Origin of the sequence: Vibrio sp. 10N.237.312.B06, from assembly GCF_041464685.1 — a bacterium.
In the GTDB taxonomy this organism is placed as follows: Bacteria; Pseudomonadota; Gammaproteobacteria; order Enterobacterales; family Vibrionaceae; genus Vibrio; species Vibrio tasmaniensis_A.
In genome coordinates this window covers 1-57,671 of record NZ_JBFSPI010000006.1, presented here as the reverse complement: position 1 = coordinate 57,671, position 57,671 = coordinate 1, and the positions used below count along the sequence as shown (strand labels likewise).

Sequence of the window (57,671 nt, the reverse complement as noted above, 5' to 3'; positions counted from 1 at the left end):
TGGCGAAAATGGCGCGAGCCTTTCTGGCGGTCAAAGACAGCGTATCGCGATTGCACGTGCTCTATTGAGAGATGCACCTGTTCTGATCCTTGATGAGGCGACATCTGCATTGGATACCGAGTCAGAAAGAGCGATTCAATCTGCGTTAGAAGAGCTGCAGAAAGACAAAACAGTACTTGTTATCGCACACCGACTTTCTACTATCGAGCAAGCTGATGAGATTCTTGTGGTCGATGATGGGCATATTGTAGAAAGAGGTGCACATGCCGAGCTCATCGCCCTTGATGGCGCTTATGCACAACTACACCGAATTCAGTTCAGCGGATAAGATTAGGTCTTGTTGTGATCGAAAAGATTTGGTTTAACAATCATCCGTTAAAATACCTTCTTTGGCCGCTACTGTGGCCATTGAGTCTGCTTTTCAAAATGATCAGCGGTCAAAGACGTGACGCCTATCTATCCGGTAAAAAAGAGACTTACCGTCCGCCCTTACCAGTAATTGTTGTTGGTAATATTACCGCTGGCGGCAACGGCAAAACACCAGTTGTGATTTGGTTGGTAGAGATGCTTCAGGCTCACGGCTTTAAGCCCGGCGTTGTTTCTCGAGGTTATGGGGCGAAAGCACCAAACTATCCGTTAGTGTTGGATGAAAGCACGCCAGCAGAGCATTCTGGTGATGAACCACGGTTGATTCGAAAGCGAACGGGGGCGCCTGTAGCGGTTGACCCTGTACGTGCAAACGCAGTAAAGGCTTTGCTGAGCGAAGGGGTTAATGTCATCATCACTGACGACGGCCTTCAGCATTATGCACTTGAACGCGATATTGAATTTGCTGTTATCGACGGTGCGAGACGCTTTGGTAGTGAGTGCCTAATTCCTTTGGGCCCATTAAGAGAGCCTATATCTCGTTTAGATGACGTAGACTTTTTGGTTAATAATGGCGGTAAAGCGCGCGGGCGAGAGTTCTCGATGTCTTTGCTTCCAAGCCAAGCGGTTAACCTGAAGACGGGTCAGAAAAGGTCTGTGGCAGAATTACAGAAGCTGGTGGCTTTTGCTGGTATCGGTCACCCACCACGCTTTTTCAAAACATTGGAAGATCTTGATGGTGATGTGGTTTTCACACAGGGCTTCGCCGACCATCAAGATTTTGATAAAGATGAACTTCATGCCTTAGCTAAGAAAGGTATGAATCTGATTATGACAGAAAAAGACGCTGTAAAATGCGAAGAATATGCTCAAGATAACTGGTGGTATCTTCCAGTTTCTGCGCAGTTTGATGAAGATTCGCAACAGCAAATTTTAAAAAGAATAAAAGAGGTTATGGAATACTATGGATCACCGTCTACTTGAGATTGTTGCTTGCCCTGTATGTAAAGGTAAACTAACTTTTGACAAGGATAAGCAAGAACTTGTTTGTAAAATTGATCGCCTTGCTTACCCAATTAAAGAGGGTATTCCTGTTCTTTTAGAACCTGAAGCTCGCACCGTTTCAATGGATGAGGGTAAGTAATGTCTTATACGGTTGTTATACCTGCAAGATACCAATCGAGCCGTTTACCAGGGAAGCCACTTGCTGACATTGGTGGAAAGCCGATGATTCAATGGGTATACGAACAGTCAATGAAGGCGGGTGCCGATAACGTTATTATCGCTACCGACGACGCTCGAGTTGAAAAAGCGGCCAAAGCATTTGGCGCGACCGTTTGTATGACATCACCGAATCATGAATCAGGCACTGAGCGTTTAGCTGAAGTGATTGAAGTTATGAAGATTCCAGATGATCATATTATCGTGAATGTTCAAGGTGATGAGCCACTTATCCCACCTGCGATCATTAATCAGGTCGCGAACAACCTTGCGAACAGTACAGCTCCGATGGCAACACTCGGTGTGGAAATTACTCATGCTGACGAAGTGTTTAATCCTAACGCCGTAAAAGTTGTGACCGACAAAGATGGGTATGCCCTGTACTTTAGCCGAGCTACTATTCCTTGGGATCGCGATGCTTACGCGAACAATGGTACAGCTGCTGAATCTCCACTGCTTCGTCACATTGGCATTTACGCTTACCGTGCGGGTTTTATTAATACCTATATCAATTGGGAACCAAGTACCCTTGAGCGCATTGAGTGCCTAGAGCAGCTACGTGTACTTTGGTACGGTGAAAAAATCCATGTAGACGTTGCGGCAGAAGCACCTGCAGCTGGTGTTGATACGCCAGAAGACCTAGAAGCGGTTCGAGCTATTATTGGCTAAGCGTCTTTTAGCGACTACTTCTTTGCTCTACAAAAATGCAAAATCATGAGCCTTGCTTATCGCGAGGCTTTTTTATGCCTAAAGAGAAGCGGATGACAGCCTTATTTATCTAAGTTAACGGAGATTGAGTTGGTTGCATGGGTTTCTGTAGCATCACCCCGGAATTATCTGAGATTTACCTCGCTCGACTTGCAAATTTTCTCTATAATATGCCGCCTATAAAGTAGTGGCGAATCGCTAGTACAGAATAAAACTTACGACAAAACGTGGAGTAAAAGATGCCTTCTCAAAGCCCAGTGATTACGGTTGATGGACCAAGTGGTGCAGGTAAAGGTACCCTGTGTATGTTACTAGCAGATAAGCTAGGCTTTCATCTTCTAGACTCAGGCGCGATCTATCGCGTATTGGCTTTAGCGGCAATTCACCATGGCGTGGATACTGAATCAGAAGATGCTTTAGTACCGCTTGCAACTCACTTAGATGTTCAGTTTATCGCTGAAGGTGAGCTAGTGAAGGTTATCTTAGAAGGCGAAGATGTGTCTGGTGAACTTCGTAAAGAAGAGACGGGCATGGCGGCTTCAAAAGTCGCTGCTTTACCTCGCGTTCGTGAAGCACTGTTACGTCGTCAACGTGCTTTTAGCGCAGCTCCTGGTTTAGTTGCAGACGGTCGTGACATGGGAACCGTTGTATTTGTTGAAGCTGAAGCGAAAATATTTTTAGATGCAAGTGCTGAAGAGCGCGCGAGTCGTCGCCTTAAACAGTTGCAACAGAAGGGGTTAGATGTTAAATTTGACGACCTTTTGAGCGAGATCCAAGAGCGAGACGATCGAGATCGTAATCGCCCAGTGGCGCCACTTCGCCCTGCAGAGGATGCTCTAGTGCTTGATTCCACCTCAATGAATATTGAGCAGGTAGTCGAAAAAGCACTACACTATATTGAATCGAAACTGGCTGGGTAATTTCGCCGAGCTAGTACGAACGTTGGTCGCAAGGATGATGACCGGCGAATTTATCAACCCCATGCGGTAGGATACCCATGGACGTTTAATTATTGAAGATTAAATAATGACTGAATCTTTTGCTCAACTCTTTGAAGAGTTTCTATCTGAAACTGAATTCCAACAAGGCAGCATCGTTAAAGGTACTGTAGTAGCTATCGAGAACGGTTACGTTCTTGTAGACGCTGGTCTTAAGTCTGAATCTGCTATCCCTGCTGAACAATTCAAGAACGCTGCTGGCGAACTTGAAGTTGAAGTTGGTGCTGAAGTAGACGTAGCTCTAGACGCTGTTGAAGATGGTTTCGGTGAAACTCAACTTTCTCGTGAGAAAGCTAAGCGTCACGAAGCTTGGATCGTACTTGAGAAAGCTTGTGAAGAAGCTGAAACTGTTGTTGGTATCATCAACGGTAAAGTTAAAGGCGGTTTCACTGTTGAACTTAACGGTATCCGTGCTTTCCTTCCAGGTTCTCTAGTAGACGTACGTCCTATCCGTGACACTGCTCACCTAGAAAACAAAGAGCTAGAGTTCAAAGTAATCAAGCTAGACCAGAAGCGTAACAACGTTGTTGTTTCTCGTCGTGCTGTTATCGAATCTGAAAACAGTGTTGAGCGTGACGAACTTCTTGAAACTCTACAAGAAGGTACTGAAGTTAAAGGTATCGTTAAGAACCTTACTGACTACGGTGCATTCGTTGATCTTGGCGGTGTTGACGGTCTTCTACATATCACAGATATGGCTTGGAAGCGCGTTAAGCACCCATCAGAGATCGTTAACGTTGGTGACGAAATCCTAGTTAAAGTTCTTAAGTTCGATCGTGAGCGCACTCGTGTTTCACTAGGTCTTAAGCAACTAGGCGAAGATCCATGGGTAGCAATCGCTAAGCGTTACCCAGAAGGTCACAAGCTTTCTGGTCGTGTTACAAACCTAACTGACTACGGCTGCTTCGTTGAAATCGAAGAAGGCGTTGAAGGTCTAGTACACGTTTCTGAAATGGATTGGACTAACAAGAACATCCACCCTTCTAAAGTTGTTAATGTTGGCGACGAAGTTGAGGTTATGGTTCTTGATATCGACGAAGAACGTCGTCGTATCTCTCTAGGTCTGAAACAGTGTAAAGCTAACCCATGGCAGTCATTTGCAGAAATGCAAGCTAAGGGCGACAAAGTTACTGGTAAGATCAAGTCTATCACTGACTTTGGTATCTTCATCGGTCTAGAAGGCGGTATCGACGGTCTTGTACACCTATCTGACATTTCTTGGAACGCTGCCGGCGAAGAAGCTGTACGTGAATACAAGAAAGGCGACGAAATCTCTGCTGTTGTTCTAGCAGTAGATGCAGAGCGTGAGCGTATTTCTCTTGGCGTTAAGCAAATGGAAAACGACCCGTTCAACGCATACGTTGCTGACAACAAGAAAGGTGTTCTTGTAAACGGTACTGTAACTGCAGTTGACGCTAAAGGCGCTACTATCGAGCTAATCGAAGGCGTTGAAGGCTACCTACGTGCTTCTGAAGTTTCTCGTGACCGTATCGAAGATGCATCTCTAATCCTAAGCGTTGGCGACAGCGTTGAAGCGAAGTTCACTGGTGTAGACCGTAAGAACCGCGTAATCAACCTATCTATCAAAGCTAAAGATGAAGCTGATGAGCAAGAAGCAATGGCTTCACTGAACAAGTCTGATGAAGGCGCGTTCGGTAACGCAATGGCAGACGCATTCAAAGCTGCTAAAGGCGAATAATAGCTTCTCATTAAGAGAATTATAGCTATCTAGCCAAGAAAGGAGCCGTAAGGCTCCTTTTTTTTTGCTTATTTTTCCTATAGGTCTATAATTTCTAAAAAGAAAACCAACGAGGGTAACTATGACTAAGTCTGAATTGATTGAAAGACTGTGCGCTGAGCAAACGCATCTTTCTGCAAAAGAAATTGAAGACGCTGTAAAAGACATTTTAGAGCACATGGCTTCAACACTAGAAAGTGGTGATCGAATCGAAATTCGCGGCTTTGGCAGCTTTTCTCTGCATTACCGTGAACCTCGTGTTGGACGTAATCCTAAAACTGGTGACAAGGTTGAGTTGGAAGGTAAATACGTTCCTCACTTCAAACCAGGTAAAGAGCTACGCGAACGAGTAAACTCAGGGTTGTAGGCTACTTATCGGAATTAAGAAAAGCGGCATACTATAATGTATGCCGCTTTTTTATGACCATAATATGGTGGTCTGATTAGTAATTTTCCTGCATAATCGTACAGCTAACTAATCAATGAGTGATGAACTATGAAAATTATAAAAATAGTCGCTGTTATCGCACTTTTCCTAATGGCACTGGCTTTAGGCTCTCAAAACCAAACAATTGTGAATTTCAATTATTTGCTAGCGCAAGGTGACTTCCACCTGTCAAGCTTGCTAGGTGTTGTATTCGTTTCAGGTTTTGCTCTTGCTTGGCTAGTCTTTGGAAATATGCACATGCGATCTCAACTAAAAATTCATCGCTTGAAGAAGCAACTCAATAAGCAATCAAAGCAGGTCGCTGCTGAAACTAAAGCTTAAAGGCCATATTTGATGTTAGAGTTACTGTTCTTACTTTTGCCCATCGCAGCCGCTTATGGTTGGTATATGGGTAATCGTAATGCTCAGCAAGAAAAACAAAAGCAATCACACCAGATCTCCCGCCAATACGTGACGGGTTTGAACCTATTACTGTCAGACCAATCTGACAAAGCGGTTGATCACTTCATTGAGTTACTTCAAGTAGACAATGAAACCATCGATACTCACTTGGCTTTGGGCAACTTGTTCCGCTCAAGAGGCGAAGTCGACCGCGCTATTCGTATTCACCAAAATCTTATCTCTCGGTCTGGGCTTACTCTCGATCAAAAAAACCTCGCATTGCAACAATTAGCTAAAGACTATACGGTCTCAGGCTTTCTTGATCGCGCAGAGAAAATTTTTGAACAGCTTGTAGAAGAGCCTGATCATAAAGAAGGCGCTTTACAGCAGTTGGTTGCCATTTATCAGCAAACGCGTGAGTGGAATAAAGCGATTCATTACGGGAATATCTTAGTTAAGCTGAGCAAGAAGAAAATGAAGACGCGTGCGATGGTTGCACACTTCTGGTGTGAGCTTGCGATGCAAGAACAAGCCGACGGCAACCGCCCTAAAGCGCTTCAGCACTTCAAGAAGGCCCTTTCAGAAGACCCTAAATGTGTTCGAGCCAGTATTGCTTTAGGAAAATTCTATTTAGCCAATGAAGATTATCACAAGACAATTACTTATTTAGAGTCAGTTCTCGAGCAAGATATCGACTTCATTAGTGAAGTCCTGACAACGCTTGCTGAGTGTTACCACAAACTTGGACAAGAAGCGCAGTTGGTCGAGTTCCTTAAAGCGTGTATTCAGAAGAAAGCCGGTGTTTCCGCTGAGTTGATGCTGGCTCAACTCGTTGCCGACCATGAAGATGTTGGCTCTGCTCAAGAGCTACTGACAAAGCAGCTTGTTAAAAACCCAACCATGAAAGGTTTTTATCGATTAATTGATTATCACCTAGAGGAAGCGGAAGAAGGTAGAGCCAAAGACAGCTTAACAACGCTTCAATCTATGGTTGGTGAACAACTCAAGGTTAAGCCTCATTACCGATGCCGTCAGTGTGGTTTCTCAACTCACTCAATGTATTGGCACTGCCCTTCATGTAAGGGGTGGGGAACGATCAAGCCTATTCGTGGGCTTGATGGTGAATAGATTTGTGGTCATTTTAAGACCAAATTATTAATTGCAGCTTTCGGGCTGCATTTTTATGACTGTTATTTATGGCCTGATTGGTATAAATATTTTGTAGAAAGTTAACTGCGTTAGGAGATGAAATGAACGACCAAAAAATCATTGTAGCATTGGATTATGATAACCAAGCGGATGCGTTAGCCTTTGTCGATCGTATTGACCCAGCATCTTGCCGCCTAAAAGTGGGCAAAGAGATGTTTACTCTGTTTGGCCCTGAATTTGTTCGTGAATTACATAAACGTGGTTTCTCTGTGTTTTTGGACCTTAAGTTCCACGATATCCCGAACACATGTTCAAAGGCGGTACGTGCTGCCGCTGAGATGGGCGTGTGGATGGTGAACGTGCACGCGAGTGGTGGCGAGCGTATGATGACGGCTTCTCGTGAAATTTTGGAACCATATGGTAAAGATCGTCCATTGTTAATCGGTGTGACGGTACTAACCAGTATGGAGCAATCTGACTTAGCGGGTATCGGTCTGGATCTAGAGCCACAGCAACAAGTGATGCGCTTAGCGTCTTTGACTAAAAACTCAGGCCTAGACGGTGTTGTATGTTCTGCACAAGAGGCTTCTTTGCTCAAAGGTGCACTTGGTCAGGAGTTCAAACTAGTAACTCCAGGTATTCGTCCTGTAGGAGCTGATGTCGGTGATCAGAAGCGTATCATGACGCCTTCTAAGGCGATTGAGTCAGGTTCTGACTATCTTGTTATCGGTCGTCCAATTACTCAAGCAGCAGACCCTGCATCAGTACTTGCTGAAATCAACGGCACGCTAGCTTAAGCTTATCATTAAGTCGTAATTCCAATAAAGAAGGCCAGCAATTTGCTGGCCTTCTTATAGGTGTACTAAATACAGAATTGGTCTGGAGTAGACTTGTTCTAAACGGCTTAAACCGGAGCGCCACTATGAAACTTAAAGTCGCTGTCTTCTGAAGTGATAAGTTCTGCTTCAACTTGCGCAAAATGAGCAATACGCTCAGAGATATCTTTACCGGCGATTTGTTCTGCGAGTTCAAGATAGTCTTGATAGTGACGAGCTTCTGAACGAAGTAGAGATACGTAAAACTTTTCCATGTCTTCTTCTAAGAAAGGAGCCAGTTTAGCAAAGCGTTCACAAGAGCGAGCTTCAATAAATGCACCAATAATAAGCTTATCAACCAGAGCATCAGGTTCGTAAGTTTTAACTTGCTTGATTAAACCTTTAGCGTAGCGGCCCGCCTCGATCGGTTGATAAGTCACGCCTTTTTTTACCATCAATTCCATCACTTGGTAGAAGTGATGCAGCTCTTCTTTGATCAGCAATACCATTTTATCGATCAAGTCAGCACCGTAATTACAGCCTTCTTTCGCTGTAATTTGCTTTGATACATTACTTTTACCACGTAGAGATTCCAAGTCTCCAATACGACGGTAAGCAAATTGCTCGTAGGGCAAAATCCACTCATTCAGTTGCTTCGCGCTTTCTTTATCTACCGCATATTTACGGATAAGGAACAAAGCACTTTGAGCTGCTTTAAGTTCACAAAGCATGTGATCGCGTAGAATGATATGAAGGTTTTCAGGCTTCTTGGCTTCATCTATCCATGAATCTGGCGTTTCAGCTTTAAGAAAAGAGTGTATAGGGGCTAATAATTCTTGATACATGGTAAGGGCAAGTTTGTTGATAATGCGGGATTTTATCACAGCTTAAGAGATCCCCCTATACGGAGAAAGGAAATTCCACAGGTACAAAAAAGGCCGCTAATTTAATTTAAATAGAGCGGCCTTTAAATGTTGAGTTAGAGCGTTACCATTTTTTCTTCTGACCGAATAGAGCATCCATGTCATCTTCACGCTCTTTCGATTCCATCTGCTGTAAATCTTCTGCGTTTTTATTTAGGCGCTTCTGATCAAGATCGTCAAGCATCTGTTGTAGCTTGTCTTTCGCTTGATTGGAGTATGCGTCATTTTTAGTGGCTAATGCATCGATGCCTTTGCGCAACAGTTGAATCGCTGTGCCAGGCTGTCCACGAGATATCGAGTCATTTGCACGTTTGATAACATTCTCGATGTTGATGCGAATTTGGATTGTTTCTAAGCGAGCGTTTTCAACCACAAAAGCTTGAGTATTAAAACGTCCTTTATTGTGCTCGTTACGAACCGTGTCACGCAAGCGTTTAACTAGCTTAAGCATCATGATTGCTTGTTTGTCACTACTAGGCATGCGAAAAGCGGTGCTTTCGCCCCCTTGGTGATTCTCTTTAAGCTGAGTTATTTGTTGCTTTACGCTTTCGATGCGTTGGGCAAGCTGCTTATTTTTAGGATCGAGTTCATACATATTAACTAATGCATCAAGAATTCGATTGTTTAAGCATATAAGAAGATCTTGGCTAAACGGCATGTGGTGAGCATTGCCAATTAACTCTTCTGTTCCGTCTATAATGGTTAGATAACGAGAAGCTTCCTGTTTCTTCGTTGTTTCTACCTTAACTTTGTATTGAAGCATGATGTTGTAGCCTAAAACCAACACCAAAAGCACGGCTACCAAGGCGATTATTAAACCAATATTCATATATTTGTGTCTGCTTATTGTTTTCTATAGCTAACTAGAGAGGATACACGATTCCATTGTGTATAGGCACTTGTAAATTACAATTTTTGATTATCTCTTGTTGAGCGCAATCGGCAATCAAAATTTACTAACTAATGTGTGAGAATGAGGAGTGGCTTACAAAGCGTCAGTGATATTTTTATTTGTTACGCTTTAAAAGCTCGATATTTCTGTCATTTTAGTTCTCGAAGCGTTATAACTATTAATTATATTACACGAGACTATAACGCTCTATTTGCAAATAAGTTAGCGCAGAAATGAGTAAAGGATTACGAGGTTAGATATGAAGTTACAGCAACTGAAGTACATTGTTGAGGTTCTAAACCATAACCTAAATGTTTCAGCGACAGCAGAGAGTTTGTACACATCTCAGCCCGGCATAAGTAAACAGGTTAGATTACTTGAAGACGAGCTAGGCATTCAAATATTTGAGCGTAGCGGTAAGCATTTAACTCAGGTTACACAAGCCGGTGAGGATATTATTCGTATCTCTCAAGAGATTTTGGCTCGTGTTGAGAGTATTAAAGCGGTTGCGGGTGAGCACACTCATCCTGAGATGGGCACATTGAATATTTCAACCACTCATACTCAAGCTCGTTATGCACTCCCTGATGTGATTAAAGGTTTCACTGCGCGTTATCCAAAAGTGTCGCTTCACATGCATCAAGGCACGCCAAGCCAGATGTCAGAAGCGGTAGCTAAGGGTACAGCGAACTTTGCGATTGCAACGGAAGCGCTACACCTTTATCAAGATGCAATTATGCTGCCTTGTTATCATTGGAACCGTTCGATCGTGGTAACGAAAGATCACCCTCTTGCACAGAAACGAAATATCTCGATTGAAGATCTTGCCGCTTATTCTCTCGTGACTTATGTATTTGGTTTTACTGGCCGTTCCGAGCTTGATACAGCATTTAACAAAGTAGGCTTAACACCGCGTGTTGTGTTTACCGCGACGGATGCTGATGTAATTAAAACTTATGTTCGGATGGGGATCGGGGTGGGTGTGATCGCAAGCATGGCGATTGACCACGAGCAAGATACAGACTTGGTTGCTATTGACGCGAGCTATCTATTTGGTGCTAGCACCACAAGCATTGGCTTTAGAAAAGGCACTTTCCTGCGTTCTTACATGTTTGACTTTATGGAGCGTTTTGCACCGCACTTAACTCGCCCAGTAGTTGAGCAAGCTATTTCTTTGAAATCGAATGAAGAGATCGAAGAGATGTTTAAAGACATCGACTTACCCGTTCGCTAAGGGTCATAGTCTTACCTAGATTCTCAATTCGGCCTGTTTACAGGCCGTTTTCATTTAAGCTCATTTGTGGTTTTATTGCTGGTAGGTTGTCTTTATACAACCTCAATTTGTAACCTTCCTTTCCATTTAGGCCTCTTACCCCTACAATCATCGCACCATAGGGGGAAGCATGCATTCACGATTCAAAATACTCGATTCATTTTTGCTAGAGCACCAGATTTACTGGCGTTCAGAGCCTTTTCACCTATGCCAAACTCACGATCAGCCATGGACAGACGTGAACCTTCCACTTGTCGATTGGTTAGATGGTTTGAGTATTGAACGCATTCAAACGCTAAAAGAACAGCCTCAAGTTCTGATTTCGGAACTTATGCGTTTTCTCCCAGAGTTAGGGAATGCCAATCAACACATCCAGTTTGATAATTCGGCTTTAGTTGGGCTTGATCTTCCGCGCGGTACTGCCGATGGTATCCCCGGCAGAAAGCTGCAACAAATCGTCGCGATGGGAGAGGCTTCATTAAAAGAGCATCATGGTAAAGAGTGGCTTGAATGGTGTTCTGGCAAAGGCTTTCTCGGTCGAATCTTATCTCAGCAATCAGATCAAAAGGTCACTAGCTTTGAGTGGCAACAGTCACTGTGTGAAAGCGGGCAAAAGATTGCAGATGACCAGAAACTAGAGATGGACTTTGTTCAAGGTGACGCGTTTTCAAAAGATGCAGATCGGGTGTTTAACTCAAACCAACATGCTGTTGCTCTTCATGCTTGTGGTGACCTTCATGTCGAATTAGTGAAAAAATCTGTTTCACATGGGCTTCCTGCAGTCACCATTTCTCCATGTTGCTACCACCTTATTCGCGATGAAAGCTACCAAGCGATGTCATCCGTTGCGAAAAGCTCAGCATTAACGTTGAGCAAGAGCGACTTAAGAATCCCGCTTCAAGAAACCGTCACTGGTGGTGAAAGAGTAAAAAGACACCGTCAGTCAGAAATGAGTTACCGATTAGGCTTTAGCCAACTACTTAAGGGTGAGCTTGGTGTCGACGAGTACATTCCTGTACCAAGCATCAAGAAATCGGAGCTATCCGCAGGCTTTGAATCATTTTGTTGCTGGGCATCTGAAGTGAAAGATATATCGCTGGGTTCAGATATTGATTTTGACTCTTATTTAATTCAAGGCGAAGCGCTTTTCTGGGAAATGGAAAAGCTGAGTTTAGTTCAACAAGTCTTTAGAAGACCTTTAGAGGTATGGTTGGCCTTGGATCGTGCCATTTATCTGCAAGAACAAGGTTATCAAGCTTCGATTGAAGAGTTCTGCGAACGTAGTATAACGCCAAGAAACCTATTGATTCATGGGGTTAAGATCGAGCGCTAACGGTAAACAGCACTGGTACGTGTTGTTACGATCTAACATCATGAATGCAAAATAAAGTTATAAATACAAAAAAATGATAAATACAAAAAAGCCAGCGCGACATAATGTCGTACTGGCTTTTTGTTTAATGTGTCTGAATTAACTGAACGCTTCAACGAGAAGGTTATTGCGTTCAGTTAGCCATTACATCATTAGTTAAACATCGCGATTGCTTCTGCAGGCGCTACGTATTCTAGGTCAAAGCTTTCTGCAACTTCTTTACAAGTCACTTTACCGTGGATTACGTTTAGACCTTCTAGGAAACCTTCATCAGATAGAAGTGCTTCGCGGTAACCTTTGTTCGCTAGCTTAACAATGTAAGGAAGTGTTGCATTGTTTAGTGCGTAAGTAGAAGTACGAGCAACGGCACCTGGCATGTTAGCAACACAGTAGTGAACTACGTCATCAACGATGTAAGTTGGATCGGCATGAGTTGTCGCGTGTGAAGTTTCGAAACAACCACCTTGGTCGATTGCAACGTCAACAACTGCTGAACCTGGCTTCATCTTAGCGATGTGATCTTTTGTAACAAGTTTAGGAGCGGCTGCGCCTGGGATTAGTACTGCACCAATCACTAGGTCTGCTTCTAGAACATGCTTCTCAATAGCGTCTTCAGTAGAATAAACCACTTTTGCGCGACCTTGGAATTCTTCATCAAGACGACGAAGCGTATCTACGTTGCGATCAAGAATGGTTACGTCTGCACGAAGGCCAACAGCCATACGTGCTGCGTTAGCACCAACAACACCGCCGCCAACAACAACAACTTTTGCTGGCTCAACACCTGGAACGCCGCCAAGAAGAAGACCACAACCACCGTTAGATTTCTCTAGTGTTTGTGCACCTGCTTGAATAGACATGCGACCAGCGACTTCAGACATTGGTGCTAATAGTGGCAAGCGACCCATATTATCTGTTACAGTCTCATAGGCTACGCAGACAGCTTTGCTCTTGATTAGCTCTTCCGTTTGTGGAAAATCTGGTGCAAGGTGTAAATAGGTAAATAATATTTGCCCTTCGCGAAGCATAGCTCGCTCGACAGCTTGAGGTTCTTTAACCTTTACAATCATTTCTGCTTTCGCGAAAACGTCAGCAGCAGTAGGAAGAATGGATGCGCCTACAGCGATGTAATCATCGTCTGAAAAACCGATACCATTACCGGCATTGGTTTCTACAAAAACTTGGTGGCCGTGTGAGATTAGTTCTCTCACGCTAGCTGGGGTCATACCAACGCGGTATTCGTGGTTCTTGATTTCCTTAGGTACGCCAATGATCATCCTGACTCCTCATTTTATTTTGGTTGTTTTATCTATGTGTAGGGTAATTCTGTCGAATTAATATCTAGTATAGATATGTTTAAGTAAAATTTGATACTGAATATTAAAAAGTTGTAGTATATTTTTTTGCAAGGAAGTAATAAGGTGGAATAAAAAATGGCAGACAATTATAAGAAGCCGTCCAAGGAACTAGATCGTATTGACCGCAACATTCTTAATGAGTTGCAAAAAGACGGTCGTATCTCAAACGTTGAACTCTCAAAACGAGTAGGACTTTCTCCAACTCCATGTCTTGAGCGTGTTCGTCGTTTAGAGCGTCAAGGTTACATTACTGGGTACACAGCATTGCTGAACCCACAGTACCTTGATGCTTCACTTTTAGTGTTTGTTGAAATTACGTTGAACCGTGGTGCGCCAGATGTGTTCGAACAATTCAACACCGCTGTGCAGAAACTGGATGACATCCAAGAGTGTCATTTAGTGTCGGGTGATTTTGACTATCTTCTAAAAACACGTGTATCTGATATGGGTGCTTACCGTAAGCTACTGGGTGATACGTTACTTCGTCTACCAGGCGTAAACGACACTCGAACTTACGTTGTAATGGAAGAAGTGAAACAAACCAATCAACTTGTGATTAAAACTCGTTAATCACAATTGGTGAAATGAAAGAAAGCGGACATTTGTTCCGCTTTCTTGCTTTCTGGAATTGGGTTTTTCTGTTTGATATGGTTAAATCAACAGTAGTTTCATTGAAACGAGCGGCTATTGCCGCTCGAGATGTTTTTATCCCGTTTAATTATTAAGTTGGTTTATGTTCAAGCAGAGCAGTAATAAAGTAGAAACAATCATTAAAACGAGTGAAGAGCCTCAGTCTCCTCGTTTAAGTGGTTCTCAACGTCTAAAAGAGTGCAGCCTAATTCTAGGTGTTCTCTTCTCTATTCTACTTGCCGTTGCGTTATTAACTTTTAGCCCTGCTGACCCATCATGGTCGCAAACGGCTTGGGGTGGTGATATTCAAAATGCAGGAGGCTACGTAGGTGCATGGTTGGCGGATACGCTTTTCTTTGTGTTTGGTTCTTTAGCTTATCCTTTACCTATCTTGGTGACGGTTGCTGCGTGGGTATTATTCCGTAAACGTAATGAAGATGAGCAGATCGATTTCATGCTGTGGGGTACTCGTTTACTTGGACTGACTGTCCTTATTCTTACTAGTTGTGGTTTAGCGGATATCAACTTCGATGATATTTGGTACTTTTCATCTGGTGGTGTAGTCGGTGATGTATTAACAAGTCTTGCACTTCCAACGCTGAACGTTCTGGGCAGTACGTTGGTTCTTCTTTTCTTATGGGGAGCTGGCTTTACCCTATTAACGGGCATTTCTTGGTTAAGTATTGTTGAATGGTTAGGCGAGTGTGCAATCAAATTCTTTACGTCAGCCGTTAATAAGGCGCGCGGCCAAGATCAAGAGCTGCTTGAACCTCAGTTAACAGAATCGGCAGACCGCGATTTAATCGAAGAACGTCATCAAGAGCCGAGTTACCGTGATGTTCCTGCTTTAGAAGATAACAAAGAATCAAAAGAGCATGATCTACTAGATCCTGCGATGAGCTTCTCAGCGACCAATGAGTCTTCAGATAAGACTGAAGAGTCGTTGGACAATACAGCAACACCGAAGCGCCATTATAATATTCATATGCCAATAGAAGCGGCCGTTAAGCAAGATGCTTCTGTTCATGAACAACCTCAGGTTCAGCCTCAAGCTATAATTGAGCCAGAACAGTCGATCTCGGCAGTTCCTACTTACCAACAGCCAGAAGAGCCTTTGGAAGAGGGTGTTGAGCGCTCGAAGCAGTTGAATGCAACGATAGAGCAGCTAGAAAATGCAGCAATGTATGAAGATGATCTAGCGGCTCAAGAGCAAGTTGACGCACATGAATCTCAGGTTGCGTATCAACAATACATGCAAAACGAACAAGCAGAAGTTAGTCCAACTCATAGTGACTTTGATAGTGCTGAAACAGCAACGGATAGTTCCTCTGAAGTCGAGGGTGAACTCGGTGCAGAAGACGTTCAGCCTGAATCTTTATATGCTTCGCCAGTGGATGAAACAGAAGAAACAATCGAAGACGATTCTTCTGTGCAAGCATCTCCGTTTGATATGGCGGAAGAGCAAGATGAACAAGCTTCAGTGTTCCAACCTGTATCGATTGAAGATGTTAATACTGAGCAACAAGAGCCTTTCGCTGCCCAACAAGGTAATGCTGAGTTTGAGCAAACTAACGAACAAGCTCAAGAGCAGGCTGTTGATCTTCCATGGGAAGAGGTCACGGAAGATGAGTCTGTGCACCAAGACCAAGATGTAGCAGCATTCCAAAATCTGGTATCTGAAGCGCAAGCGAATATGGCGGCGACACAAAACCCGTTCTTGGTACAGCAAGATGTGAATTTGCCCAAACCTGCCGAGCCATTGCCAACACTTGAGCTGTTGTTCCACCCTGAAAAACGTGAAACCTTTATTGACCGCGATGCACTAGAGGCGATTGCTCGTCTTGTAGAATCGAAGCTAGCGGACTACAAGATAAAGGCAGATGTGGTTGATATCTTCCCTGGCCCTGTCATCACTCGATTCGAACTCGATCTGGCTCCTGGCGTGAAAGTGAGCCGTATTTCTGGTCTTTCTATGGACTTAGCGCGTTCACTTTCTGCATTGGCAGTACGTGTCGTAGAGGTAATACCGGGTAAACCTTATGTTGGTTTGGAATTGCCGAATATGAGCCGTCAAACCGTATTCTTCTCCGATGTGGTAGGTAGCCCTCAGTTCCAAGAAGCGACGTCACCAACGACCGTTGTTCTAGGACAAGATATTGCAGGTGAAGCGGTTATTGCTGATTTATCGAAGATGCCACACGTACTGGTTGCAGGTACCACCGGCTCTGGTAAATCGGTGGGTGTGAACGTGATGATCTTGAGTATGCTTTACAAGGCATCGCCTGAAGACGTTCGTTTCATCATGATTGACCCGAAAATGTTGGAATTGTCTATCTATGAAGGTATTCCACATCTATTGTCTGAAGTCGTTACCGACATGAAAGATGCGTCTAACGCCCTTCGTTGGTGTGTTGGCGAAATGGAACGTCGTTATAAACTGATGTCGGCACTTGGTGTTCGTAACATTAAAGGCTACAACGACAAATTGAAGATGGCTGCGGAAGCGGGTCACCCAATTCATGATCCTCTGTGGAAACCGGGCGACAGCATGGACCCTGAAGCACCATTATTGGAAAAACTGCCTTACATCGTAGTTGTCGTCGATGAATTCGCCGATTTAATCATGGTAGTTGGTAAGAAAGTTGAAGAATTGATTGCTCGTTTGGCACAAAAAGCACGTGCGGCGGGTGTTCACTTGATCCTAGCGACTCAGCGCCCGTCAGTGGATGTTATTACGGGTCTTATTAAAGCCAATATCCCGACACGTGTAGCCTTTACCGTATCAACCAAAACAGACTCTCGAACCATTCTTGACCAAGGTGGTGCTGAGTCACTACTTGGTATGGGTGATATGTTGTACTTGCCACCGGGTTCAAGCCACACAACTCGTGTACACGGCGCATTTGCATCTGATGATGATGTACACGCGGTCGTGAATAACTGGAAAGCACGCGGTAAGCCAAACTATATTGAAGAGATTACGAACGGCGACCAAACCCCAGAAACACTGTTACCAGGTGAGAAAATGGAAGGCGATGAAGAAGTCGATCCTCTGTTTGATCAAGTTGTCGAACACGTTGTCCATTCACGTCGTGGTTCAGTTTCTGGTGTGCAACGTCGATTTAAGATCGGCTACAACCGTGCAGCACGAATTGTTGAGCAGCTTGAAGCTCAAGGCATTGTGAGTGCTCCAGGCCATAACGGTAACCGTGAAGTCTTAGCGCCAGCGCCACCAAAAGATTAGTTCCAATAGGAACTCATAACTATTCAGTCGGTCAAAACCAAAACATGACCGACTTATGTTCTAACAGGATTATTGATGAAAAAAGTATTCGCACTTTTATTTATGAGCTTCTCAGTATTTGCTTCTCCGAAAGAAGAGTTGAGTAGCCGCTTGTCGCTGAATGCAGGTTTTAGCGCTGACTTTAAACAAGTTGTCACCAGCCCTGACGGTGATGTTGTGATGGAAGGCGAGGGCACAGTAGAGATTGCACGCCCTAGCTTGTTCCGTTGGGAAACGACTTTCCCTGATGAAAACCTATTGGTCTCTGATGGTCAAAGCTTGTGGTACTACAGTCCGTTCATTGAACAAGTGAGCATTTACTGGCAAGAACAAGCCACATCGCAAACGCCATTTGTATTGCTGACTCGTAACCAAGAAAGCGATTGGGACAACTACAACGTCGCGCAAACGGGTAACCAATTTACGCTAACGCCAACGGCTGTGGACTCTAATCAGGGCGATTTCCAGATTAACATCACCGAGAAAGGCATTGTTCAGGGCTTTAATGTGATTGAACAAGACGGCCAAAAAGGTGAGTTTACCTTTAACAATGTTGACTTAGGTAAACCTGCTGCTGACCGCTTTACTTTTGTGGCGCCGGAAGGTGTCGAGGTCGACGACCAAAGAAACTGATCCAAACTGGCAGATCGTTTGGTAGTAAGTCGATAGGTATTGATGCCATCAACGAATCAAGAGATTGCAATTGAGTAATTACAGCTTAGATTTTGCGGGGGACGAAGATTTTCGTCCCCTTGCTGCTCGTATGAGACCTGAAACTGTTGAACAGTATATTGGTCAGCAGCATATATTAGGTCCAGGTAAACCCCTTCGCAGAGCGTTGGAGGCTGGCCATATCCACTCCATGATTTTATGGGGGCCTCCGGGCACCGGTAAAACCACGCTGGCAGAAGTGGCAGCTAATTACGCCAATGCAGAAGTCGAGCGCGTGTCAGCAGTGACTTCGGGTGTAAAAGACATTCGTATCGCCATTGAAAAAGCGCGTGAGAACAAGCAAGCAGGGCGTAGAACGATTCTATTTGTGGACGAAGTCCATCGCTTTAATAAAAGTCAGCAAGATGCGTTCTTACCTCATATCGAAGATGGCACGGTTACGTTTATCGGCGCGACCACAGAAAACCCTTCTTTTGAGTTAAACAACGCTTTGTTATCACGTGCGCGTGTCTACAAACTGACTTCGCTTAATACTGAGGATATCTCTCTCGTCATTCGCCAAGCGATTGAAGATAAACAGCGCGGGTTGGGTGATGTGTCTGCCGACTTTGCTGATAACGTCTTAGATCGCCTCGCTGAACTGGTCAACGGTGACGCACGTATGTCGCTCAACTATCTTGAGCTGCTGTATGACATGGCGGAAGACAACGATAAGGGCGATAAAGCGATAACCTTGCAGTTGTTAGCTGAAGTGGCTGGTGAGAAGGTTGCTCGTTTCGATAACAAGGGCGATATTTGGTACGACCTAATCTCTGCCGTTCACAAGTCGATTCGTGGCTCTAATCCCGATGCCGCGTTGTATTGGTCGGCGCGAATGATTGCAGCGGGCTGTGACCCTTTGTATATCGTAAGACGCTTGCTGGCGATTGCTTCTGAAGATATTGGTAATGCTGACCCAAGAGCAATGCAGGTCGCAATGTCGGCTTGGGATTGCTTCACGCGTATTGGCCCAGCAGAAGGGGAGCGTGCGATTGCGCAGGCGGTTGTCTATCTAGCGTGTGCGCCAAAGAGTAACGCTGTTTACACGGCTTGGAAGCAAGCTTTAACGGATGCGCATAATCTTCCTGAATATGAAGTCCCTCATCATTTACGTAATGCACCCACAACTTTGATGAAGGACATGGGCTACGGGCAAGAATACCGTTATGCTCATGATGAACCAGGTGCCTACGCCGCTGGAGAAAAGTATTTGCCGCCTGAAATGGGCGAAACACAATACTATTTCCCAACAAAACGAGGCTTAGAGACCAAAATTGGCGAGAAGCTAGATTATCTGGCGGATTTGGACGCAAAAAGCCCACAAAAACGCTATGAAAAGTAGTCTTTTTTGGATATCGTTACCTAGTCATAAAAATTCAATTAAATCGTTACAAATTGGTCGAAATAGCACCAGTTTTAGGGGTTTAGCAGTGATTCAGTAGCAATCTACTGAATATTCAAATAACTAAAGCATAGGATTAGCAATGCTGGATTCTAAATTACTTCGAGCTGAGCTGGATGAAACAGCGGCAAAATTAGCACGTCGAGGCTTCACCCTTGATGTAGAGACAATTCGTGAACTTGAAGAAAAACGTAAGTCCCTTCAGATGAAAACTGAAGAGCTACAAGCGTTACGTAACTCTCGATCGAAGTCCATTGGTCAAGCGAAAGCAAAAGGCGACCATGAAGAAGCTGAGCGTATCCTTGCAGAAGTAGGCAACTTAGGCGCAGAACTAGACCAAGCTAAAGTAACATTGGCTGAGCTTCAATCTGAGCTAGAAACGATCACAATGTCAATTCCTAACCTACCTGACGCAGAAGTGCCAGATGGTAAAGATGAAGACGACAACGTAGAAGTTTCTCGTTGGGGTCAACCTAAGACTTACGACTTCGAAGTGAAAGATCACGTGGATCTTGGCGAAATGTCTGGCGGTCTTGATTTTGCTAGCGCAGTTAAAATCTCTGGTTCTCGTTTTATCGTGATGAAAGGCAAATTCGCACGTCTACACCGTGCTATTGCTCAGTTCATGCTGGACCTTCACACTGATGAGCACGGCTACACAGAAATGTACGTACCGTACCTAGTGAACCACGATAGCCTATACGGTACTGGTCAACTTCCTAAGTTCGGCGAAGACTTGTTCCACACAAGCCCGCTAACTGAGCAAGTAAGTGATGTACCGCTTAAGACGTTATCGCTTATCCCTACTGCGGAAGTACCGGTAACGAACATGGTTCGTGACACGATTACTGATGAAGCTGAACTGCCACTTAAGATGACAGCTCACACTCCATGTTTCCGTTCTGAAGCGGGTTCTTACGGTCGTGACACTCGTGGTCTTATCCGTATGCACCAATTCGACAAAGTTGAATTAGTACAAATTACTAAGCCAGAAGACTCAATGGCAGCGCTTGAAGAGCTAACAGGTCACGCTGAGAAAGTACTTCAACTTCTAGAGCTTCCTTACCGTAAAGTGATTCTATGTACGGGTGACATGGGCTTCGGTTCTGCGAAAACTTACGACTTAGAAGTCTGGGTTCCAGCACAAGAGACATACCGTGAAATTTCTTCTTGTTCAAACATGTGGGATTTCCAAGCGCGTCGTATGCAAGCTCGTTTCCGTCGTAAAGGCGAGAAGAAACCTGAACTTGTACACACACTTAACGGTTCTGGTCTTGCTGTTGGTCGTACTATGGTTGCTATTCTTGAGAACAACCAAGAAGCAGATGGCCGTATTGCTATCCCAACAGTACTTCAACCATACATGGGCGGCGTAACGCACATCGGCTAATGCCAATTTTGGTTAATCAAATTTAGATTAATCTGACTTGTTAGAATATTTAAAAGGCTTTGCTGTAATGGCAAAGCCTTTTTTGTATGCGGACGTTGTTTAAATAGAAGCTACATATATGAGAAGGCAGCCTCGGAAGTATTGTTTGCTTGTTTCCAGGCCAAGTCTGCTTGCTTACATGCCAGAAGCGCCTTTTGGTAATAGTTTTGATAGTTGTTTTGTGTCAGCTCATCAATCGTATAAAGCTGTGTGATCACTTCGTCACATTGCTTGATGATGGTTAGCACTTGTTTTGCACCCATTGAATCAGGCCAAATAACAGAGAGCAATTTTATCGTATTCATACATACGTTCTTGATCATCGGACATCGTTTATGAATATCTAAGTAAGCCACAAGCACCTGTTTGTAGTCTGACTTTGCTAGTTTGATGCCGATATTCTTCTCTTTGAGCCAGTTCATTTTTGCGGTGTTGCGATGTTTCATCTCAGTGCACATCGTTATCTGACTTGAAACCACTGTCTCGCTCGCTGTTTTCACTATCAACATGCTGCAACGGTTTTCCGCAATTTTAAACTCGTTTTCACAGCTCATCCTATCCAATAACCATGCATGGTGATAAATCACAGGGAAGGCATCAAAGTCATTCTTATCGTGCAATGCGGTTAGTATAGTGACTGCTTTTTGATATTGGTTAGCTTCCATCGCGATGTGAGCTGCGATAAGTGCTAAGTCAGTTTGAAGCCCTGATCTTGCCTCGGTAGGGATCTTCGAAATTAAGTAATTGACGTGACCCAAATTCGCTTGCTTATCGATGCCATCTGAGGCGCAATAGAGCAAGAATCGTATATGACTTAGCTTCATATATAGGTTGTCTCGAAAGGTGTCCTTATTGATTTGCACATGGTTTTGGTAGTGGAATAGCGCTGTTTTAGTATCATTAACCGATAAGCATAGATTTGCGATTGCAAGCTCTCTCTCAGAGTTACCTGGTGTTAGTTTACTCGCTAACTTGAAGTGAGCAATGGCTGCCGGAACCTTATTGCTGATCAGGTTTACTTGAGCTGCTTGGTCTCGATACAAAGTGCAGGTTGGCGCAGAATTGATCAAACTTTCAATCATCGACTGTGCTTCGCTAAGCTGCCCCAAATTCGCAAGGCTGTTTGCTAATCCTGCTTGAGCCCAATCAAAACTGCCTTCATCTATCGCTTTCTGATAGACATTCTTGGCTTCCTCGTAGAGCTCTAGTTTTGATAGAAAGCTCCCTCGAAATTGCTGGATTGTTGCGAAGTATTCGGGATGAAACGCGGCAAGCCCTTCGCAATGCTCTAGGCCCGCTTCATAGTTATTTTCTCTCTCAGCCTTATAAATGTCTTGTAAAATCAGCTTCTTCCTTAAGGAACTGGTGATGCGCTGTTTTAGAGTTTCGCGGTTAAACGGTTTTAACAAATAGTTGTCAGGTCGTAGTTCAAGGATAGGGCGTATCGATAGAGCTGAATTTTCACCTGTAACAAGAATAAATATCCCGTCATCTTTTAATCTGTTGGCTTGCTTCAATTCTTCAAATAGCTGTTTGCCGTTGATCGTGTTACCAAAGTTGTAATCACAAATGATGACATCAAAAGTTGTGTCATTCGTGATGGTCATTGCAACACGAGGTGATTTCGCAATGGCAATCAAACGTTCTGAAAAACCAATATGAACCAGCATGTTACGAATAGTTGATAACACTATCGTTGAGTCATCAATGATAAGTGCATTTAGTTGGGTTAATTTCATGCTTACTTTAAATTATTTACTGACGTGAATTACGTAGCTATTGCGGATTGTCTTGATGTCTTGCACGACCGACAAAACAAGAAGCGTTAGGTTTCTACGAAGTTGATATAAGCCTTCGCTAGAATTGAATTCTTTTTTTGCGAATATTTTTATCTAATAGGAGTTAAAAATATTGGCTAATTTGATTCTGAGATGAACTCGAATAAGGAAGGTCATTCATTATATTCAGTACCAAAATGGCGCGTATTTTATGACGGCTTTTTACCCGATAGGTAACACTCTTTTGCTAATTGTTTTTATGGAGAGGATTAAATTTATTTGTGGGGTTTTTCGAGTTCAAATCAAAGATAAAACAATGGCTTGGGGTGTGTTTGTTGGCTGGTTTTTCACGTGAAGGATAAGCCGCCGTTAGTATTTTATGGGCGGCTTATAGGTTTTCTAAATGATGTTTGTTAAATCAACTTGGTTTGAAGCAAGCAGATTGTTGGAGGGCTTTATCAATAGATGAAACAAGTTGTTCGATGTGCTCAGCCTTGCTAATGAAAGGAGGCATCATATAAATCAACTTCCCGAACGGACGTATCCAAACGCCTTGTTCAACAAAGTGAGCTTGGATGGTTTCCATATCGACAGGTGTGTGGGTTTCAACGACGCCAATAGCGCCCAACCAGCGAACATCTTTGACAAGAGCATGCTTGAGTAGAGGCGGTAGTAACTCAGAAAAGAGTTGTTCAATCTGATGAGTCTGATTTTGCCAATGACCTTGCTCTATGATGGACAAACTTGCCGCACCTACTGCACAAGCTAAAGGGTTGCCCATGAAGGTTGGCCCGTGCATAAAGCAGCCTGCTTCACCGCCACATACCGTGTCAGCAACTTCTTTACTCGCAAGCGTCGCTGACAATGTCATATAGCCACCAGTTAAAGCCTTGCCTACGCATAAGATGTCCGGTTTGACATCGGCATGCTCACAAGCGAACAGTTTCCCTGTGCGGCCAAATCCGGTTGCAATCTCATCCAAAATAAGTAATACGTTGAATTCATCACACAGTAGGCGAACTTGTTTTAGGAACTCAGGGTGGTAGATGCGCATGCCGCCAGCGCCTTGAACGATAGGCTCTAAGATTACGGCGGCAACCTCTTCATGATGGGCTGTGAGTTTCTCTCGAAAGCTATTGATGTCACTTGAATTCCAATCATCCCAAAAGCCGCTTTTTGGCGAATCAGCGAAAATGTGCTCAGGCAAAAAGCCTTTGTAGAGACTATGCATTGAGTTATCAGGATCGGTCACTGACATTGCCGCAAAGGTATCACCGTGGTAACCATCTCTCAACGTGAGGAATTTTGAACGAGGTTGCCCTTTAGCGTGCCAGTATTGGAGAGCCATCTTGAGACTAACCTCTACGGCTACTGAACCTGAATCAGCCAAGAATACGTGCTCGAGATTATTTGGTGCTAGGTTCAAAAGTTTCTTACATAAATCGATAGCAGGCTGGTGGGTGATACCTCCAAACATAACATGCGAAACCTTATCGATTTGGCTGTGAGCTGCAGCATTGAGCTCTGGATGATTGTAGCCGTGGATGGTTGACCACCAAGAGGACATACCATCAATAATTCGTTTTCCGCCCTCTAATTCTAGGTAAACGCCGTCTGCGTTAGTGACTGGGTAGCAGGTCAGAGGTGTCAACGTTGATGTATAAGGATGCCAGATATGCTGGCGGTCAAAGGCGAGATCCATAGTAACTTCCATTCTTGGTGTGGCTAATAAATAACCAGATGTAAACTTTTGATATTATCAATGTGTTGACAGTCTAAAGCTTGTCGGTAGACTATCCAAGCATAAATACAATCTCTATTGATAGAGATGTAACATCAAATAATAAAAAAGGATCTACACGTGGAAGTTCGTCATGACTGGACAGTTGCTGAAGTAAGAGCACTGCTTGAAAAACCGTTTATGGATTTAATGTTTGAAGCTCAAGTGGTTCATAGACAGTACCAAGAGCACAACCACGTGCAGGTGAGTACACTGTTATCGATTAAGACAGGTGCTTGTCCTGAAGATTGTAAGTACTGCCCTCAGAGTGCTCACTACCGAACGGATGTCGACAAAGAACGCTTAATGGAAGTCGAGCGTGTTTTGGATGCGGCGCAAAAAGCCAAGAATGCGGGTTCGACTCGTTTCTGTATGGGCGCGGCGTGGAAAAACCCGAAAGAACGCGATATGCCTCACCTAACTGACATGATCAAAGGTGTGAAAGGCATGGGCCTAGAAACATGTATGACACTAGGCATGTTAACGCCTGACCAAGCAGGTGAGCTAGCGGACGCAGGTTTGGATTACTACAACCATAATCTTGATACGTCTCCGGAGTTCTACGGCAGTATTATCACCACTCGTACTTACCAAGACCGTTTAGATACGCTATCTCATGTGCGTGATGCCGGTATGAAGATCTGTTCTGGTGGTATTATTGGTATGGGCGAAAGTACTAATGACCGTGCAGGCCTGCTTGTAGAGCTTGCGAACCTTCCTGTTCACCCAGAAAGTGTACCAATCAACATGCTCGTAAAAGTCAAAGGCACACCGATGGAAAACGTCGATGATGTTGAGTCTTTCGACTTCGTCAAACTGATAGCGATTGCTCGTATCATGATGCCAATGTCTGCGGTTCGTTTATCAGCAGGCCGTGAGAACATGAACGAACAGATGCAAGCGATGTGTTTCATGGCGGGTGCGAATTCTATCTTCTACGGCTGTAAGCTACTGACTACGCCAAACCCAGATGAAGACACGGACATGCAGCTGTTTAAGAAGTTAGGTATCAACAGCCAACAGGTGGCTCAGAAGCCAGACGAAATTCAAGAAAATGAACTGTTAGATCAAGTGGTGGAGCGCGTTGCTGCTCGTCCAACGAAAGATGACATGTTCTACGATGCCACTGTTTAAATCTCGCATCAAAAGTGCCCTTGCTCATCGCCGTGAGCAAGGGTTAACTCGTCAACTTAAGGTGCTCGAAAACAGCAATAGCCCTTTGCTTAATAGTGAAGGTTCTCGCTTTATTAACTTTTCGAGTAATGATTACCTAGGCTTGGCAAACGATCCTGAACTGGTCGATGCATGGCAAACCGGACTTTCCAAATATGGTGCTGGAAGTGCAGCATCGCCATTGGTCACGGGTTTTAGTCCTGCTCATCGAAATTTAGAGGCTCAGCTGTGTGAATGGCTTGGCTTTGAACGTGCCATTCTATTTAGTTCTGGTTTCAGTGCTAATCAAGCTTTGTTGTTTTCTCTGCTCGATAAAGACGACTCTCTGTTGCAAGACAAACTTAACCACGCCTCATTGATGGAAGCGGGGATGCTTTCACCTGCAACCATGAAACGCTTTAAGCACAACGACACGCAACATTTAGAGTCGCTATTGAGTCGCACTCCACAATCCTTGGTCGTGACTGAAGGTGTGTTCAGCATGGATGGCGATCAAGCGCCTCTCAGCCGGATATCTAACCTAACTCATCAATACGACAGTTGGTTGGTGGTTGATGATGCCCACGGTATCGGCGTATTAGGTGATAAAGGGGCAGGGAGCAGCAGTGCGGCACAAATCTCCCCCGATATTTTGGTGGTGACCTTTGGTAAAGCATTTGGCCTTTCTGGTGCTGCGATTCTTTGTTCGTCAGAAGTGGGTGATTACTTAACTCAGTTTGCTCGGCATCATGTGTATTCGACGGCGATGCCACCTTCACAAGCGGTGGCTTTATCTCATGCGTGTCAGATGATTCAGACGCAAGAGTGGCGTCGTGAGAAGTTGACAGAACTTGGCGCCCTTTATGCTGAGCAGATGAGTGGCGTGAAAGGCTTTATTGATACTCAGACGCCGATCAAGCCATTTTTAATCGGCGAAGCCCAAGCTGCACTATCTATTGCTGAAGAGTTAAAGCGCAATCAAGTTTGGGTAACGGCAATAAGGCCACCAACGGTGCCTATTGGGACTGCTCGTTTGCGTATTACCTTAACGGCGAACCATAGTCAGGAACAGATTCTTCAGTTAACTGACTCGTTGCTTCAAGCAATAGAGCGAAGCAACGACTCTGGAAGCAAACCAAGCATAGAATCAAGCTTTGAATTAAAGAAAGAGGCTCAGTAAATGTCACAAGAAGCAGTAGTGCATAATTACGTAAGCCAAGATAAGAGTGCGATTGCTGAAGCCTTCGGCAAAGCAGCTGCAACCTATGACAAACACGCTGAGTTTCAGCGCGATGTAGGCCACCGACTATTGGATAAGCTACCGAGTGACCTCTCTGGGTTAAAGGTGCTCGATCTAGGTTGTGGTACAGGGTATTTCTCTGAACAGTTAGTTAAGCGAGGTGCTGCAGTGGTATGTGCTGACCTTTCCAATGGAATGTTGGACGAAGCAAAACAGCGCTGTGGTGTATCAGTCTCTTCATATCAACAAGCCGATGCCGAGCAATTACCGTTTGAAGATGGGTGTTTTGACATCGTTTTTTCAAGCTTAGCGTTGCAATGGTGTGATGATTTATCCTCACCTTTACAAGAGATGAAGCGCGTTGTAGCGGTTGGCGGACGTGTGATTTTCTCAACTTTGCTTGATGGGTCACTGTTTGAACTGAAAAAGTCATGGTCAAAAATTGACACACATCAACACGTTAACCATTTTATTACAATCAATCAGGTAAAAATTGCGTTAGCGCAATCTAGCTGTACGGCTCATCAACTAGACTTGCCCACCATCACCGTTTGGTACGACACTGCGTTTGAACTGATGCGTGACCTTAAAGGTATCGGCGCTAATCACGTAAGTGGTCGCTCACAAGGTTTAACAAGTCGCCGAATGTTGCAGCTTGTTGAGCGGGAATATAGAGAGTTTAAAAACCATCAAGGTTTCTTACCAGCAACATATCAAGTTTGTTTAGGGGTTATTCAATTATGATTGATGCATTATTCATTGCAGGTACGGATACCGAAGTGGGAAAAACTGTGGTTTCAAAAGCGATTCTTCAAGCTTTAGCCGCACAAGAGTTATCAACAATAGGCTACAAGCCAGTTGCCGCAGGGTGTGAACAATCCCCTGAGGGATTACGTAATAGTGATGCACTGCATCTTCAAGAAGCTGCGACGCAAGATATCGCCTACGAAGACGTTAACCCGTATGCGCTGTTGCTACCATCATCACCACACATTGCAGCAAAGCATGATGGTGTGGTGATTGATGAAACCGTATTATCAGCTAAGTTGGCAGAGCATAAGCAAAACTCTGACATCGTGTTAGTTGAAGGTGCTGGTGGTTGGCGTGTACCGGTTTCTGATGAAGAATATTTGTCTAGCTGGGTCAAAAAAGAGCAGCTGCCAGTGGTATTGACGGTCGGCATTAAGCTTGGCTGTTTGAGTCATGCACTGCTAACTGCAGAAGTGATTCGTGCTGATGGACTGAACCTAGTAGGTTGGGTTGCAAACCGCATTAACCCAGGTACTGAACATTACGCCGAAATTATAGCGATGCTTGAAGATAAGCTAGGTGCACCGAAGTTAGGTGAAATTCCGTATGTGCCAAGAGCAAAGTCTAAGAACATTGGTAAGTACATTGATGTGCAGCCTTTGCTTGCGCTTTAATTCTCACCTTGTGTACTAAATAAGAAAAGGGCTGCGATGCAGCCCTTTTGCTATGTTAAGCCTTTTGGCCATGAGTTTATAAACAACTGGCCTTTGAACAAGTCGCTATGGGTTAGTGTTCTTTTGTAAGTCCCATTAGTGCTTGTTGTGTCTCTGTGATTTTTGTCTGTGCCGCTTGCGGTGTTAGGATCCCAATCTGCTTTTTTGCTTCTTCTTCAGTAATCCCTAGGTGACAGCACAGTAAATCGATAGCCATTTGAGTGTTAGTACCTTCAACCATGATTCTTCCCTTTTTGTACATGGACTAGCCAATAAATCATCTGAAGCCACTGTAAACGGATTGTTATACCGACACCATACGACTTAGGTCTAATAGACTGGAGGTGATTCGAATATGGTCTCGTAATCAAATGTTGCAATTTAATGCTTAACCTTGTTTTCTTAATCTAAGACTATATGTATAAGTAAGTATAAGTCTTCAAGGTTGGAATAAATTGCTGTCTGCCTTGTCTATAATAATAAGTTTTATAAAAACAGCTTTCATGCGGAGATAAGTAATGAAGCGAGTAATGTTGTTCCTTGCAACCAACCTAGCGGTTGTATTGGTACTAAGTGTTGTTCTTAATATTGTATACGCAGTTACAGGTATGCAACCTGGTAGCCTATCAGGCTTATTGGTGATGGCTGCAGTATTTGGCTTTGGTGGCTCATTCATTTCATTGATGATGTCAAAGAAAATGGCGCTACGATCGGTAGGCGGTATGGTCATTGAAAGTCCACGTAACGAAACCGAACATTGGTTGATGGAGACAGTAAGCCGTCAGTCTCAACAAGTTGGTATTGGTATGCCAACAGTGGCGATTTACGATTCGCCAGACATCAACGCGTTTGCGACGGGCGCTAAGCGTAATGATTCATTAGTAGCAGTCTCTACGGGTCTGTTACACAACATGACGCGTGATGAAGCTGAAGCGGTGTTAGCGCATGAAGTGAGTCACATCGCGAACGGTGATATGGTGACCATGACGCTAATGCAGGGCGTGGTGAACACGTTCGTTATCTTCCTATCTCGTTTCATCGCCAACATTGTTGCGTCGAATGACAACGAAGAAGAGGGTGGCAGCAACATGATGGTGTACTTTGGTGTGTCTATGGTGTTGGAATTGGTATTTGGTTTCTTAGCAAGCTTCATTACGATGTGGTACAGCCGTCATCGTGAATTCCATGCCGATGCAGGTGCTGCGCACTTAGTAGGTAAAGAGAAGATGATAGCAGCGCTAGAACGTCTAAAGGTGAGCCATGAGCCACAACTAGAAGGTTCTATGATGGCATTTGGTATCAACGGCAAGAAATCGCTTACTGAGCTTCTGATGAGCCACCCACCACTAGACAAGCGTATTGCATCTCTACGTAACATGTAATCGCTACGTAATTCTCAGTCGCTAGTCGACAAGAGACCTTTGAAAGGCTTCCTTCGGGAGGCCTTTTTTGATCTTGGTGTTCAAGACAGTAAGTATCCGAGGGATATGTGTCTGGTGATAGAGGGTTACTAGTGATGAAGCGTTGCGATATTTATTGGTTGATATCGCACGGACTGACATGTGTAGGGTAATAAGTAGGGAGTGCTTAGTGTTCTTTTGATGACAGCGCGTACTAAGCACACTTTCTTCCGCTCAACAAAAAGGCTTCCACATGGGAAGCCTTAGTCTATTCTGTGATTCGAAATTCGAATCTTACAGCTTGTCAGTTAGCTCGATTGCTTGACCGATGTAGTTCGCTGGAGTCATCTCTTTCAGACGAACTTTCTCGTCTGCAGGGATTTCAAGGCCGTCGATGAATGCACGCATGCCTTCGCCATCTACACGTTTACCACGAGTTAGCTCTTTTAGCTTCTCGTATGGTTTCTCGATGCCGTAACGGCGCATTACTGTTTGTACTGGTTCTGCTAGTACTTCCCAGTTCTTGTCTAGTTCAGCAAGTAGCGCTTCACGGTTAACTTCTAGCTTGCTAATACCTTTCAGAGTCGAAGTGTATGCAATGATAGCGTAGCCAACACCAACACCTAGGTTACGAAGAACCGTAGAGTCAGTAAGGTCACGCTGCCAGCGAGAAACTGGAAGTTTTTGTGCAAGGTGGCTGAATACTGCGTTTGCTAGACCAAGGTTGCCTTCAGAGTTTTCGAAGTCAATTGGGTTAACTTTATGCGGCATTGTAGAAGAACCGATTTCGCCAGCAATAGTCTTCTGCTTGAAGTGACCAAGAGCGATGTAGCCCCAAACGTCACGGTCGAAGTCTAGAAGGATAGTGTTGAAACGTGCAACTGCATCAAAAAGCTCAGCGATGTAATCGTGAGGTTCGATTTGAGTTGTGTACGGGTTCCAAGTTACGCCAAGAGATTCAGTGATGAACTCTTCGCTAAACTGGTGCCATTCAACTTCTGGGTATGCAGAAAGGTGTGCGTTGTAGTTACCTACAGCACCGTTGATTTTCGCTAGGATCTCAACGTTTTCGATTTGCTTGTATTGACGTTCCATACGGTACGCAACGTTAGCCATCTCTTTACCCATAGTAGAAGGAGAAGCTGGCTGACCGTGTGTGCGAGACAGTAATGGAATAGCACGGTACTCGTTCGCAAGTGCTTTGATAGCATCAATTACGTTGCGGATTTCTGGAAGAATCACGGTATCACGAGCTTCTTTAAGCATAAGCGCGTGAGAGGTGTTGTTGATGTCTTCAGAAGTACATGCAAAGTGAATAAATTCGTTTACAGCGTGAAGTTCAGGAACGCCAGCAACTTTCTCTTTCAAGAAGTACTCAACCGCTTTAACGTCGTGGTTAGTCGTGCGCTCGATCTCTTTGATACGTAGAGCATCTTCTTCACTGAAGTTAGCAGCTAGTTCATCAAGAAACTGGTTAGCTTCTGCACTAAACGCTGGCACTTCTTTGATTGCATCTGTAGCTGCAAGCTTTTGTAACCAACGAACTTCAACGATAGAGCGGTACTTTAGTAGGCCAAACTCACTAAAGATGCTGCGTAATGCAACAGTCTTGCTTCCGTAACGGCCGTCTACTGGTGAAACAGCAGTCAATGCTGACAGTTCCATGGTGTTCTCCTGAATTGAGTTTTCTAAATTTTGAGAGGTTTATACCAGTAACAATCTCAATTGTCACGCATATTGCGCAATCGTTTGCGTGAGAATTGTGTTGGTACAAAAAACAAGCTCGCGACGAGGCGCGAGCTAATAAATTACATGCGAGCTAGCAGGATTTGAGCTTGCTCGATCATCTTCTTGCGACCGAAGATAAGGTGGCGACGTTTACCGCCAACTTGACGCCATAACACAGCGCTTCGAATTCCTGATAGCAGCAGAGCACGAACCTTATGCTGGCTCGACGTCTGTTGAAGTACAGCTGGCGTCCCAGAAACCTGAATACGCGGGCCGATAGGGCTCACAACATCAAGGTAGATACTGGCTAGGTTGCTGATCATTTGCTCGTCAAACAGATCAAAGTGTTCAGTTTGACGTTCTGCAGTTTGAATACGATCGCCAAGCTGAGACATAGAGTCGTTACGAGAAGATAGCTTACGCTCAAGTGCCATCAAGCTGATGATGTAGCGAGTAATATCGCTACCAGCGGGAGTACTATCGATACCTTTTACTAAGTACTCAAGGCCAAGCTTTAGGTTCGCTTCACGTCCAAAGACACCCACGGTGTTCGCTGGATTGGTATTTAAAATGGCACTGAGTGAAGCTTCGAAGGCATCTTTATCACAATGGCCGTCTTTCGCTACTTGTTGAACCAAAGCCACAGCTTGGCAAATTCCAGCGAAAGCAATAGTACGGTCATAAAGTGTATTAGCCACGTAGTAACTCCTAGTTGTCTTCTATTGTTTGTCGTTCGTTTATTGGTTAGATGCGCTTTTCAATGATACCACCACCAAGACATACGTTGTCTAGGTAGAACACTGCTGATTGACCTGGGGTCACTGCAATTTGTGGTTCGTCAAAAATAACCTTAATGTTCTCATCATCAATTGGGATGATTGTACAAGGAATATCGGTCTGACGGTAACGTGTTTTTACCGTGCATGTCATAACTTCAGTAATTGGTGTGCGATTAACCCAATGAAGCTGAGAAGCGATCAAACCTTCTGATTTTAAAAGAGGGTGGTCTTTACCTTGTACCGCGATCAGAACATTACGTTTAAGATCTTTTTCACCAACAAACCATGGTTCTTCATTACCGCCGCCACCTTTGGTGCCACCGATATGCAGGCCTTTACGTTGGCCTAGTGTGTGGTACATCAAGCCTTGGTGTTGCCCAATAACTTGGCCTTCTGGTGTCTCGATATTTCCCGGTTGAGCGGGTAGGTATTTGCCTAAGAACTCAGTGAACTTGCGCTCACCAATAAAGCAGATGCCTGTTGAATCTTTCTTTTTCGCAGTGATCAAGTCTTGCTCTTCAGCAATACGTCGTACTTCTGGCTTCTCTAATTCACCCACAGGGAATAGGCTGCGTGCCACTTGATCTGAGCTTAGCGTATAAAGGAAATAACTTTGGTCTTTATTGCCGTCTAGGCCGCGTAGCATTTCTGGCTTCGCACCAGCGTCTAGCTCTTCTTGTGTTGGGAAAGTACGACGAACATAGTGACCCATCGCGATGTAGTCTGCGTCTAATACTTCATCCGCAAACTCTAAGAATGCTTTGAATTTGATTTCTTTGTTACAAAGGATATCTGGGTTCGGTGTACGACCCGCTTTGTATTCTTCCAGAAAGTACTCGAATACATTATCCCAGTACTCTGCTGCAAAGTTGATAGTGTGAAGGTGGATACCTAACTTGTCACATACCGCTTGAGCATCAGCAAGGTCTTCAGCTGCCGTGCAGTATTCTTCGTTATCGTCTTCTTCCCAGTTTTTCATGAAAAGGCCTTCTACCTGATAGCCTTGTTGCTGAAGAAGATACGCCGATACTGACGAATCTACACCGCCGGACATACCGACAATTACTTTCTTTTCGCTGTTTCCAGAGCTGATATCTGACATGTCTAAACACCGTTACTATTACTTGGTCGCAGATTCTAACAGAAAGAGAAACACCGTGACAGATCCGAGACCGGAATCACAGTTTCATTTGCACAAATAATGCGCTGACTTCGTTAGAGAATCGCATGAACGCGAGGAGACTCGCTAGGATGTCAGATCTATATGTGGCATAGTCGCTCAAAATCCAAGAGCTGAGATAAAAAATGTCTGAACAAAATGAGTTTATGCAAGAAGAACAGTTGATCGAGATTATCGAGAACCAACTTGAAGATGGACAACCAGTAAAAGTTAAAGAGACGCTAATGCGTTTAATGATGACAGGTACACCTCGTGAAGAGGCAATTGCAGCGATGGCATGTGCACTGGCAATTGAAGTATTTGATGTAATGAAAAACGGCGCAGAGTTTAATCAAAAACGTTACGCCGAGCATTTGGGCATGCTGCCTGATCTTAGCTTTATGGAAGGCGAATAAAAAAATAGCCTAGCAAACGTTTGCTATAGTTTGAAAGATTGCCGCGTTAAATATAGCGCGGTAGAATCCGCCACCTATTTCCCCTTGACTTAGACTAGCCCTATGAAATTCCCTGGACAACGTAAATCAAAGCACTATTTCCCGGTTCACGCTCGTGACCCTTTAGTAAGCCAAGCTCAAACGAGCAAAAGAATGTCACGTACCCATATTATCGGTATTGACCAAACTTTGGTGGATATTGAAGCAAAGGTGAGTTCTGAGCTAATTGAAAAATATGGCTTAAGTAAGGGGCACTCTTTGGTTATTGGTGATGAAGCTGCTGAATCTTTGTATCAAGAATTAAAAGAACAGTGCCTGATCACTAATGAATACGCAGGTGGCACAATTGGTAATACATTACACAACTACTCAGTATTGGCGGATGACCGTTCAACACTATTGGGTGTAATGAGCCAAGATATTAAAATTGGTAGCTACGGTTACCGCTATTTATGTAATACATCAAGCAGAATGGATCTGAACCATTTACAAGGGGTAGATGGCGCAATTGGTCGCTGCTTTGCATTAATTACAGAAGATGGTGAACGTACTTTCGCAATTAGCGAAGGACAAATGAACCAATTAAAACCTGAAAGCATTCCTGAGAAAATTTTCAAAAGTGCTTCTGCTTTAGTATTAACTGCGTATTTAGTTCGTTGTAAACCAGGTGACCCTATGCCTGAAGCAACAATGAAAGCTATTGAGTACGCGAAGAAATACGATGTACCTGTTGTTTTAACGCTTGGTACTAAATTCGTTATTCAAGATGATCCAGAGTTTTGGAAAGATTTCCTTGAACAACATGTAACCGTTGTTGCAATGAACGAAGACGAAGCTGAAGCATTAACTGGTGAAAGCGATCCTCTAGCTGCTTCAGACAAAGCACTAGATTGGGTAGACTTAGTTCTATGTACAGCAGGCCCTGTGGGCTTGTTTATGGCGGGTTACACAGAAGATGCAGTGAAGCGTGAAACATCATTGCCGTTGTTACCAGGCTCGATTGCTGAATTTAACCGTTATGAATTTAGCCGTCCCGCACATAAAGATTTATGTGAAAATCCAACGAAAATCTATTCGCATATCGCACCTTACATGGGCGGCCCAGAAAAGATTAAGAATACTAATGGTGCCGGTGATGCTGCGTTGTCTGCTCTATTACATGATATGGCCGCTAATAAGTACCATAAAGAAAATGTGCCTAACTCAAGTAAGCATCAGCATTCATTCTTGACGTATTCTTCGTTCTCACAAGTTTGTAAATATTCAAACCGCGCAAGTTATGAAGTATTAGTTCAGCACTCGCCACGATTATCTCGAGGCCTTCCTGAAAGAGAAGATAGTCTAGAAGAAGCGTACTGGGAAAGATAAGGCATTTTTTTGATTTATATTTCACTATTAGAAATATAAAAAAGGCTCCGAAAGGAGCCTTTTTTGTTTCTGAATATATTGAAGCCGTAAATAATACTTTAGTCGACTTAAATATTGATTCTATTGCTTAGTGGGTTATTGATTATTCACTTAGCAAACTCGATGCCTTAAAGAGCAAACTCTTCTAGAGATTTACCAGCATCTAGTTGTTCTTGGATAGCTGAAGGCGTACGGCCTTGGCCTGTCCAAGTTTTTTCGTCGCCATTCGCGTCTACGTATTTGTATTTCGCAGGGCGAGGAGCACGTTTAGATTTTGTTGTTTTAGATTTTGCTTCACCAGAAAGTGCAGCAATAAGATCGGCAACATCGATTCCGTCTTTTGCAATTTGTTCTGCGATAGCAGAAAGCTTAGCTTCTTGCTCTGCTTTTGCTGCGCGTTCTTCAGCTTCAGACTCTTGACGTTCTTGTACAACAATAGTCAGCTTGTCTAGCGCTTCTTCAAGTTGCTCAAGAGTTAATTCACGTGAGAACGCACGAAGGCTACGGATATTTAATAGAGTTTTTGTTAATTCAGACATGATATTTCCCATCAAGGTAAACTAAATAATCCTCCTAATAATAAACAGAGCCTAAGAATAAAACAAATAGTATTTCTTCTATTAGTTATTTAAATAAAGAAATGAGACGAGTGTTTTAAGATGAAAAGATAGACCTCTAATGAACTTATAATAACTATTAAGAATATCTTAAAAAAAACAGGCGATATCTGATATGTGTTAAGTGGAGTAATCCGCAAAAGTTGACTATTCTTCTATTGATTACTTCATTAACAAAAAACTATTTTTCTCGGAATGATATGTTGCATTGTTGCTCTTGATGGGTACAATTGCGGCTACCTGATGCGGTGCTTTGGTTAATCTGTTGTTAAACTCTGGTTTACACGGTTAATAATGTTACCGCACGTAGAGGTGCAATTATAAAGAGTAGTTTTCGTTGGGGTGATGCCAATGAACGGGAATGAAAGGTGTAATTGCCGAAGTAAATTGTATATCTAAGCAATTTGCTGGGGTTGTGCTCAATAGGTACAACACTGCCATAGTCTTAATTTTAAACTATGGAGCGCTACTGTAGGGTTGGGTGAAGTGTTCACTTCCCTTTCGCTTAGTTCAACATGAGCTTGATAAGCCGTATCAAGTTTATCTGCAGTAGATCTCTAGCCAAATAAAAAACTGGTTTTTGAAGATCATGAATTTAATAGATTTTGCAACATCGCCTTTATCGCTGCTTCCTCCCTTGGTTGCCTTGACTCTTGCTATTGTTACCCGTCGTGTATTAGTTTCCTTGGGTGTCGGTATCGTCATGGGTGCGATTCTACTTGCTGACTACTCAGTAGGTAACGCAGCTAGCTACGTCTTTACTAAAGTATCTGGTGTTTTCATCGAAGATGGTGGTATTAACACTTGGAACATGAGCATCGTTGCTTTCCTAATTATCCTTGGAATGACAACTGCATTATTAACACTGTCTGGCGGTACTCGCGCATTCGCTGAGTGGGCACAGTCTCGTGTTAAGAGCAAACGTGGTTCAAAACTACTTGCTGCCTTCTTAGGCGTATTCATCTTTGTTGATGATTACTTCAACAGCTTAGCGGTAGGTGCCATCTCTCGCCCTGTAACTGACCGCTTCTACGTATCTCGCGCTAAGCTAGCTTATATCCTAGATTCAACTGCTGCTCCTATGTGTGTGATCATGCCGGCTTCTAGCTGGGGTGCTTACATCATCACTATCATTGGTGGCATCTTAGTGACACACGGTGTGACAGAGTATTCTGCACTGGGTGCTTACGTTCGCCTTATCCCAATGAACTTCTACGCTGTGTTCGCACTATTAATGGTGTTTGCTGTTGCGTGGTTTGGTTTAGATGTTGGCAAAATGCGCGAGCATGAGATCGAAGCCTCTCAAGGCCGTGGTTTTGAAGGTGATAATGATCAAAAGCAAGCGCACGATCTAAACGAAGAGCTGGATATTCAAGAGAGCGAAAACGGTTCTGTTTCTGATCTCGTTATGCCAATCGTAGCGTTAATCGTCGCGACGGTTGCAGCAATGCTTTACACCGGTGGCCAAGCGCTTACTGCTGATGGTCAAGCATTCAATTTACTTGGTGCATTTGAAAATACAGATGTAGGTAAGTCTCTGGTTTACGGTGGTGTTATTGGTTTACTCGTTGCGCTAGCAACGGTATTCAAACAGAAACTGCCTATGGCTGATATCACAAGAACAATGTGGATTGGTGCAAGCTCAATGTTTGGCGCTATCCTTATCCTTGTATTTGCCTGGACGATTGGTTCTGTTATTGGCGACATGAAAACAGGTTCGTACCTATCCTCTCTAGCAACAGGTAACATCGATTACCACTGGCTACCGGTTATCTTGTTCCTTCTTGCTGGCCTAATGGCGTTCTCGACAGGTACATCTTGGGGTACGTTCGGTATCATGTTACCGATTGCGGGTGACATGGCTGCTGCCTCTGACATCGCGCTAATTCTTCCTATGCTAAGTGCGGTTCTTGCGGGTTCTGTATTTGGTGATCACTGTTCTCCAATCTCGGATACAACGATTCTGTCTTCTACAGGTGCGCGTTGTAACCACATTGACCACGTATCGACTCAGCTCCCTTACGCGCTGTCTGTGGCGTTCGTATCGTGTATTGGTTTTATCACCCTAGGAATGACATCATCAACTGGCATTGCATTTGGCGCAGCGTCTCTAACGTTTGTTGCGGTATGTTTTGCATTGGCTTATTTCTCTCGTTGCAAGATAGCAACGTGTAAAAGCTAATCATCATTTGATTGAATAATGAGAAGGGAGGCGTTTGCCTCCCTTTTTTTGTGTTCGTTAATTTAATTTTAAATTTCGTGAAAAAAGTTCGAATAAATGGTTGAAAAAGGGTGTCAGCTTAGTTAGTGTGGAGACAAGACAGCAAACAACCTAAGAGCTGATAAGTATGCGTAAATTAGTAATGAACATTCATCACCATCATCACCCTATCTAGTCTTTCGGGGAGATTTACGTATACCCGGGAGCAAGAATTCTCCCGGAGGTTAAGTCAAAGAATTTAGATTTAAACCCTCGGGACGACAAAGTCTTCCGAGGGTTTTTTAGTTTTAGCACTTTTAAATAATCAATAAATTCAAATATTTGCACAGGGATACAGCAATGCAGACACAACGCCTAAGAATCGCAATTCAAAAGAAAGGTCGCTTAAGTAAAGAGTGCCAAGATCTACTTAAAAAATGTGGTGTGAAATTTAACATCATGGGTGAGCGCTTAGTTGTTCATTCACTAAATATGCCAATCGACTTGTTACTGGTTCGTGATGACGACATCCCAGGCCTTATCATGGATGGTGTGGTTGACCTTGGTTTTATCGGTGAGAATGAACTAGAAGAAGTTCGCCTAGACCGTGTCGCTCTAAAGGAGCCTTCAGAGTTTCGTACACTACGTCGTTTAGACTTCGGTGGTTGCCGCCTTTCTATCGCAATCAACAAAGATGAAGAATACAACGGCCCACAAGACCTAGCGGGCAAACGTATTGCGACAACTTACCCACAACTACTAAAAGCCTACATGGACGAGCAGGGTGTTGAATTCAGCACTTGTATGCTAACAGGCTCGGTTGAAGTGGCTCCTCGTGCAGGCCTAGCAGATGCTATCGCTGATTTAGTTTCTACAGGTGCGACGCTAGAAGCAAACGGCCTAAAAGAAGCAGAAGCTATCTTCCAATCTAAAGCAACACTGATTCAACGTGTGGGTGATTTCGACGCTGACAAGACTGCATTGATTGAAAAACTACTGACTCGTATGCAGGGTGTTCAACAAGCGAAAGAGTCGAAGTACATCATGCTTCACGCACCAACGTCTCAGCTAGAGCAAATCAAAGCACTACTGCCTGGGGCTGAAGATCCTACGGTTCTTCCTCTATCTACAGACAAAGACAAAGTTGCCGTTCACCTCGTAAGTACAGAGAACTTGTTCTGGGAAACTATGGAACAGCTGAAAGAGTTGGGTGCAAGCTCGATTCTAGTATTACCAATCGAAAAAATGATGGGGTAGTGACGATGAGAACCGTTGTTTGGCAATCTTTAAGTGAATCACAGCAAGACTCGGTATTAGAGCGTCCAGCTATTACTGAAGGTGCAAACATCACAGCGACTGTTTCTGATGTTATTGCAAAAGTACGAAATGAAGGCGATGCCGCACTTAAGGAACTGACTGAAAAGTTTGATGGTGTGACTCCAGAATCTATCCGAGTTAGTTCGGGTGAGATCGAAGAGGCATGTGCTCGTCTAACACCAGAGATGAAGCAAGCGTTGGAGCAAGCTTACAGCAACATTGCTAAGTTTCATGAAGCTCAAAAGCCACAGCCAATTAAGGTTGAAACACAGCCTGGTGTTGTGTGTGAGCAGGTGACGCGCGCGATTAATACTGTTGGACTTTATATTCCGGGGGGCAGTGCGCCACTTCCGTCAACGGTTCTTATGTTAGGTGTACCTGCTCAAATTGCGGGTTGTCGTAAGGTTGTGCTTTGCTCACCTCCGCCCATCGCGGATGAAATCTTGTATGTCGCTAATCTTTGTAAAATCGATGAGGTTTACAATGTTGGTGGTGGTCAAGCCGTTGCTGCCATGGCTTACGGGACCGAGAGCGTTGCTAAGGTTGATAAGATCTTCGGCCCAGGTAACGCTTACGTAACGGAAGCTAAACGCCAAGTAAGTAACGACTTCCGTGGCGCTGCGATTGATATGCCTGCTGGCCCGTCTGAAGTGTTAGTGATTGCAGACGAAACTGCGGATGCTGACTTCATTGCTGCTGATCTACTGAGCCAAGCTGAACACGGGCCAGATTCACAGGTTGTATTAGTAACACCATCACCAGTTATTGCCGACCAAGTAACCGATGCAGTTCAGAAGCAACTGAAAGAGCTGTCTCGTGCGAACATCGCTCAGCAAGCATTGGCTTCAAGTCTAATCATCATTGCTGAATCGATCACTCAAGCGATTGCGATTTCGAATTTCTATGGCCCGGAACACTTGATTGTTCAGACCAAGAGTCCACGTGAACTGCTGCCATTACTAGATAATGCAGGTTCAATCTTCTTGGGTGACTGGTCTCCAGAATCTGCAGGTGACTACGCATCAGGCACAAACCACGTTCTTCCGACTTACGGCTATACCAAGACTTATTCAAGCCTAGGTTTGGCGGATTTCTCTAAGCGTATGACGGTACAAGAGTTAACAGCTGATGGCTTACAAGGCCTAGCGCCAACGGTAGTCACAATGGCGGAAGCCGAAGGTTTGGACGCACACAAACGTGCGGTGACCATCCGAGTTGAAAAATTAAATCGATTTGAACAGCTAAATAAAGCGAAATAAGGGTAGGGCATGGAAAAGTTAGCAAGAAAACAAGTTCAGGCTCTAACACCTTACTTGTCTGCAAGACGCATTGGTGGCAGCGGAGATGTATGGTTGAACGCCAACGAATCTCCGTTTGATAACGAGTACACCTTAAATCTGACTCGACTTAATCGCTACAGCGAGTGTCAGCCTAAAGAGCTAATCGATGCTTACGCTCAATATGCGGGTGTTGCACCAGAGCAAACGTTGACTACTCGTGGTGCTGACGAAGGCATTGAACTACTGATTCGTGCTTTCTGTGAGCCGAACGAAGACGCTATTCTTTACTGCCCACCCACTTACGGTATGTACGCAATCAGTGCAGAGACGATTGGTGTTGAGCGTAAAGTGGTGCCTCTGACTTCTGAATGGCAATTGGATCTTCCTGCTATTGAAGCTCAACTTGACAACGTAAAAGTGGTCTTTGTTTGTAGTCCAAATAACCCAACCGGTAATTTGGTTGATCGCAAAGACATCATCAAGCTGCTTGAAATGACACAAGACAAAGCGATTGTTGTGATGGATGAAGCGTATATCGATTTCTGCCCTGAAGCATCAACGGTGGATTTGCTTGCTCAGTATCCGAATCTAGCGATTCTTCGAACTCTCTCGAAAGCATTTGCTTTAGCGGGTTTACGTTGTGGCTTTACGCTAGCGAACAAAGAGCTTATCGATGTATTGTTAAAAGTGATTGCTCCTTATCCTGTGCCAATCCCTGTTGCTGACATTGCCGTTCAAGCACTTTCAGAGCAAGGACTAGCGCGTGCTAAGTTCCAAGTTCTGGATTTAAGTGCTAACCGAGCGTATTTACAAGCAGGTCTATTAGGCATGCCTCAAGTGATGGTATTTGATGGTTGGGGTAACTACCTACTGGTTAAATTCCCGAACGGCGATGAGTTATTTAAAGCGGCTTGGGATACGGGCATCATTTTGCGTAATTCACCAATTGAAGACTGTGTTCGTATTAGTATTGGTAATCGCGAAGAGTGCGAAAAGACACTTGGATTCATTCGTAACTTTTATCAGTAACGAAAGGTTTACCAGTAATAACATTTGCCAGTTTGAGTGGATTAATTGCAGGCTGGCAAGTGAAACCAATATTTTGGGTTAGCGTTGATTTTAGCTAGGCCAGCAGATTTAAAATTAAAAGGAAGTTCAAGTGAGTAAACAACAGAAAATACTTTTTATAGACCGTGACGGCACCTTAATTGTTGAGCCGCCAGTTGACTTTCAAGTAGACCGTTTAGACAAACTAAAATTCGAACCGTTAGTGATCCCTAGCCTACTTGCACTGCAAGATGCAGGTTATCGCTTAGTGATGGTGACTAACCAAGATGGTCTAGGCACAGATAGCTACCCGCAAGAAGAGTTCGATGCTCCACATAATATGATGATGGAGTTCTTTGAGTCTCAGGGCGTTAAGTTTGATGATGTTCTAATCTGCCCTCACTTTGATGAAGACAACTGCTCTTGCCGCAAGCCTAAGCTGGGTATGGTTAAAGAATACCTACAAGGCGGTAAAGTTGACTTCCAAAAGTCAGTCGTGATTGGCGATCGAATGACGGATCTTCAACTTGCTGAGAACATGGCAATTCGTGGTATCCAATACGGACCAGATGCGCAAACTGAAGGCACGCTTAACTGGCCACAGATCGTTAAAGATCTGACGGTTAATGCTCGTGTTGCTGAAGTGGTTCGTACCACTAAAGAAACCGACATTAAGGTAGCCGTAAACCTTGATGAAACCGGTGACAACAAGATTGATACTGGCATGGGTTTCTTCGATCACATGCTTGATCAAATCGCGACACACGGCGGTTTCCAAATGAACCTGACTGTGAAGGGCGACCTGCACATTGATGATCACCACACAGTAGAAGATACCGCACTTGCTTTAGGCCAAGCATTGAAAGATGCATTAGGCGATAAACGGGGTATTGGCCGCTTTGGTTTCAGCCTACCAATGGATGAGTGTTTGGCTCAGTGTGCGCTAGACCTTTCTGGCCGTCCATACCTGAAGTTCGATGCTAAATTCAGCCGCGAGCAAGTGGGTGACCTTTCAACAGAGATGGTGGTTCACTTCTTCCGTTCTCTAACCGATACATTGGCTTGTACGCTACACCTTTCTTCTGACGGTAATAATGATCACCACATCATTGAGAGCCTATTCAAAGCGTTTGGCCGTACTCTTCGCCAAGCAATCAAAGTTGAAGGTAACGAGTTACCAAGCAGCAAAGGCGTTCTGTAAGGCTAACGTTAGCAAGGAAAAACAATGAAAGATCAAAAAGTCGTTATTATTGATACTGGTTGTGCCAATGTTTCCTCGGTGAAGTTTGCGATTGAACGTCTAGGCTACGCAGTTGAAATTTCAAAAGAACCAGAAGTTGTTCTTGCTGCCGATAAGCTATTCCTACCCGGTGTAGGTACAGCAAGTGAGGCAATGAAGAACCTGCAAGAACGTGACCTTGTTGCCCTTGTGAAGCAAGTAGAGAAGCCTCTGCTAGGTATCTGTTTAGGTATGCAGCTATTAGGCAAACTGTCTCAAGAGAAAGGCCAAAAGGCTGACGAGTTAGTTGAATGCCTAGGTTTGTGTGATGGTGAAGTTCGTTTACTTGAAACGGGCGACTTGCCGTTACCACACATGGGTTGGAACACCGTCACGGCAACACCTAACCACCCTCTATTTAAAGACATTGAAGAAGGCGAATACTTCTACTTTGTTCACAGCTTCGCAATGCCCGTGGGTGACTACACCATCGCACAATGTGATTACGGTAAGCCATTCACAGCAGCGCTTCAAAGTGGCAATTATTATGGTGTTCAGTTCCACCCAGAGCGATCTTCGAAAGCTGGTTCTAAGCTGATTCAGAACTTCTTGGAATTGTAATAAGGATTAGGCAGCGGCTAATGTTGCTATATAAGGAATGTAAATGATTATTCCCGCGTTAGATTTAATTGAAGGCCAAGTAGTTCGCTTATTCCAAGGAGACTACGGGCAAGTAACAGAATACAAAGTAGACCCAGCAGAGCAGTTTAACTTGTACCACCAAGCTGGCGCAGGTTGGCTTCACCTTGTTGACTTAACGGGTGCAAAAGACACAACGGCTCGTCAGTTAGACTTGATTGCTAAGCTACTGGCTAGCACGCCTGCAAACATCCAGATTGGTGGTGGCGTGCGTAACGAACAAGATGTCGTTGATCTACTAGAAGCTGGCGCACAGCGCGTTGTGGTTGGTTCTACGGCAGTTAAGCAACCTGAGTTGGTTAAAGGTTGGATGGAGAAGTACGGTGCGGAAAAAATCGTGCTGGCTCTGGACATCAATATTGACGAAAGCGGCACACGTAAAGTCGCGATTTCAGGTTGGCAAGAAGATTCAGGCGTGACCATTGAAGCGCTAATTGAAGATTACCTCACGGTTGGCCTTAAACACGTTCTGTGTACTGATATTTCACGTGATGGCACGCTAGAAGGGTCAAACGTAGAGCTCTATGTTGATCTCTGTAAACAGTACCCACAAGTGCAATTCCAATCATCGGGTGGCATTGGCAGCCTAGCTGATATCGAAGCACTTAAAGGCAGCGGCGTTGCGGGTGTGATTGTTGGTCGTGCACTGCTTGATGGCAAGTTCACCGCAGAGGAGGCATTTGCATGTTGGCAAAGCGAATAATCCCTTGTTTGGATGTCCGTGATGGACAAGTGGTTAAGGGCGTTCAATTCCGTAATCACGAAATTATTGGTGACATCGTTCCGCTAGCACAACGCTACGCAGAAGAGGGCGCTGATGAATTAGTATTTTATGACATCACCGCATCAAGTGATGGCCGTGTGGTCGATAAAAGCTGGGTGAAACGTGTAGCAGAAGTGATTGATATTCCTTTCTGTGTGGCTGGTGGTATTAAGTCTGCGGAAGATGCAGCACGCATTCTTGAGTTTGGTGCAGATAAAGTATCCATCAACTCGCCTGCATTGGCTAACCCACAGCTAATCACTGACCTAGCTGATAAGTTCGGCGTACAGTGTATCGTTGTCGGTATCGATTCATACTTCGATAAAGAGACGGGTAAATATCAGGTTTACCAATTCACAGGCGATGAAGCGCGTACCAAAGCAACCAAGTGGGAAACCAAAGATTGGGTGCAGGAAGTACAGAAGCGTGGCGCCGGTGAGATCGTGTTAAACATGATGAACCAAGATGGCGTTCGCAACGGCTATGATATCGACCAGTTAAATATGGTACGTTCGGTGTGTAATGTACCCCTGATTGCATCAGGTGGCGCAGGTGCAATGGAACACTTTGCTGAAGCTTATAAAAAGACCAACGTGGATGGAGCACTTGCGGCTTCGGTATTCCACAAACAAGTCATCAATATTGGTGAACTTAAACAGTATTTAAAACAACAAGATGTAGAGGTGCGACTATGAGTTTTGAACCCGTAAGCTTATCAAAAACAGAAGTAGGCGCATTGTCAGAGCGTATTGATTGGGAAAAAGTCGATGGCTTAGTGCCAGCGATTGTTCAAGATTACCAGTCTAGCCAAGTACTAATGATGGGATACATGAACCCAGCAGCACTTGAGAAAACCGGTGAAACTGGCCAAGTGACGTTTTTCTCTCGCACCAAAGAGCGCCTTTGGACGAAAGGTGAAACGTCAGGCAACGTATTGCAACTGCACAACGTCGCCTTGGACTGTGACAGCGACACCTTACTGGTTAAAGTTAATCCCATTGGTCCAACGTGCCACACAGGTACAACAACGTGTTGGGATGGAGACAAGCAAGAAGAGTCTCAGATGGTGTGGCTTCATCAGCTTGAGCAGCTATTGGCTGCCCGCAAGGACGCCGATCCTGAATCTTCTTATACTGCCAGTCTATATGCCCGTGGCACCAAGCGTATTTCGCAAAAAGTGGGCGAAGAAGGCGTTGAAGTCGCGCTTGCGGCGACGTCGGGCGATAAGGCGGAGTTAGTGTGTGAATCAGCAGATTTGATTTACCACCTAATGGTTCTTCTTCAAGATCAAGGCTTATCGATGGATGATGTGGTAAACAAGCTGAAAGAGCGTCATAAGTAAGCTCTCTTTAGATTAATAGAACCGCGTAAAAGACAGGCAAAAGCCCCGCAAACAAACATGTTTACGGGGCTTTTTAGTTTTTTAATTTTCAAGATTTCAAGATTTCAAGATTTCAAGATTTCAAGATTTCAAGATTTCTAAGCCCTACGTCACTTTTCTAACCTCTGACTTTGCGTCATTCCGAGGAGCCTAAGCGACATCAGGAATCTCTTCTCTTAATCTGACTTCTTAGTCGAACGAGTTACCCGCAGCACTTCTTGTATTTCTTACCACTGCCACAAATACACGGATCATTACGGCCGATTTTAAAGCTCTCAACGGTTTGATTTAAGCGTGGGTCAATTTCTGGTTGTGTAGTTTGTTCCTGCTCTGGGAAGGTACCATCAATGTAGTACCAAAGACCGTCTTCACGTATAAAGCGAGAGCGTTCTTGCATGCAGTATTGTGCGCCTTCTTCATTGAAGTAAGCTTTAAACTCAACAAAGCCTTCGTCTTGGTGCGAGCCTACCGCAGTATCGATGACTTCTAGTCCTGCCCAATCACTGTTGATAGATTCGGCAATACCTTCTCTTTGCGCTTCTGCGTTGCAGCTAGGGTGGTAAGTCGCAACAACATAATCCACCAAACCAAGTACATGTGCAGAATAACGTGAGCGCATCAATTGCTCGGGTGTTTCAACGGCACTGTGGTTAAGGTGTGCTGATTTACAGCACTGTTGGTAAGTATTTTTGCTACCGCATGGGCATAAAGACATGGTCAAATCCTGTAAAAATGGCCTCTGTAAGAGGCCATAAATGAATGTGTTGGAGTTTATCAAGAAACGACTGCTCACCAAAGCTGAGTTTCGATTGAAGTTGCTGTGTGACGTGAACTATTTCAAAGTAGGAGACAGCAGGTCTTGGGCCCAAGAAGTTGCTTCGTCATAAGCTTGACCTAGCTCTGCTTCGTTGAGTTTGAGCAGTTTACGAATGCGCGTTGCTTCATCCCAGCGAGCTTGTTCATAAGCTATGACCATCGCCAAAATGGCACCTAATACGCCTTTACGTTGAATCAAGGCTTGTTTAATCTCATCATCGATCGGCACCGAGTCCAGTACTTTTACTAACGGCAGATCGAATAGGGAGTCGAGCAGCGAGAACATGCCAGTTAAAAAGGCTTGCCCGGGCTCAACCTTAACGTTCATTTTCTCGACCAACAGTTCACATTGGCGCGCGCGTATCACGGCTAAACCATAAAGTGAGTCTGGTTTATCTTCTTTCGCGGATGCGATAGCAACCAGTGACACTAGCTTACGTAGTTTTTGTTCACCAAGATAAACAAGCGCTTGGTGGAATGAACGAATCGGTGTTGATGAGCCACCAGCGGAGTTTACGTAAGAGAGCAGCTTATACGACATAGTCATATCAAGGGTAATCAAACGCTCTACTTCGGCAAAGTTGATAGGATCGTTGGCAATCTCTTTCAACAGTTGAACAATGGTTAAAAAAGCAGGGTTTAATGCGCGAGTTTGGATCACCTCCGGCTTACTGAAAAAGTAGCCTTGAAAGTAGTTAAACCCGGCTTGGATTGCTTCTTGGTATTCTTCGTGAGTTTCTACTTTCTCCGCTAGAAACTCGATATTCAAGTCTTTCAGAGTGTTCATGAACATCGCAGCTTTAGCGATTGAGATCAAACGTATGTCGAATTTGATAATTGATACGTAAGGTAAGAAGCGTTTCCATGCTTTGCTAGGCACAAAATCATCTAACGCGATCGTGTAACCCGCATCATAAATTGTGATGATGGCTTCTAGCAGTTCGTCTGTTGGCTCACAGTCTTCCAGTACCTCGACAACTAAGCTCTCTTTCGGAAATAGAGTCGGGACTAGGTTAACCAAGCTTGCATATGGAAAATTAACGAATCCAAGCTTATCGCCCAATGTATTATAGTGGGTAGATAAGAAGTGGTCGGAAAGCAAACGGCTAGTAGCGAGCTCCGGCTCTACTTCAGGGAAAGTGTTCTTAGGACCATCCCTAAATAGCAACTCGTAACCTATGGTCTTCTTGTCTGCATCGAGTATTGGTTGACGCGCTACGTATGAATATTTCAACTTGGTACTGTGTTCGGTTTATTTTTGATAGACAAATAATAGCTAATTCAGGAGAAATTACCATATACAAGTGAAGAAAATCTGACCGATGATAATAATAAAAGTGAAAGTTTAAGCGTGATGCTAAAAGCGATTGCTAAACTCGCGATTCTGTAGTTCAAAACTTTGCGGAGTGAACACCAGAACTGATCCTTGGGTATACCAATCACCCAATACGATACGGGTTTTAGTGCAATTGTTAGCACTGAAGGAGTGTATGTCTGGACGGTGAGTATGACCGTGGATCATCAAATCGACGTTGTGTTGTTTCATCACATTTTCGACTTCTTGCTGTGTTACATCCATGATGTCGAGTGACTTTGTCTGCTTATCATCTTTGATATCAGACTGAACCTTGGAGACAATTTTCTTTTTGATAAAAAATGGAATTCTATTAAAGACCCATTGTAACCAGGGCTGATGAACTTTTTCACGAAAGGCGAGGTACTTTATATCTTCGGTACACAGAGTATCACCATGCAATACCACTGCTTTTTGTCCGTAGATATCGATAGTAGAAACTTCATCTAGAAGTTGTACGCCTGTTTGTTTCGCAAATTTTTTGCCAACTAAAAAGTCGCGATTGCCTTGTGTGAAATAACAAGGTACGCCAGTGTTAACTAAGTCTATAAACGTTTGGCGAATTGAATTCGCGAACTCGCTTGTATCGTCGTCACCAATCCAGAATTCGAAAAGATCACCCAACACGTAGAGTGCATCCGCTTCTACGGCCTCGTTCTTCATGAAGGTTAAGAAGCAGTCTGTGATGTCTTGTCGCGACGGAGCAAGGTGTAGATCTGATATAAAATATGTTTTCATAGGTCTAAAAAAAGGGAGCGATTCGCTCCCTATATCCTGATTTTATCGGCTCATCAATTATTAATACTAACCGAAAGCAAGTGATTAAGCTTCGATTGTCGTACCAGTGATGATCACTTCTTCTAGAGGTACGTCTTGGTGCATACCCATAGAACCAGTGCTAACACCTTTGATCTTGTTTACGATGTCCATGCCTTCAACAACTTCTGCGAATACACAGTAGCCCCAACCGTCTAGGCTTTCGCTACGGAAGTTTAGGAAAGAGTTGTCGTTAACGTTGATGAAGAACTGAGAGCTCGCTGAATGCGGTTCCATAGTACGAGCCATTGCTAGCGTACCCACTTTGTTCGCTAGGCCGTTGTTTGCTTCGTTCTTGATAGTCGCGCGAGTTGTTTTTTCTTTAAGGCCAGAAGTCATGCCGCCGCCTTGAACCATGAAACCATCGATAACACGGTGGAATAGCGTGTTGTCGTAAAAACCGTCACGGCAATACTGTAGGAAGTTTGCGCTTGTTTCTGGTGCTTTTTCTTCGTTAAGTTGAATTTTGATGTCACCAAAATTTGTGTGAAGGATGATCATGATTGTTACCTTACTGTCTTTTTAATATGAAGTTCGAATTCTAGCGTATGTTGGCGGACTTTCAAATCACCAAATCATTAACTTAACTCGGATGTTTGAGGTAATACCAATCGTAGTAAATAACTGGCCATCCTAGCTTGTTAAAACACTTGATAACGTCGTTAGAAATTTTGAATGTAGAATAACTACTTATCGAAAATTTCTTCCTTGTTCTCAAGCATTTTTTCTGCGCTATTTATGACCATCTACTTACTGTGATTGGTATAATTCCTGCTTTGGGGGATTACCTATTAAGGTATGACTTGTTATACTGCGATCTTATTTTTGATTAATCCATAAAATAGATAGAGATCATGCTGAAGATATATAACACGCTCACAAGACAGAAAGAGGAATTCAAACCAATTACAGCTGGCAAAGTCGGTATGTATGTCTGTGGGGTAACCATATACGATCTCTGTCATATTGGTCATGGCCGTACGTTCGTTTCATTTGACGTGGTAACTCGTTACCTGCGTTACCTTGGTTACGATTTGAATTTCGTTCGTAATATCACTGATATCGATGACAAAATCATCAAGCGCGCTAATGAAAACGGCGAGTCTTGTGACTCTCTGACTGAGCGTCTGATCGGTGAAATGCACGCGGACTTCGATGCATTGAACATGAAACGCCCAGATGTCGAGCCTCGTGCGACTGAATTCATCACAGAGATCATTGAGTTAGTAGAAAAGCTAATTCAACGTGGCTTTGCTTACGTTGCAAGCAACGGTGACGTGATGTTCGAAGTTAAGAAGTTTGACGAATACGGTAAGCTTTCTAAGCAAGATCTTGAGCAGCTTCAAGCTGGCGCCCGTGTTGACATCGATTCTGCAAAACGTAGCCCGTTAGACTTTGTTCTTTGGAAGATGTCTAAGCCTGGTGAGCCGACGTGGGAATCGCCATGGGGGCCAGGTCGTCCAGGTTGGCACATCGAATGTTCAGCAATGAACTCGTCTATTCTTGGCAATCACTTCGATATTCATGGTGGTGGTTCGGATCTACAGTTCCCGCACCACGAGAACGAAATCGCACAATCTTGCTGTGCACATGGCACCCAGTATGTGAATACTTGGATGCACAGTGGCATGGTGATGGTAGACAGAGAAAAAATGTCTAAGTCACTGGGTAACTTCTTCACTATCCGTGACGTACTTCAGCATTACGATGCAGAGACAGTTCGTTACTTCCTAATGTCTGGTCACTACCGTAGTCAACTAAACTACAGCGAAGATAACCTAAATCAGGCTCGTGCATCACTTGAACGTCTCTATACATCACTTCGTGGTCTAGACGTTACCGCAGCCCCTGCTGGTGGTGAAGAGTATGTGACTCGTTTCTCTACAGCGATGAACGATGATTTCAACACACCTGAAGCTTATTCAGTGCTGTTTGAAATGGCTCGTGAAATCAACCGTATCAAGACTGAAAGCATAGAAAAAGCAAGTGCACTAGGTGCGTTGATGCGTGAACTGGCAGACATCATCGGTATTCTTCACCAAGATCCAGAAGCTTTCTTGCAAGGCGATGCAGCAGGTAACGATGACGAAGTCGCTGAAATCGAAGGCCTAATTAAGCTACGTAATGACTCTCGCGCTTCGAAGGATTGGGCAAATGCCGATCTTGCACGTGATAAGCTGAACGAGCTAGGTATTGTTCTGGAAGATGGTCCAGAAGGTACGACTTGGCGTCGTAAGTAAATCTTATAAAAAGGGCTGATTTTCAGCCCTTTTTTCTAGCAAAAATTCTCTAATTTCACCTTTTTATCTTCAACTTTTAATTAACAGGAATATTTCTGTGGCTCAGATGTATTTTTATTACTCGGCAATGAACGCGGGTAAATCAACAACGCTTCTTCAATCTTCATTCAACTACCAAGAACGTGGTATGACACCAGTGATCTTTACGGCTGCATTAGATGATCGCTATGGTATCGGTAAAGTGAGTTCACGAATTGGTCTTCAATCTGAAGCTCAATTGTTTAAAAACGACACCAATATGTTTGAGGCAATTCAAAAACTCAACGAAGAAGAAAAGCGTCATTGTGTATTGATCGATGAGTGTCAGTTCTTATCGAAAGAGCAGGTTTACCAACTAACAGAAGTGGTTGATAAGCTGCACATCCCTGTACTTTGTTACGGTTTGCGCACTGACTTCTTGGGTGAATTATTTGAAGGTAGCCGCTACTTGTTGTCTTGGGCTGACAAATTAGTAGAACTTAAAACAATTTGCCACTGTGGCCGTAAGGCCAATATGGTAATTCGTACAGATGAGCACGGTGTGGCAATTGCTGAAGGTGACCAAGTCGCTATTGGTGGCAATGACCAATATGTTTCGGCTTGCCGTTTACATTATAAAGAAGCGTTAGGTAAATAAGCAGCCTACAAGTCGGCATTGCTAAAACCAATAGCGTTCAAATTAGAAAACGGTGACCTAGTGTCACCGTTTTTGTTTATTGAGCCGAGCTTTTGTTTTATTCCAAGCCGAGCTTCTATTTTATTCTTAGTCGATCTTTTGCTTTATTCGAAACCGAGCCTCTTTAATTCTTGATAGGCATGGTCAACGTCGTCAGGGATGGGCATCTCAATTTGAAAGCCCTGAGCGGGGTAGGATTTGATTCGCTCATAATCAGCAATCAATGCACCTAACACCATGTCTAACGGCAACTCTTCGTTAAAGTAATCATCCCAATTCTGCCATCGTGATGTCACTGTTATCTCGGAAGTTTCGTCAGGCCATTGCTTACAGAACGTTGCGTAAGTGCGTTTCTCCATAAAGGGCTTCTGAACTAGGGTCAGCCGTTTAGGTGATAATCCTCGCTGATCCAGTAGCTCGTAGGTAAACCGTACATTTTCCCCAGTGTTTGTCGCGTGCTTCTCAATGATAATGTCTAAGTCAGGCACACCACAGTCTCGTGCGATAGAAGCGAACGTTTCTGCTTCTGAACGCTCAAAGCTTCCTTCTGTAAAACGTCCCACACCACCAGAAAAAACGATGTAAGGCGCTATCTTTTGGTGATAAAGCTCGGCTGCATATTCAGCGACGCGAGTATCGTTGCTACACAATACAAAAATACAGTCTGAAGGCGTAACCTTGTGACCCATAGACATAAAGTTCCAAAGGGTGTCGACTGAGCGATGCAGTTTTATATTGGGATTTCTCTTAGCTGTAGATTGCTCAGTCATGAAGTGCGTCCAGTGTGGATTCGAATTTAAACGAGTAACCTAAGTCGAGAATCTTTTTCGAAGAGATCAGTTTGTCTGGCGTATCGACAAGAGGGGGAAGTGGTTCGCTGCTATTGGCACTTTTTAGTGCTGCGGCATAGAACTCTGCTTTGCTCACCGTATTCGGTGTGGTGACGTTGACCACTTCGTTGTGCAGTTGACTGATAGCGAAATCGACTGCGCCAATCGCGTCGTTAAGGTGAAGCATGTTGGCAGGAGCTTGAGTACTAACCTGCTTCAATTTACTTGCAAACCTCGATGGGTGACGGTTCGGGCCAATTAATCCACTGAAGCGAAGAATGGTGTAGTCGATGCCTGAATCAATCACTGATTGTTCCGCTCGCAGCATCACTCTCGCGCTATCGGTGAATGAAGACGCGAGCTCGTTGCCTGAGGTTGAAAGGGGGAGTGAAGCATCCAGTTCGTTCAATACGCCAGGTTTAGATGGGTATACGGTTGTTGAACTGACCATTATGAGCTTCTTAACGTTGGCCTTTTGACACGCATTGGTGAGTTGCTGCCAGTAGTCGGCGTACTCTTGTCCTGCTCCCTTTCTAAAGCCTGGAGGGAAGCTACCAATCACTATCTCAGTGTTGTTTTCGAGTAACAACGAATAGAGTTCGCCGATAGTCTCATCTGGCTTTGATGAGTCAAAACTAAACACTTCACATGGAACTCGTTTGTTCCCAACAGCGTCTGCACCTGCTTGGGTCGTTTTCGTGACCACAACTTGGTTACCATGTTTTTCTAAATGCTCAGATAAAGGTGCACCGACCCATCCTGCACCAACAATAAATATAGAAGCCATGTATTCCTCACAACTGCAAATGACGAATTTACAATAAGCCTAACAAACCTTTGGCCAAAAATGAAAAAACTCCACGGCCGAAGCGAGTGGAGTTTTTACTAGAACCGTGGAGTTTTAGTTCAGTACGCGAAGTAACTTGTCTGCGCGCTCTGCCATCTGGATACCTTCATCTGTTAGGTAACCACCGTCTGGCTGAGTGCAAAGATTCTTTTCGAATAGGCGCTTAACAGCGTCTTGAGTTTCTTGAGCAGCCTCTTGATGAACTTTAATTCCAGTAGCGGCGCTACTTACATCAAATTGAAGAAGGAGGTTTAAATCAGCAATATGTTCAGCGTTGTACTTCATAATTAACCTATATATTCATAACGTTCTCTACCTTCACCTTAGTGCGCATTCACGGCTCAAGCAATAGCAAATAAATAGAATTGATAAGTGATACCAAATTGAATGATTAATCGTCGTATGGTGGGTTTATTTTAGTTAGATTGCGTGATTTGCAGCCACTTAAATTCTGAACGATGTTTATTGGGAAGTGGTTGTAATATATTGTGTCACTAGAAATATATTGCATCCAGCTAATATTGTATAAAAAGGAAACGCATCAGTGAGAGTGAACAAAGTAGCATTAACGATCAGTATGCTATTTGCTATCTCAGGTTGTCAAAGTACACCCTCAGAGCAGACAGGCGCGAACCAAACCACAAATGACAATGAATCAACAGTAGAGGTCCGTTCATTTCAGTCTGTCCAAAGTGTTTACTCCGAGTGGGAGGCTAAGCTTGAAGAACACGCTCAATTGTCTCTCTATGCTCCAGAGAATTACAATGAACTATTAGACGCTTGGAATGATGCTGAAAGCATTTATGCGGACTTACTGAAAGATCAAACACGGTTAACCAAGAGTTACTCGATTTTTTCGACATTAACTTACGCCGAAGCCTTTGATGAAAAAATCGCGTTGATTCGATCAAATTATGACTCGATCTTAGTGCTAAAGGAAAAGGCTGACAGAGTATTAGCCGACTCGATAGTGCAAATGGATTACTTAAAGTTTCTTGGTGCCGATACTATGTTTGCATCGAGCTACAAGCGCTTGTATTCAGAATACAGCGAGCTGTTTGAGTATGTGCTGGTCGACGAACTTGAAGATGCTCAGGAAGCACAGGTAGAGTTTCTTAATAACGCGAGTTTGTTAGAAGTTAAAGTGGCGCACAAGAAGTACATCGAACCTTTGAAGGATGAGTTGGAGTTCTTAGAAGATGAAGATTTCGATGACGTTGTTCCACTGACGTTTGCTAAAGCGGCATCTCAAATTGCTTTGGCAGAAAGCCAAGTGAAAGCCAGTCCCCGTGAAAAGTCGATCATTGAAGACGCAGTTCACGCTGCAGAGTTCGAATTAAACCACGTGCGCAGTGTTGCTCATGAAGTTAAAGTGCTCGCAAGTATTAAAGGTGACAAATTTGAACAATCGGTTTTAAATGCCGAGAATCAGTTATTGAGCATTTCACGAGTGGTTAATGATGAAGATCACCGTGATGTTGTATTACGCCTTCAGTCTCAAAAAATTGTAGCGAGTGTTAAAGCGCTGAAAGGCTCAGACATGACGGCGTCATTAAAGTCAGAGATTAAAACTTTGACTGAACGACTCGCTAAGTTAGAAAGTGAGAATCAGAAACAAACACAGAAATTGGTTGAAGCGACCAAGCACAATCAATTGTTAGATGATCAGGTTACCAAGAGTGATGCTCACATAAAGAGCCTAGAAGAGTTAGTGGATAGTTTGAAAAGCTTAGGTGGTAAAGTTGCCACCGAAAGTGACTCTGATGTGATTCTTCCTAGTATTGAATCTAGCCTAGAGGATGCATCTCTCGAACAATCATTAGAAGAAGTGATTGAACCTTCGGTTTAGCATCACTAATTTCTTTATTTGTGATTGAGTTAAAAGCGCCTAAGGGCGCTTTTTTACGTTCTGTTGATCTATGTCAAAATCTGGAAACAAAAGTGTCCATTGAGTCATTATAGTGTACGTTATTCGTTTAGTTTTAACGTAACTTGTTGATATTTATAGATGTGTTGTTTTCTATGCTGATAACTAATCATTCAGCAGAGTTTTATTTTTACTACTAAAGTCGTATGAATTTGGAATAACTTGGACTAATTTCTTTCAACAGGGTTGTGAGAGGCATTTCGAGCTTAAAATAGCTCTTGAATTCAGAAATGAAAGAGAGGATTATCGCGCTCCCGACGACATGTTTCAAAATGTAAATCATCATGAATCTAAACCAATTCGACTCATTATTACCGCCACAAATGGCTGAGCGCGCTGCAGATATTGGCGTAGGTAAAGCAACCAAAGATCCAATCAAATCTTTTCTCCTAGCGATTTCTGCTGGCATACATATTGGTATCGCGTTTGTGTTCTACACAATCGTGACTACCGGCGCTGGTGATTTACCGTGGGGTATTACTCGCTTATTGGGTGGTCTAGCTTTTAGCTTAGGATTAATCCTTGTTGTTGTTACTGGTGGTGAACTGTTTACCAGCTCGGTGTTGACGCTTGTTGCTCGCGCAAGTGGCAAGATTACCTGGCGTACATTAGTTAAGAACTGGACCACGGTTTATGTAGGTAACCTAATTGGTGCATTGCTGCTGGTGGCCTGTATGCTTCTGACTAAACAGTACATGTTCGATCATGGGCAAGTGGGTTTGAATGCCATGGCGATTTCCCAACACAAAATGCACCATGATTTTATCCAAGCTATCGCGCTTGGCATCATGTGTAATGTGTTGGTTTGTATCGCGGTATGGATGACGTTTAGTGGACGTACACTTACCGACAAAATCGCGGTAATGATTTTACCTGTTGCGATGTTCGTATCAGCTGGTTTCGAGCACTGTATTGCGAATATGTTCCAAGTCCCTTTAGCTATCGGCATTAAAACATTTGCTCCTGCTGAATTCTGGACAATGACAGGCGCTAACCCAGCGGACTATGTTGATCTGAACATGGTGGACTTTTTGATGAACAACTTGCTGCCCGTTACTATCGGTAACATCATTGGCGGTGGTATCTTTGTCGGCATGTGGTATTGGTTGATCTACCTGCGTGACTAATAAAGGTGGCTCTATCAACAAAAGTGGCGAACTTAACTCAGTTGACGAGATGCGCTAAAGCTCAGTGGAAACACTGAACTGACTTATGACATTTACAAGACGGTCTGCATTGCAGGCCGTTTTTTATTTGTGGAAAACCTACTTCTTCACCCCTCTAATGATCATCTGAACACTCAACAGCGCTGCTCACCATATGTGTATATGTCTTTGAAAACACCGAAGGATCAACGGTAATGATCTTTTCGCGGGTGAAAGTGGACAAAAAAGGATCTATCTTGATTTGGTTATCCACAATTTCTGTGGATAACCTGTCTCAAATTCAGTGAGTAACCAGATCTAAAGGGAGTGGGGAGGTTATTTTGAAGGTTGTATTTGAGCGAGGACTCGACCTTCTTTGGTCAGGGAAGTCTTCAATGAGAGGTGAAGCGCAAGCGCCAAAGAGCAACTCATCATCACGAAAATCGCCAGCATGATCATCAGTTGATACTTAATCGCTATCATCGGTGACGCCCCCCCAAGAATTTGTCCTGTCATCATTCCTGGCAGCGTTACTAAGCCTGTGGTTGCCATAGAGGCCATGATAGGGGACATCGCTTTCTGTATTGCATTGCGTACAAACGGTGCTGCAGCGTAGGAGGGAGACGCGCCTAACGCGATTGCTGCTTCATATTCTGATTTCTGTGTTTCAAAAGCACCAAACAGGCTCTGCAATGCCACTATATTACTGCTTAAGCTATTACCCAATAACATTCCTGCGATCGGGATAAGGTACTGCGCGTTAAAAAGCGGTGTCGGTTTAATGATGAAAAAGCAGATAAACAAGACGATGGGTACACAGGTTACGGCAAGGCTTACGGCAACAGGCGCTAATAATAGCTGTCTCGGTAGCCTAGACTTCTCAACAATCGAGCTCGCACCGACAATTATCATGGCAAATAACCACAACAAATTGACCCACAAACTATTCAAAGTAAATAAATATTCTAGGGCGTGTTGATCTTTGCTGTACATTTCGCGTTCAACAATACATCGGTAGCC

General features: G+C 43.9%; 55 protein-coding genes, 1 riboswitch and 1 other annotated feature (1 of these 57 running past the window's edge). Of the genes, 37 read left to right on the top strand and 18 right to left on the bottom strand.

Features of this window, described 5'->3' with window-relative positions; genetic code table 11:
• From msbA to pyrF, 10 genes are all read left to right on the top strand, one after another.
• Positions 1-328, top strand: the end of a protein-coding gene (gene msbA, locus AB6C75_RS02900) for a lipid A ABC transporter ATP-binding protein/permease MsbA (RefSeq protein WP_009847143.1). The gene continues 1,421 nt to the left of window position 1, outside the view; the window shows 328 of its 1,749 coding nt (coding positions 1,422-1,749); the start codon falls outside the window, past its left edge; the stop codon is at positions 326-328.
• Between the two features lie 14 nt (positions 329-342).
• The gene (gene lpxK, locus AB6C75_RS02895; protein ID WP_372106792.1) at positions 343-1,350 is read left to right on the top strand and encodes a tetraacyldisaccharide 4'-kinase; all 1,008 of its coding nucleotides are present in this window, start codon (positions 343-345) and stop codon (positions 1,348-1,350) included.
• Complete coding sequence (locus tag AB6C75_RS02890; RefSeq protein WP_004736429.1) at positions 1,331-1,510, top strand: Trm112 family protein; 180 nt, start codon at positions 1,331-1,333, stop codon at positions 1,508-1,510. The genes lpxK and AB6C75_RS02890 overlap by 20 nt, the downstream gene beginning before the upstream one ends.
• Positions 1,510-2,256, top strand: coding sequence for a 3-deoxy-manno-octulosonate cytidylyltransferase (kdsB, locus tag AB6C75_RS02885; RefSeq protein WP_009847141.1), 747 nt, complete (start codon positions 1,510-1,512; stop codon positions 2,254-2,256). The genes AB6C75_RS02890 and kdsB overlap by 1 nt, the downstream gene beginning before the upstream one ends.
• Before the next feature lie 278 nt (positions 2,257-2,534).
• The gene (cmk, locus tag AB6C75_RS02880) at positions 2,535-3,215 is read left to right on the top strand and encodes a (d)CMP kinase (protein WP_009847140.1); all 681 of its coding nucleotides are present in this window, start codon (positions 2,535-2,537) and stop codon (positions 3,213-3,215) included.
• 106 nt (positions 3,216-3,321) lie between these two features.
• Entirely contained in the window at positions 3,322-4,992 is a 1,671-nt protein-coding gene (rpsA, locus tag AB6C75_RS02875) for a 30S ribosomal protein S1 (protein WP_012604398.1), read from the top strand.
• A 121-nt stretch (positions 4,993-5,113) separates the two neighbouring features.
• Positions 5,114-5,398, top strand: a complete 285-nt coding sequence (ihfB, locus tag AB6C75_RS02870; protein ID WP_010439923.1) for an integration host factor subunit beta — start codon at positions 5,114-5,116, stop codon at positions 5,396-5,398.
• A gap of 129 nt (positions 5,399-5,527) precedes the next feature.
• Positions 5,528-5,800 (top strand): LapA family protein, encoded by a 273-nt coding sequence (locus AB6C75_RS02865; protein ID WP_012604397.1) that lies wholly within the window; start codon positions 5,528-5,530, stop codon positions 5,798-5,800.
• A gap of 12 nt (positions 5,801-5,812) precedes the next feature.
• Complete coding sequence (gene lapB / locus AB6C75_RS02860; protein WP_372106788.1) at positions 5,813-6,988, top strand: lipopolysaccharide assembly protein LapB; 1,176 nt, start codon at positions 5,813-5,815, stop codon at positions 6,986-6,988.
• A gap of 122 nt (positions 6,989-7,110) precedes the next feature.
• The gene (gene pyrF / locus AB6C75_RS02855; RefSeq protein ID WP_009848861.1) at positions 7,111-7,806 is read left to right on the top strand and encodes an orotidine-5'-phosphate decarboxylase; all 696 of its coding nucleotides are present in this window, start codon (positions 7,111-7,113) and stop codon (positions 7,804-7,806) included.
• Between the two features lie 107 nt (positions 7,807-7,913).
• Here pyrF and miaE read toward each other — a convergent pair whose 3' ends face one another.
• Positions 7,914-8,708: a tRNA isopentenyl-2-thiomethyl-A-37 hydroxylase MiaE gene (gene miaE, locus AB6C75_RS02850; protein WP_012604394.1), complete on the bottom strand. Its 795-nt coding sequence runs from the start codon at positions 8,706-8,708 to the stop codon at positions 7,914-7,916.
• 103 nt (positions 8,709-8,811) lie between these two features.
• Positions 8,812-9,576 (bottom strand): hypothetical protein, encoded by a 765-nt coding sequence (locus AB6C75_RS02845; RefSeq protein ID WP_009848859.1) that lies wholly within the window; start codon positions 9,574-9,576, stop codon positions 8,812-8,814.
• A 322-nt stretch (positions 9,577-9,898) separates the two neighbouring features.
• On the opposite strand from AB6C75_RS02845, the gene cysB reads away from it, so the two are divergent.
• Entirely contained in the window at positions 9,899-10,873 is a 975-nt protein-coding gene (gene cysB, locus AB6C75_RS02840; protein WP_372106785.1) for an HTH-type transcriptional regulator CysB, read from the top strand.
• A gap of 169 nt (positions 10,874-11,042) precedes the next feature.
• A complete protein-coding gene (locus tag AB6C75_RS02835) occupies positions 11,043-12,245 on the top strand; it encodes a methyltransferase (RefSeq protein ID WP_372106783.1) in 1,203 nt (400 codons plus the stop codon).
• A 191-nt stretch (positions 12,246-12,436) separates the two neighbouring features.
• On the opposite strand, the gene ald is transcribed toward AB6C75_RS02835, so the two are convergent.
• Positions 12,437-13,561, bottom strand: coding sequence for an alanine dehydrogenase (ald, locus tag AB6C75_RS02830; protein WP_012604392.1), 1,125 nt, complete (start codon positions 13,559-13,561; stop codon positions 12,437-12,439).
• A gap of 156 nt (positions 13,562-13,717) precedes the next feature.
• Between ald and lrp the strand changes: the two genes are divergently transcribed.
• The 5 genes from lrp (at position 13,718) to serS (ending at position 21,058) form a co-directional block, all read left to right on the top strand.
• Positions 13,718-14,212 (top strand): leucine-responsive transcriptional regulator Lrp, encoded by a 495-nt coding sequence (gene lrp / locus AB6C75_RS02825; protein ID WP_004734558.1) that lies wholly within the window; start codon positions 13,718-13,720, stop codon positions 14,210-14,212.
• Between the two features lie 163 nt (positions 14,213-14,375).
• Positions 14,376-17,516 carry a DNA translocase FtsK 4TM domain-containing protein gene (locus tag AB6C75_RS02820; protein WP_372106781.1) on the top strand — a complete coding sequence of 1,047 codons (3,141 nt, stop codon included), beginning with the start codon at positions 14,376-14,378 and terminating at the stop codon, positions 17,514-17,516.
• Positions 17,517-17,591: 75 nt separating this feature from the next.
• Entirely contained in the window at positions 17,592-18,188 is a 597-nt protein-coding gene (gene lolA / locus AB6C75_RS02815) for an outer membrane lipoprotein chaperone LolA (protein WP_029222615.1), read from the top strand.
• 64 nt (positions 18,189-18,252) lie between these two features.
• Positions 18,253-19,608 carry a replication-associated recombination protein A gene (locus tag AB6C75_RS02810; RefSeq protein ID WP_372106779.1) on the top strand — a complete coding sequence of 452 codons (1,356 nt, stop codon included), beginning with the start codon at positions 18,253-18,255 and terminating at the stop codon, positions 19,606-19,608.
• 142 nt (positions 19,609-19,750) lie between these two features.
• The gene (gene serS / locus AB6C75_RS02805; protein ID WP_004734554.1) at positions 19,751-21,058 is read left to right on the top strand and encodes a serine--tRNA ligase; all 1,308 of its coding nucleotides are present in this window, start codon (positions 19,751-19,753) and stop codon (positions 21,056-21,058) included.
• A gap of 110 nt (positions 21,059-21,168) precedes the next feature.
• On the opposite strand, the gene AB6C75_RS02800 is transcribed toward serS, so the two are convergent.
• Both AB6C75_RS02800 and bioA read right to left on the bottom strand, forming a co-directional pair.
• On the bottom strand, positions 21,169-22,836 hold the full coding sequence (locus AB6C75_RS02800) for a response regulator (protein WP_372106777.1): 1,668 nt from the start codon (positions 22,834-22,836) through the stop codon (positions 21,169-21,171).
• Between the two features lie 457 nt (positions 22,837-23,293).
• Complete coding sequence (gene bioA / locus AB6C75_RS02795) at positions 23,294-24,577, bottom strand: adenosylmethionine--8-amino-7-oxononanoate transaminase (protein WP_371707364.1); 1,284 nt, start codon at positions 24,575-24,577, stop codon at positions 23,294-23,296.
• 159 nt (positions 24,578-24,736) lie between these two features.
• Here bioA and bioB point away from each other — a divergent pair, with 159 nt between their 5' ends.
• From bioB to bioD, 4 genes are read left to right on the top strand one after another with little or no spacing between them, the layout of a single operon-like run.
• Entirely contained in the window at positions 24,737-25,789 is a 1,053-nt protein-coding gene (bioB, locus tag AB6C75_RS02790) for a biotin synthase BioB (RefSeq protein ID WP_009848820.1), read from the top strand.
• Positions 25,776-26,987: an 8-amino-7-oxononanoate synthase gene (gene bioF, locus AB6C75_RS02785; protein WP_372106825.1), complete on the top strand. Its 1,212-nt coding sequence runs from the start codon at positions 25,776-25,778 to the stop codon at positions 26,985-26,987. The genes bioB and bioF overlap by 14 nt, the downstream gene beginning before the upstream one ends.
• Positions 26,988-27,791 carry a malonyl-ACP O-methyltransferase BioC gene (bioC, locus tag AB6C75_RS02780; RefSeq protein WP_372106774.1) on the top strand — a complete coding sequence of 268 codons (804 nt, stop codon included), beginning with the start codon at positions 26,988-26,990 and terminating at the stop codon, positions 27,789-27,791. It abuts the gene before it with no gap.
• Positions 27,788-28,471 (top strand): dethiobiotin synthase, encoded by a 684-nt coding sequence (gene bioD / locus AB6C75_RS02775; RefSeq protein WP_135381592.1) that lies wholly within the window; start codon positions 27,788-27,790, stop codon positions 28,469-28,471. Before bioC ends, bioD begins: the two co-directional genes overlap by 4 nt.
• Positions 28,472-28,583: 112 nt before the next feature.
• Here bioD and AB6C75_RS02770 read toward each other — a convergent pair whose 3' ends face one another.
• Positions 28,584-28,751: a hypothetical protein gene (locus tag AB6C75_RS02770; RefSeq protein WP_009848816.1), complete on the bottom strand. Its 168-nt coding sequence runs from the start codon at positions 28,749-28,751 to the stop codon at positions 28,584-28,586.
• Positions 28,752-29,028: 277 nt separating this feature from the next.
• On the opposite strand from AB6C75_RS02770, the gene htpX reads away from it, so the two are divergent.
• Entirely contained in the window at positions 29,029-29,892 is an 864-nt protein-coding gene (gene htpX / locus AB6C75_RS02765; protein WP_017098153.1) for a protease HtpX, read from the top strand.
• Between the two features lie 312 nt (positions 29,893-30,204).
• Here htpX and purB read toward each other — a convergent pair whose 3' ends face one another.
• The 3 genes from purB to mnmA form a co-directional block, all read right to left on the bottom strand.
• Positions 30,205-31,575 (bottom strand): adenylosuccinate lyase, encoded by a 1,371-nt coding sequence (gene purB / locus AB6C75_RS02760; protein WP_372106771.1) that lies wholly within the window; start codon positions 31,573-31,575, stop codon positions 30,205-30,207.
• A 143-nt stretch (positions 31,576-31,718) separates the two neighbouring features.
• Positions 31,719-32,336 carry a high frequency lysogenization protein HflD gene (gene hflD / locus AB6C75_RS02755; RefSeq protein ID WP_372106769.1) on the bottom strand — a complete coding sequence of 206 codons (618 nt, stop codon included), beginning with the start codon at positions 32,334-32,336 and terminating at the stop codon, positions 31,719-31,721.
• A 46-nt stretch (positions 32,337-32,382) separates the two neighbouring features.
• Positions 32,383-33,519, bottom strand: coding sequence for a tRNA 2-thiouridine(34) synthase MnmA (gene mnmA, locus AB6C75_RS02750; RefSeq protein ID WP_009848812.1), 1,137 nt, complete (start codon positions 33,517-33,519; stop codon positions 32,383-32,385).
• Positions 33,520-33,722: 203 nt separating this feature from the next.
• Between mnmA and AB6C75_RS02745 the strand changes: the two genes are divergently transcribed.
• Entirely contained in the window at positions 33,723-33,992 is a 270-nt protein-coding gene (locus tag AB6C75_RS02745; protein ID WP_004734567.1) for a hypothetical protein, read from the top strand.
• 102 nt (positions 33,993-34,094) lie between these two features.
• A complete protein-coding gene (locus tag AB6C75_RS02740; protein ID WP_009848810.1) occupies positions 34,095-35,399 on the top strand; it encodes an inosine/guanosine kinase in 1,305 nt (434 codons plus the stop codon).
• Positions 35,400-35,566: 167 nt separating this feature from the next.
• On the opposite strand, the gene AB6C75_RS02735 is transcribed toward AB6C75_RS02740, so the two are convergent.
• Positions 35,567-35,977 carry an H-NS family nucleoid-associated regulatory protein gene (locus AB6C75_RS02735; RefSeq protein ID WP_012604381.1) on the bottom strand — a complete coding sequence of 137 codons (411 nt, stop codon included), beginning with the start codon at positions 35,975-35,977 and terminating at the stop codon, positions 35,567-35,569.
• A gap of 377 nt (positions 35,978-36,354) precedes the next feature.
• A riboswitch (Lysine riboswitch) is annotated at positions 36,355-36,532 on the top strand.
• A gap of 112 nt (positions 36,533-36,644) precedes the next feature.
• On the opposite strand from AB6C75_RS02735, the gene AB6C75_RS02730 reads away from it, so the two are divergent.
• The 9 genes from AB6C75_RS02730 (at position 36,645) to hisIE (ending at position 45,922) form a co-directional block, all read left to right on the top strand.
• Positions 36,645-38,237 (top strand): Na+/H+ antiporter NhaC family protein, encoded by a 1,593-nt coding sequence (locus AB6C75_RS02730; protein WP_029223134.1) that lies wholly within the window; start codon positions 36,645-36,647, stop codon positions 38,235-38,237.
• A 189-nt stretch (positions 38,238-38,426) separates the two neighbouring features.
• Positions 38,427-38,562, top strand: a sequence feature (His leader region).
• Positions 38,563-38,615: 53 nt separating this feature from the next.
• The gene (hisG, locus tag AB6C75_RS02725) at positions 38,616-39,512 is read left to right on the top strand and encodes an ATP phosphoribosyltransferase (protein ID WP_017060264.1); all 897 of its coding nucleotides are present in this window, start codon (positions 38,616-38,618) and stop codon (positions 39,510-39,512) included.
• On the top strand, positions 39,512-40,831 hold the full coding sequence (gene hisD / locus AB6C75_RS02720; RefSeq protein ID WP_017098157.1) for a histidinol dehydrogenase: 1,320 nt from the start codon (positions 39,512-39,514) through the stop codon (positions 40,829-40,831). The genes hisG and hisD overlap by 1 nt, the downstream gene beginning before the upstream one ends.
• Before the next feature lie 9 nt (positions 40,832-40,840).
• The gene (gene hisC, locus AB6C75_RS02715) at positions 40,841-41,881 is read left to right on the top strand and encodes a histidinol-phosphate transaminase (RefSeq protein WP_372047771.1); all 1,041 of its coding nucleotides are present in this window, start codon (positions 40,841-40,843) and stop codon (positions 41,879-41,881) included.
• A gap of 130 nt (positions 41,882-42,011) precedes the next feature.
• Positions 42,012-43,100, top strand: a complete 1,089-nt coding sequence (hisB, locus tag AB6C75_RS02710; RefSeq protein WP_017098159.1) for a bifunctional histidinol-phosphatase/imidazoleglycerol-phosphate dehydratase HisB — start codon at positions 42,012-42,014, stop codon at positions 43,098-43,100.
• Between the two features lie 24 nt (positions 43,101-43,124).
• Positions 43,125-43,739, top strand: a complete 615-nt coding sequence (hisH, locus tag AB6C75_RS02705; protein WP_371727308.1) for an imidazole glycerol phosphate synthase subunit HisH — start codon at positions 43,125-43,127, stop codon at positions 43,737-43,739.
• A 43-nt stretch (positions 43,740-43,782) separates the two neighbouring features.
• Positions 43,783-44,520 (top strand): 1-(5-phosphoribosyl)-5-[(5-phosphoribosylamino)methylideneamino]imidazole-4-carboxamide isomerase, encoded by a 738-nt coding sequence (hisA, locus tag AB6C75_RS02700; RefSeq protein ID WP_012604374.1) that lies wholly within the window; start codon positions 43,783-43,785, stop codon positions 44,518-44,520.
• Positions 44,502-45,275: an imidazole glycerol phosphate synthase subunit HisF gene (gene hisF / locus AB6C75_RS02695; protein WP_004734577.1), complete on the top strand. Its 774-nt coding sequence runs from the start codon at positions 44,502-44,504 to the stop codon at positions 45,273-45,275. Before hisA ends, hisF begins: the two co-directional genes overlap by 19 nt.
• Positions 45,272-45,922, top strand: a complete 651-nt coding sequence (hisIE, locus tag AB6C75_RS02690) for a bifunctional phosphoribosyl-AMP cyclohydrolase/phosphoribosyl-ATP diphosphatase HisIE (RefSeq protein WP_017098160.1) — start codon at positions 45,272-45,274, stop codon at positions 45,920-45,922. Before hisF ends, hisIE begins: the two co-directional genes overlap by 4 nt.
• 241 nt (positions 45,923-46,163) lie before the next feature.
• Here hisIE and AB6C75_RS02685 read toward each other — a convergent pair whose 3' ends face one another.
• From AB6C75_RS02685 to AB6C75_RS02670, 4 genes are all read right to left on the bottom strand, one after another.
• Entirely contained in the window at positions 46,164-46,676 is a 513-nt protein-coding gene (locus AB6C75_RS02685) for a YchJ family protein (protein WP_017101634.1), read from the bottom strand.
• 117 nt (positions 46,677-46,793) lie between these two features.
• Positions 46,794-48,011 carry an EAL and HDOD domain-containing protein gene (locus tag AB6C75_RS02680; RefSeq protein ID WP_372106764.1) on the bottom strand — a complete coding sequence of 406 codons (1,218 nt, stop codon included), beginning with the start codon at positions 48,009-48,011 and terminating at the stop codon, positions 46,794-46,796.
• 123 nt (positions 48,012-48,134) lie between these two features.
• A complete protein-coding gene (gene lpxH, locus AB6C75_RS02675) occupies positions 48,135-48,869 on the bottom strand; it encodes a UDP-2,3-diacylglucosamine diphosphatase (RefSeq protein ID WP_017098163.1) in 735 nt (244 codons plus the stop codon).
• A gap of 84 nt (positions 48,870-48,953) precedes the next feature.
• Positions 48,954-49,448: a peptidylprolyl isomerase gene (locus AB6C75_RS02670; protein ID WP_372106762.1), complete on the bottom strand. Its 495-nt coding sequence runs from the start codon at positions 49,446-49,448 to the stop codon at positions 48,954-48,956.
• Positions 49,449-49,801: 353 nt separating this feature from the next.
• On the opposite strand from AB6C75_RS02670, the gene cysS reads away from it, so the two are divergent.
• Positions 49,802-51,187: a cysteine--tRNA ligase gene (gene cysS, locus AB6C75_RS02665; protein ID WP_009848796.1), complete on the top strand. Its 1,386-nt coding sequence runs from the start codon at positions 49,802-49,804 to the stop codon at positions 51,185-51,187.
• 97 nt (positions 51,188-51,284) lie between these two features.
• On the top strand, positions 51,285-51,863 hold the full coding sequence (locus tag AB6C75_RS02660; protein ID WP_009848795.1) for a thymidine kinase: 579 nt from the start codon (positions 51,285-51,287) through the stop codon (positions 51,861-51,863).
• A gap of 143 nt (positions 51,864-52,006) precedes the next feature.
• On the opposite strand, the gene AB6C75_RS02655 is transcribed toward AB6C75_RS02660, so the two are convergent.
• The 3 genes from AB6C75_RS02655 to AB6C75_RS02645 all read right to left on the bottom strand — a co-directional run bounded on the left by AB6C75_RS02655 (position 52,007) and on the right by AB6C75_RS02645 (position 53,864).
• A complete protein-coding gene (locus AB6C75_RS02655) occupies positions 52,007-52,672 on the bottom strand; it encodes a YdcF family protein (protein ID WP_372047766.1) in 666 nt (221 codons plus the stop codon).
• On the bottom strand, positions 52,665-53,519 hold the full coding sequence (locus AB6C75_RS02650) for an NAD(P)H-binding protein (protein WP_372106759.1): 855 nt from the start codon (positions 53,517-53,519) through the stop codon (positions 52,665-52,667). Before AB6C75_RS02650 ends, AB6C75_RS02655 begins: the two co-directional genes overlap by 8 nt.
• 114 nt (positions 53,520-53,633) lie before the next feature.
• Positions 53,634-53,864: a TIGR02647 family protein gene (locus tag AB6C75_RS02645; protein ID WP_009848792.1), complete on the bottom strand. Its 231-nt coding sequence runs from the start codon at positions 53,862-53,864 to the stop codon at positions 53,634-53,636.
• Between the two features lie 259 nt (positions 53,865-54,123).
• On the opposite strand from AB6C75_RS02645, the gene AB6C75_RS02640 reads away from it, so the two are divergent.
• Positions 54,124-55,428: an ATPase gene (locus AB6C75_RS02640; protein ID WP_372106757.1), complete on the top strand. Its 1,305-nt coding sequence runs from the start codon at positions 54,124-54,126 to the stop codon at positions 55,426-55,428.
• Between the two features lie 362 nt (positions 55,429-55,790).
• Positions 55,791-56,633, top strand: a complete 843-nt coding sequence (gene focA / locus AB6C75_RS02635) for a formate transporter FocA (RefSeq protein WP_372106755.1) — start codon at positions 55,791-55,793, stop codon at positions 56,631-56,633.
• 354 nt (positions 56,634-56,987) lie between these two features.
• Here focA and AB6C75_RS02630 read toward each other — a convergent pair.
• A partial coding sequence (locus AB6C75_RS02630) for an ABC transporter permease (RefSeq protein WP_372106753.1) occupies positions 56,988-57,671 on the bottom strand: 684 nt, incomplete at its 5' end.

Excerpts from the sequence above, each read along its gene's own strand:
- ald (WP_012604392.1), bottom strand. The coding sequence starts at position 13,561 with ATGATCATTGGCGTACCTAAGGAAATCAAGAACCACGAATACCGCGTT.
- AB6C75_RS02820 (WP_372106781.1), top strand. The coding sequence starts at position 14,376 with ATGTTCAAGCAGAGCAGTAATAAAGTAGAAACAATCATTAAAACGAGT.
- AB6C75_RS02685 (WP_017101634.1), bottom strand. The coding sequence starts at position 46,676 with ATGTCTTTATGCCCATGCGGTAGCAAAAATACTTACCAACAGTGCTGT.
- AB6C75_RS02890 (WP_004736429.1), top strand. The coding sequence starts at position 1,331 with ATGGATCACCGTCTACTTGAGATTGTTGCTTGCCCTGTATGTAAAGGT.
- hisG (WP_017060264.1), top strand. The coding sequence starts at position 38,616 with ATGCAGACACAACGCCTAAGAATCGCAATTCAAAAGAAAGGTCGCTTA.
- hisC (WP_372047771.1), top strand. The coding sequence starts at position 40,841 with ATGGAAAAGTTAGCAAGAAAACAAGTTCAGGCTCTAACACCTTACTTG.
- AB6C75_RS02735 (WP_012604381.1), bottom strand. The coding sequence starts at position 35,977 with ATGTCTGAATTAACAAAAACTCTATTAAATATCCGTAGCCTTCGTGCG.
- AB6C75_RS02655 (WP_372047766.1), bottom strand. The coding sequence starts at position 52,672 with ATGACTGAGCAATCTACAGCTAAGAGAAATCCCAATATAAAACTGCAT.
- AB6C75_RS02770 (WP_009848816.1), bottom strand. The coding sequence starts at position 28,751 with ATGGTTGAAGGTACTAACACTCAAATGGCTATCGATTTACTGTGCTGT.
- hisF (WP_004734577.1), top strand. The coding sequence starts at position 44,502 with ATGTTGGCAAAGCGAATAATCCCTTGTTTGGATGTCCGTGATGGACAA.
- lrp (WP_004734558.1), top strand. The coding sequence starts at position 13,718 with ATGGCAGACAATTATAAGAAGCCGTCCAAGGAACTAGATCGTATTGAC.
- AB6C75_RS02645 (WP_009848792.1), bottom strand. The coding sequence starts at position 53,864 with ATGAAGTACAACGCTGAACATATTGCTGATTTAAACCTCCTTCTTCAA.
- cysS (WP_009848796.1), top strand. The coding sequence starts at position 49,802 with ATGCTGAAGATATATAACACGCTCACAAGACAGAAAGAGGAATTCAAA.
- AB6C75_RS02835 (WP_372106783.1), top strand. The coding sequence starts at position 11,043 with ATGCATTCACGATTCAAAATACTCGATTCATTTTTGCTAGAGCACCAG.
- AB6C75_RS02650 (WP_372106759.1), bottom strand. The coding sequence starts at position 53,519 with ATGGCTTCTATATTTATTGTTGGTGCAGGATGGGTCGGTGCACCTTTA.
- AB6C75_RS02865 (WP_012604397.1), top strand. The coding sequence starts at position 5,528 with ATGAAAATTATAAAAATAGTCGCTGTTATCGCACTTTTCCTAATGGCA.
- focA (WP_372106755.1), top strand. The coding sequence starts at position 55,791 with ATGAATCTAAACCAATTCGACTCATTATTACCGCCACAAATGGCTGAG.
- lapB (WP_372106788.1), top strand. The coding sequence starts at position 5,813 with ATGTTAGAGTTACTGTTCTTACTTTTGCCCATCGCAGCCGCTTATGGT.
- AB6C75_RS02670 (WP_372106762.1), bottom strand. The coding sequence starts at position 49,448 with ATGATCATCCTTCACACAAATTTTGGTGACATCAAAATTCAACTTAAC.
- bioA (WP_371707364.1), bottom strand. The coding sequence starts at position 24,577 with ATGGATCTCGCCTTTGACCGCCAGCATATCTGGCATCCTTATACATCA.
- bioD (WP_135381592.1), top strand. The coding sequence starts at position 27,788 with ATGATTGATGCATTATTCATTGCAGGTACGGATACCGAAGTGGGAAAA.
- htpX (WP_017098153.1), top strand. The coding sequence starts at position 29,029 with ATGAAGCGAGTAATGTTGTTCCTTGCAACCAACCTAGCGGTTGTATTG.
- hisIE (WP_017098160.1), top strand. The coding sequence starts at position 45,272 with ATGAGTTTTGAACCCGTAAGCTTATCAAAAACAGAAGTAGGCGCATTG.
- kdsB (WP_009847141.1), top strand. The coding sequence starts at position 1,510 with ATGTCTTATACGGTTGTTATACCTGCAAGATACCAATCGAGCCGTTTA.
- purB (WP_372106771.1), bottom strand. The coding sequence starts at position 31,575 with ATGGAACTGTCAGCATTGACTGCTGTTTCACCAGTAGACGGCCGTTAC.
- hisA (WP_012604374.1), top strand. The coding sequence starts at position 43,783 with ATGATTATTCCCGCGTTAGATTTAATTGAAGGCCAAGTAGTTCGCTTA.
- bioC (WP_372106774.1), top strand. The coding sequence starts at position 26,988 with ATGTCACAAGAAGCAGTAGTGCATAATTACGTAAGCCAAGATAAGAGT.
- hisH (WP_371727308.1), top strand. The coding sequence starts at position 43,125 with ATGAAAGATCAAAAAGTCGTTATTATTGATACTGGTTGTGCCAATGTT.
- serS (WP_004734554.1), top strand. The coding sequence starts at position 19,751 with ATGCTGGATTCTAAATTACTTCGAGCTGAGCTGGATGAAACAGCGGCA.
- mnmA (WP_009848812.1), bottom strand. The coding sequence starts at position 33,519 with ATGTCAGATATCAGCTCTGGAAACAGCGAAAAGAAAGTAATTGTCGGT.
- cmk (WP_009847140.1), top strand. The coding sequence starts at position 2,535 with ATGCCTTCTCAAAGCCCAGTGATTACGGTTGATGGACCAAGTGGTGCA.
- AB6C75_RS02800 (WP_372106777.1), bottom strand. The coding sequence starts at position 22,836 with ATGAAATTAACCCAACTAAATGCACTTATCATTGATGACTCAACGATA.
- rpsA (WP_012604398.1), top strand. The coding sequence starts at position 3,322 with ATGACTGAATCTTTTGCTCAACTCTTTGAAGAGTTTCTATCTGAAACT.
- bioF (WP_372106825.1), top strand. The coding sequence starts at position 25,776 with ATGCCACTGTTTAAATCTCGCATCAAAAGTGCCCTTGCTCATCGCCGT.
- AB6C75_RS02730 (WP_029223134.1), top strand. The coding sequence starts at position 36,645 with ATGAATTTAATAGATTTTGCAACATCGCCTTTATCGCTGCTTCCTCCC.
- AB6C75_RS02845 (WP_009848859.1), bottom strand. The coding sequence starts at position 9,576 with ATGAATATTGGTTTAATAATCGCCTTGGTAGCCGTGCTTTTGGTGTTG.
- cysB (WP_372106785.1), top strand. The coding sequence starts at position 9,899 with ATGAAGTTACAGCAACTGAAGTACATTGTTGAGGTTCTAAACCATAAC.
- pyrF (WP_009848861.1), top strand. The coding sequence starts at position 7,111 with ATGAACGACCAAAAAATCATTGTAGCATTGGATTATGATAACCAAGCG.
- lolA (WP_029222615.1), top strand. The coding sequence starts at position 17,592 with ATGAAAAAAGTATTCGCACTTTTATTTATGAGCTTCTCAGTATTTGCT.
- ihfB (WP_010439923.1), top strand. The coding sequence starts at position 5,114 with ATGACTAAGTCTGAATTGATTGAAAGACTGTGCGCTGAGCAAACGCAT.
- AB6C75_RS02745 (WP_004734567.1), top strand. The coding sequence starts at position 33,723 with ATGTCTGAACAAAATGAGTTTATGCAAGAAGAACAGTTGATCGAGATT.
- AB6C75_RS02740 (WP_009848810.1), top strand. The coding sequence starts at position 34,095 with ATGAAATTCCCTGGACAACGTAAATCAAAGCACTATTTCCCGGTTCAC.
- lpxH (WP_017098163.1), bottom strand. The coding sequence starts at position 48,869 with ATGAAAACATATTTTATATCAGATCTACACCTTGCTCCGTCGCGACAA.